Annotated in this window: 49 protein-coding genes and 4 pseudogenes; 28 read left to right on the top strand and 25 right to left on the bottom strand. The window is 67.4% G+C overall.

What is annotated here, in order from left to right:
• Positions 1-122 precede the first annotated feature (122 nt).
• A pseudogene (locus DT019_RS36800) lies at positions 123-332 on the bottom strand (SDR family NAD(P)-dependent oxidoreductase); the annotation flags it as partial.
• 99 nt (positions 333-431) lie between these two features.
• On the opposite strand from DT019_RS36800, the gene DT019_RS36795 reads away from it, so the two are divergent.
• Positions 432-1,334, top strand: a complete 903-nt coding sequence (locus DT019_RS36795) for a LysR family transcriptional regulator (protein ID WP_114041350.1) — start codon at positions 432-434, stop codon at positions 1,332-1,334.
• A gap of 753 nt (positions 1,335-2,087) precedes the next feature.
• On the opposite strand, the gene DT019_RS36790 is transcribed toward DT019_RS36795, so the two are convergent.
• Together DT019_RS36790 and DT019_RS36785 are read right to left on the bottom strand one after the other, a co-directional pair.
• Positions 2,088-2,693 carry a dihydrofolate reductase family protein gene (locus tag DT019_RS36790; RefSeq protein WP_114041349.1) on the bottom strand — a complete coding sequence of 202 codons (606 nt, stop codon included), beginning with the start codon at positions 2,691-2,693 and terminating at the stop codon, positions 2,088-2,090.
• A gap of 186 nt (positions 2,694-2,879) precedes the next feature.
• Positions 2,880-3,275: a hypothetical protein gene (locus DT019_RS36785; protein WP_223279953.1), complete on the bottom strand. Its 396-nt coding sequence runs from the start codon at positions 3,273-3,275 to the stop codon at positions 2,880-2,882.
• Positions 3,276-3,532: 257 nt separating this feature from the next.
• On the opposite strand from DT019_RS36785, the gene DT019_RS36780 reads away from it, so the two are divergent.
• The 3 genes from DT019_RS36780 (at position 3,533) to DT019_RS36770 (ending at position 6,128) form a co-directional block, all read left to right on the top strand.
• Complete coding sequence (locus DT019_RS36780) at positions 3,533-4,090, top strand: helicase associated domain-containing protein (RefSeq protein ID WP_411292769.1); 558 nt, start codon at positions 3,533-3,535, stop codon at positions 4,088-4,090.
• A 435-nt stretch (positions 4,091-4,525) separates the two neighbouring features.
• On the top strand, positions 4,526-5,230 hold the full coding sequence (locus DT019_RS36775; RefSeq protein WP_114041348.1) for a restriction endonuclease: 705 nt from the start codon (positions 4,526-4,528) through the stop codon (positions 5,228-5,230).
• A 379-nt stretch (positions 5,231-5,609) separates the two neighbouring features.
• Positions 5,610-6,128 carry a GrpB family protein gene (locus DT019_RS36770; RefSeq protein ID WP_189390277.1) on the top strand — a complete coding sequence of 173 codons (519 nt, stop codon included), beginning with the start codon at positions 5,610-5,612 and terminating at the stop codon, positions 6,126-6,128.
• 434 nt (positions 6,129-6,562) lie between these two features.
• Here the strand turns inward: DT019_RS36770 and DT019_RS36765 are convergent, their stop codons facing one another.
• Genes DT019_RS36765 through DT019_RS36755 form a run of 3 tightly spaced genes read right to left on the bottom strand, consistent with a single transcriptional unit; the run spans position 6,563 to position 7,570 of the window.
• Positions 6,563-6,889, bottom strand: coding sequence for a DUF1048 domain-containing protein (locus tag DT019_RS36765; protein WP_114041346.1), 327 nt, complete (start codon positions 6,887-6,889; stop codon positions 6,563-6,565).
• Between the two features lies 1 nt (position 6,890).
• Positions 6,891-7,247, bottom strand: coding sequence for a DUF1048 domain-containing protein (locus DT019_RS36760; RefSeq protein WP_114041345.1), 357 nt, complete (start codon positions 7,245-7,247; stop codon positions 6,891-6,893).
• Positions 7,244-7,570, bottom strand: a complete 327-nt coding sequence (locus DT019_RS36755) for a PadR family transcriptional regulator (protein ID WP_114041344.1) — start codon at positions 7,568-7,570, stop codon at positions 7,244-7,246. Before DT019_RS36755 ends, DT019_RS36760 begins: the two co-directional genes overlap by 4 nt.
• A gap of 164 nt (positions 7,571-7,734) precedes the next feature.
• Here DT019_RS36755 and DT019_RS40585 point away from each other — a divergent pair, with 164 nt between their 5' ends.
• Together DT019_RS40585 and DT019_RS36745 are read left to right on the top strand one after the other, a co-directional pair.
• On the top strand, positions 7,735-8,109 hold the full coding sequence (locus DT019_RS40585) for a hypothetical protein (RefSeq protein WP_223279952.1): 375 nt from the start codon (positions 7,735-7,737) through the stop codon (positions 8,107-8,109).
• A gap of 165 nt (positions 8,110-8,274) precedes the next feature.
• Positions 8,275-8,571, top strand: a complete 297-nt coding sequence (locus DT019_RS36745; RefSeq protein ID WP_223279951.1) for a hypothetical protein — start codon at positions 8,275-8,277, stop codon at positions 8,569-8,571.
• A 259-nt stretch (positions 8,572-8,830) separates the two neighbouring features.
• On the opposite strand, the gene DT019_RS36740 is transcribed toward DT019_RS36745, so the two are convergent.
• Positions 8,831-10,990 (bottom strand): ricin-type beta-trefoil lectin domain protein, encoded by a 2,160-nt coding sequence (locus tag DT019_RS36740; protein ID WP_189390275.1) that lies wholly within the window; start codon positions 10,988-10,990, stop codon positions 8,831-8,833.
• 309 nt (positions 10,991-11,299) lie between these two features.
• On the opposite strand from DT019_RS36740, the gene DT019_RS36735 reads away from it, so the two are divergent.
• The 5 genes from DT019_RS36735 to DT019_RS36715 all read left to right on the top strand — a co-directional run bounded on the left by DT019_RS36735 (position 11,300) and on the right by DT019_RS36715 (position 17,473).
• Positions 11,300-12,325: a LacI family DNA-binding transcriptional regulator gene (locus DT019_RS36735; protein WP_114041342.1), complete on the top strand. Its 1,026-nt coding sequence runs from the start codon at positions 11,300-11,302 to the stop codon at positions 12,323-12,325.
• A gap of 95 nt (positions 12,326-12,420) precedes the next feature.
• Entirely contained in the window at positions 12,421-14,283 is a 1,863-nt protein-coding gene (locus DT019_RS36730; RefSeq protein ID WP_114041341.1) for a glycoside hydrolase family 2 protein, read from the top strand.
• Between the two features lie 76 nt (positions 14,284-14,359).
• A complete protein-coding gene (locus DT019_RS36725) occupies positions 14,360-15,634 on the top strand; it encodes an ABC transporter substrate-binding protein (protein WP_114041340.1) in 1,275 nt (424 codons plus the stop codon).
• 79 nt (positions 15,635-15,713) lie between these two features.
• Entirely contained in the window at positions 15,714-16,586 is an 873-nt protein-coding gene (locus DT019_RS36720; protein ID WP_114041339.1) for a carbohydrate ABC transporter permease, read from the top strand.
• Positions 16,583-17,473 carry a carbohydrate ABC transporter permease gene (locus DT019_RS36715; RefSeq protein ID WP_114041338.1) on the top strand — a complete coding sequence of 297 codons (891 nt, stop codon included), beginning with the start codon at positions 16,583-16,585 and terminating at the stop codon, positions 17,471-17,473. Before DT019_RS36720 ends, DT019_RS36715 begins: the two co-directional genes overlap by 4 nt.
• 832 nt (positions 17,474-18,305) lie before the next feature.
• On the opposite strand, the gene DT019_RS36705 is transcribed toward DT019_RS36715, so the two are convergent.
• The 5 genes from DT019_RS36705 to DT019_RS36685 form a co-directional block, all read right to left on the bottom strand.
• Positions 18,306-18,773 (bottom strand): MarR family transcriptional regulator, encoded by a 468-nt coding sequence (locus DT019_RS36705; protein WP_114041336.1) that lies wholly within the window; start codon positions 18,771-18,773, stop codon positions 18,306-18,308.
• Between the two features lie 610 nt (positions 18,774-19,383).
• Positions 19,384-19,710, bottom strand: a complete 327-nt coding sequence (locus DT019_RS39245) for a hypothetical protein (RefSeq protein ID WP_147267402.1) — start codon at positions 19,708-19,710, stop codon at positions 19,384-19,386.
• Positions 19,711-20,015: 305 nt separating this feature from the next.
• Positions 20,016-20,498, bottom strand: coding sequence for a GNAT family N-acetyltransferase (locus tag DT019_RS36695; protein WP_114041334.1), 483 nt, complete (start codon positions 20,496-20,498; stop codon positions 20,016-20,018).
• Between the two features lie 270 nt (positions 20,499-20,768).
• On the bottom strand, positions 20,769-21,188 hold the full coding sequence (locus tag DT019_RS36690) for a hypothetical protein (protein WP_114041333.1): 420 nt from the start codon (positions 21,186-21,188) through the stop codon (positions 20,769-20,771).
• 464 nt (positions 21,189-21,652) lie between these two features.
• Entirely contained in the window at positions 21,653-22,252 is a 600-nt protein-coding gene (locus DT019_RS36685) for a TetR/AcrR family transcriptional regulator (RefSeq protein WP_114041332.1), read from the bottom strand.
• Positions 22,253-22,307: 55 nt separating this feature from the next.
• Between DT019_RS36685 and DT019_RS36680 the strand changes: the two genes are divergently transcribed.
• Both DT019_RS36680 and DT019_RS40005 read left to right on the top strand, forming a co-directional pair.
• Complete coding sequence (locus DT019_RS36680; RefSeq protein ID WP_114041331.1) at positions 22,308-22,772, top strand: SRPBCC family protein; 465 nt, start codon at positions 22,308-22,310, stop codon at positions 22,770-22,772.
• 546 nt (positions 22,773-23,318) lie between these two features.
• A complete protein-coding gene (locus tag DT019_RS40005; RefSeq protein ID WP_189390273.1) occupies positions 23,319-23,477 on the top strand; it encodes a hypothetical protein in 159 nt (52 codons plus the stop codon).
• A 371-nt stretch (positions 23,478-23,848) separates the two neighbouring features.
• Here DT019_RS40005 and DT019_RS36670 read toward each other — a convergent pair whose 3' ends face one another.
• Positions 23,849-24,460: a TetR/AcrR family transcriptional regulator gene (locus DT019_RS36670; protein ID WP_223279950.1), complete on the bottom strand. Its 612-nt coding sequence runs from the start codon at positions 24,458-24,460 to the stop codon at positions 23,849-23,851.
• A 200-nt stretch (positions 24,461-24,660) separates the two neighbouring features.
• On the opposite strand from DT019_RS36670, the gene abc-f reads away from it, so the two are divergent.
• The 3 genes from abc-f to DT019_RS36655 all read left to right on the top strand — a co-directional run bounded on the left by abc-f (position 24,661) and on the right by DT019_RS36655 (position 28,414).
• Positions 24,661-26,280: a ribosomal protection-like ABC-F family protein gene (abc-f, locus tag DT019_RS36665; RefSeq protein WP_189390271.1), complete on the top strand. Its 1,620-nt coding sequence runs from the start codon at positions 24,661-24,663 to the stop codon at positions 26,278-26,280.
• Between the two features lie 56 nt (positions 26,281-26,336).
• The gene (locus DT019_RS36660; RefSeq protein ID WP_114041327.1) at positions 26,337-27,029 is read left to right on the top strand and encodes a CatB-related O-acetyltransferase; all 693 of its coding nucleotides are present in this window, start codon (positions 26,337-26,339) and stop codon (positions 27,027-27,029) included.
• An 86-nt stretch (positions 27,030-27,115) separates the two neighbouring features.
• Positions 27,116-28,414: an erythromycin esterase family protein gene (locus DT019_RS36655; protein ID WP_114041326.1), complete on the top strand. Its 1,299-nt coding sequence runs from the start codon at positions 27,116-27,118 to the stop codon at positions 28,412-28,414.
• 35 nt (positions 28,415-28,449) lie between these two features.
• On the opposite strand, the gene DT019_RS40000 is transcribed toward DT019_RS36655, so the two are convergent.
• Entirely contained in the window at positions 28,450-29,295 is an 846-nt protein-coding gene (locus DT019_RS40000; protein ID WP_189390269.1) for a hypothetical protein, read from the bottom strand.
• Positions 29,296-29,578: 283 nt separating this feature from the next.
• Positions 29,579-30,571 carry a 4,5-dihydroxyphthalate decarboxylase gene (locus DT019_RS36645; RefSeq protein WP_114041325.1) on the bottom strand — a complete coding sequence of 331 codons (993 nt, stop codon included), beginning with the start codon at positions 30,569-30,571 and terminating at the stop codon, positions 29,579-29,581.
• A gap of 103 nt (positions 30,572-30,674) precedes the next feature.
• Between DT019_RS36645 and DT019_RS36640 the strand changes: the two genes are divergently transcribed.
• Positions 30,675-31,307 (top strand): TetR/AcrR family transcriptional regulator, encoded by a 633-nt coding sequence (locus tag DT019_RS36640; RefSeq protein ID WP_114041324.1) that lies wholly within the window; start codon positions 30,675-30,677, stop codon positions 31,305-31,307.
• A 420-nt stretch (positions 31,308-31,727) separates the two neighbouring features.
• On the opposite strand, the gene DT019_RS36635 is transcribed toward DT019_RS36640, so the two are convergent.
• Positions 31,728-32,198 carry a hypothetical protein gene (locus tag DT019_RS36635; RefSeq protein WP_223279949.1) on the bottom strand — a complete coding sequence of 157 codons (471 nt, stop codon included), beginning with the start codon at positions 32,196-32,198 and terminating at the stop codon, positions 31,728-31,730.
• A gap of 1,665 nt (positions 32,199-33,863) precedes the next feature.
• On the opposite strand from DT019_RS36635, the pseudogene DT019_RS36630 reads away from it, so the two are divergent.
• Positions 33,864-34,428, top strand: a pseudogene (locus DT019_RS36630) (reverse transcriptase N-terminal domain-containing protein); the annotation flags it as partial.
• 21 nt (positions 34,429-34,449) lie between these two features.
• Here the strand turns inward: DT019_RS36630 and DT019_RS36625 are convergent.
• A pseudogene (locus DT019_RS36625) lies at positions 34,450-34,939 on the bottom strand (transposase family protein); the annotation flags it as partial.
• A gap of 261 nt (positions 34,940-35,200) precedes the next feature.
• Between DT019_RS36625 and DT019_RS40580 the strand changes: the two are divergent.
• From DT019_RS40580 to DT019_RS41170, 6 genes and pseudogenes are all read left to right on the top strand, one after another.
• Entirely contained in the window at positions 35,201-35,422 is a 222-nt protein-coding gene (locus tag DT019_RS40580; RefSeq protein ID WP_223279948.1) for a ricin-type beta-trefoil lectin domain protein, read from the top strand.
• Positions 35,423-35,811: 389 nt separating this feature from the next.
• A complete protein-coding gene (locus DT019_RS39995) occupies positions 35,812-35,976 on the top strand; it encodes a hypothetical protein (protein ID WP_189390267.1) in 165 nt (54 codons plus the stop codon).
• Positions 35,977-36,424: 448 nt separating this feature from the next.
• A pseudogene (locus DT019_RS36610) lies at positions 36,425-36,889 on the top strand (MerR family transcriptional regulator); the annotation flags it as partial.
• Positions 36,890-36,984: 95 nt separating this feature from the next.
• On the top strand, positions 36,985-38,553 hold the full coding sequence (locus DT019_RS36605; RefSeq protein WP_223279947.1) for an ISL3 family transposase: 1,569 nt from the start codon (positions 36,985-36,987) through the stop codon (positions 38,551-38,553).
• A 163-nt stretch (positions 38,554-38,716) separates the two neighbouring features.
• Positions 38,717-39,112, top strand: coding sequence for an RICIN domain-containing protein (locus DT019_RS36600; protein ID WP_114041321.1), 396 nt, complete (start codon positions 38,717-38,719; stop codon positions 39,110-39,112).
• Between the two features lie 6 nt (positions 39,113-39,118).
• Positions 39,119-39,229, top strand: coding sequence for an RICIN domain-containing protein (locus DT019_RS41170; protein WP_189390265.1), 111 nt, complete (start codon positions 39,119-39,121; stop codon positions 39,227-39,229).
• A gap of 549 nt (positions 39,230-39,778) precedes the next feature.
• Here the strand turns inward: DT019_RS41170 and DT019_RS36590 are convergent.
• From DT019_RS36590 to DT019_RS36585, 3 genes are all read right to left on the bottom strand, one after another.
• A complete protein-coding gene (locus tag DT019_RS36590; protein WP_114041319.1) occupies positions 39,779-40,108 on the bottom strand; it encodes a hypothetical protein in 330 nt (109 codons plus the stop codon).
• Positions 40,108-40,269, bottom strand: a complete 162-nt coding sequence (locus DT019_RS39990; protein WP_189390263.1) for a hypothetical protein — start codon at positions 40,267-40,269, stop codon at positions 40,108-40,110. Before DT019_RS39990 ends, DT019_RS36590 begins: the two co-directional genes overlap by 1 nt.
• Before the next feature lie 369 nt (positions 40,270-40,638).
• Entirely contained in the window at positions 40,639-41,046 is a 408-nt protein-coding gene (locus tag DT019_RS36585; RefSeq protein WP_147267401.1) for a hypothetical protein, read from the bottom strand.
• Positions 41,047-41,171: 125 nt separating this feature from the next.
• Here DT019_RS36585 and DT019_RS36580 point away from each other — a divergent pair, with 125 nt between their 5' ends.
• Both DT019_RS36580 and DT019_RS39240 read left to right on the top strand, forming a co-directional pair.
• Positions 41,172-41,942, top strand: coding sequence for a transposase (locus DT019_RS36580; RefSeq protein ID WP_114041317.1), 771 nt, complete (start codon positions 41,172-41,174; stop codon positions 41,940-41,942).
• Between the two features lie 107 nt (positions 41,943-42,049).
• Entirely contained in the window at positions 42,050-42,712 is a 663-nt protein-coding gene (locus DT019_RS39240) for a hypothetical protein (protein WP_147267400.1), read from the top strand.
• A gap of 65 nt (positions 42,713-42,777) precedes the next feature.
• Here DT019_RS39240 and DT019_RS40575 read toward each other — a convergent pair whose 3' ends face one another.
• Positions 42,778-43,098 (bottom strand): S1 RNA-binding domain-containing protein, encoded by a 321-nt coding sequence (locus DT019_RS40575; RefSeq protein WP_223279946.1) that lies wholly within the window; start codon positions 43,096-43,098, stop codon positions 42,778-42,780.
• Positions 43,099-43,149: 51 nt separating this feature from the next.
• Complete coding sequence (locus DT019_RS40570) at positions 43,150-43,602, bottom strand: S1 RNA-binding domain-containing protein (RefSeq protein ID WP_223279945.1); 453 nt, start codon at positions 43,600-43,602, stop codon at positions 43,150-43,152.
• 245 nt (positions 43,603-43,847) lie between these two features.
• Between DT019_RS40570 and DT019_RS36565 the strand changes: the two genes are divergently transcribed.
• Positions 43,848-44,882, top strand: a complete 1,035-nt coding sequence (locus DT019_RS36565; protein ID WP_317617849.1) for an IS630 family transposase — start codon at positions 43,848-43,850, stop codon at positions 44,880-44,882.
• Positions 44,883-45,258: 376 nt separating this feature from the next.
• On the opposite strand, the gene DT019_RS36560 is transcribed toward DT019_RS36565, so the two are convergent.
• Entirely contained in the window at positions 45,259-46,383 is a 1,125-nt protein-coding gene (locus DT019_RS36560; protein WP_114041314.1) for an FAD-dependent oxidoreductase, read from the bottom strand.
• Positions 46,384-46,478: 95 nt separating this feature from the next.
• Here DT019_RS36560 and DT019_RS36555 point away from each other — a divergent pair, with 95 nt between their 5' ends.
• Positions 46,479-47,204 carry a TetR/AcrR family transcriptional regulator gene (locus tag DT019_RS36555; protein WP_114041313.1) on the top strand — a complete coding sequence of 242 codons (726 nt, stop codon included), beginning with the start codon at positions 46,479-46,481 and terminating at the stop codon, positions 47,202-47,204.
• Between the two features lie 371 nt (positions 47,205-47,575).
• Here the strand turns inward: DT019_RS36555 and DT019_RS36550 are convergent, their stop codons facing one another.
• The gene (locus DT019_RS36550) at positions 47,576-47,806 is read right to left on the bottom strand and encodes an STAS domain-containing protein (RefSeq protein ID WP_114041312.1); all 231 of its coding nucleotides are present in this window, start codon (positions 47,804-47,806) and stop codon (positions 47,576-47,578) included.
• A 408-nt stretch (positions 47,807-48,214) separates the two neighbouring features.
• Entirely contained in the window at positions 48,215-48,511 is a 297-nt protein-coding gene (locus tag DT019_RS36545; protein ID WP_147267399.1) for an SCO4402 family protein, read from the bottom strand.
• Positions 48,512-49,629 lie beyond the last annotated feature (1,118 nt).

The following is a 49,629-nucleotide window of genomic DNA, read 5'->3' as shown; positions in this document are numbered from 1 at the left end:
AACCGCCCATGCACTGCGCCCAGTTCCCCGGCCCACAACGTGACATCACTAAGGTCGTCCCCACCCATAACCACACCAACGACCGACCTGCCCATCCGTCACAGAAAAGACCGTTGCAGTACTAGGGCGGTGATGTCCTTCAGCGACGCGGCGTCGCTGCGGATGCCGACCGCCTTGCCTCCCAACTGCTCCACTGCGGCGTCCAGGGTGGAGCGGGTGCGGCCGGTGATGAGGACATGCGCCCCGCCGTCCGCGAACAACCGTGCCGTAGCCAGGCCGATTCCGCTGCTTCCGCCCGTGATCACGATTCTCTTGCCGTCATAAGTGGTCATGCCCTCAAGTCAAATACCCACCCGCACGCCCCGTCCAAGGCCCATTTCGCATGCCGTCATGTTCCCGGCGTATGACGGCGCTCGACGTACCCTGGGCGCATGGACTTCGACCTGCGGCTCGTGCGCTATTTCACGGTCGTCGCCGAGCACGGCAACTTCGGCCGGGCCGCCACCAGGCTGCGTCTCGCGCAACCGTCACTGAGCCGCCAGATCCAACGGCTGGAAAGCCAGCTCGGTGTCCGCCTCTTCGACCGCTCGCCGCAGGGCAGCAGCCTCACCGACGCCGGCCAGGCGTTCCTCCCCAGGGCTCGGATACTGCTCCACGAGGCCGAGCAAGCCGCTCACGCGGCCAGAGCCGCTGTCCAGCCCCCTGCTGTCACCGTCGGCTGCGCCGAAGGACTCGTCATCACGGCCTGCGTGCAGGAACTGCGGCGTCGCCATCCCGACAGCCAGGTCCGCACCCGGCACCTCGACTGGCGGGACACGCGCGCCCTGGCCGAACGGCGGGTCGACGCCCTCATCACGTACAAGCCCCTCCCCTTCCCCACAGACGGCCTCAGAGTGACCAAACTCCATGAGGAATCGCGGATACTCATCGCGTCGGCGAGTCACCCCCTCGCCCACGAGAAGGCCGTCAGCCTGCGGGCTCTGGCGAACGAGGAACTGGTGGCCTGCGTCAGCACGCCAGTTGTCTGGAGCACACCCAAGCCGGTCGGTGACCGCCCGGCACCCTCCGCGCCGGCGAACGACGACAGCTACGAGGACAAGCTGGAACTCATTGCCACTGGTCACTGTGTCGCCATCGTCCCAGCCGGTGATCGACGCGCTGCCCTGCGCGAAGACATCGCCCTGGTACCCGTCACCGACATCGATCCCTGCGAGGTCGTGTTCGTCACGCGCGCCGCCGATCCCAACCCGCTGCTCGTATCACTGGAAGACGCCGCACGTACGCTGCTCGGCGGAGCCTCCCGACGGAAGAACGTCGCGCTGCCGATCCTCTGAACCCCTGCGCCCCCGAGTATTTGACGTCACGTGGACAGCTGGTGGAGCGGCGCGGACGGAACCGTTGACCAAGTCTGGTCACCAGAGGGTGAGTTCGCTGTACCGGCTCTGGCGTCAGGCGCTGCCGGTGAGAGAAGGGTGGACGGCGAGGACCAGAGGGGCGTGAGGGTGCCAGCCGGTCCATGAACGTGACGTCATACGGGTGGAGCCACACATCCGCACGCACTGCGGACACACACATAACCGATGGGACTTCCAACATTTTCGTAACCGGTGATCGCGCCAACTGGCTTGTGGGGTCGACTGGTTGGCGGCGTCATTCTGGTGCCCTCTGAGTGGGCGTTCAGGGAAGGTTTCTTAACGCTAAATCCCCTTTGCGGGCGGGGTCCTTTACGGTGATTCGCGGCTTATAGCCTGTTCATGGCTTTCGGCGCATCGACTCGGCTGACCGTTTAGTTCGCATATGACACCTAGATTCCGACTGGTTTAGGAATGCGTGGAGGCTCCCTGTTTGCAGGAGGCCTCCACGCATTTTAGGCCGCGCGCATTGGGGATGAATCCTGCTAAAACGGTCAGCACTAATCAACATCAAATGCCCACTCAGAGCAGCCGCACAAGTAATCGTGGAGCGACTGACCTTCGCATTTGATCAGCGTAGCGGTGCTGATCCGGGAACCCCTGCGCGCAGTCCGTTCGTGCGGCCCGGCTGCCAGGCCAGGCCTGGCAGCCGTCCAGACCGGCGGACGGGTTAGGTCACGCAGGGGCGTCGAGCGGCGGGTGCTCGAGCACGCGGGGTGTGTACTCGACCAGTTGGATGCGGCCGTCGAAGGTGCGGTGGTTGATCATCTCGAGGGCGATGTCCGGGTAGCCGTCGTAGATGCGTTCTTCGCCCGTGGCCCCGGTGATCACCGGGAACATCACGACCCGGAAGCGGTCGACGAGTCCGGCTCGTAGAAGGGTCCGGCACAGGCTGAGGCTGCCGATCGTACTGAGGAGCCCCGAGCCACTCGACTTCATGGCGCGGACCGCCTCGACAGCGTCGTCGCGGATCAGCGTGGAGTTGGCCCACGCCAGTGGCCCCTTGAGTGAGGAGGAGAACACCACCTTGGACGCTTGCGTGAGCTCGTCGACCGACGCCTCCTCTTCGGGCCTGAACTCGTCCTGGCCCTTCGGGACCTCGCCTGCGGCGAAGCCCGACATCAGGCGGTAGGTGTTCGCTCCCATCAGATAGGTGGCCTCGGGTTGCTTACCGAGCCATGCGAGGTACTCCGGGCCCTCAAGGCCCCAGAACCCGGGCCATCCGTCTCCCGACGCATAGCCGTCGAGCGAGGTGATGAAGTCGACGAGAAGCTCCGACATGACGGTGTCCTTTCATAGGGTGTCACGAGCTTGGACCGCCCGGGAGCACCAAACTCATCGGCCGCGCTAAGGCTCTGAAGGGATCGGGGACTTCATCGACCACACCCGGCCAGGGCTCGCCGTCGTTGCCGAAGGGGCCGCCGGATGGTTGGCGACCGGGTGGAAAGGTCCTCCAGCGCTGAGTGTTCAGCTGCTGAGGTCGAACACGCCCCACGCGGTGAACGGCTCGGCCTGGACGTAGATCCTGCTTCCCCGGCCGACGGCCCGTCGCGGGCCGGGAAGGCGGCAGTCAGGCAGGGTCAGCAGGCCGACGTCCGTTGGCTCGACGGATGTTTCGGTGAGCTCTCCGTGGGCGAGCCGGTCCAGCTCCTCGCCGTAGCCGCCGCAGAAGGCGACCCGCTCGCCGTGGACCGCCACCGCCTTGGCGCCCCGTACCTGGTTCGACCACACCCTCACGTGCCGGTCAGGGCGTATCTCGACGAACGGGAAGTCCGTGTACGGGCACGCCCAGGCGGTGGTGCCCGACACGTTCAGGGCGTAGCAGTCGAACAGGCCGGGGATACCGGCGCACGCGAGTTCCACTGGCGGTTGGCAGGCCACTTGAATGGCCGTCCGCAGCGATGCATGGGCTGCGACGTAACCGCTCTGCCCGACGAAGGACTCGTCGAGATCGTCTGGGCACCACGTGGGCCGCGTCGCTTGGGCCGAGCGAACTCTCCTGCGAGGGCGCGCCGAGCGGTCGGTGATCAGGTGTCAGACGGGCGGGTTCTTGTCCCCGGCCGGACCCCGGGATGTCTTCCGCTTGCCCTGCACGTGGTCGGCAGCTGGACGTCGCAAGGGTGCTGCTCGGCTTACCGGAGGCCGGGACGGTCTGGGAGCCAGGAGAGGAAGCCTGGGCGGACAAGCTGGCGGTGCTCCGCTCGTTCCGGCAGGCGACCGGGCGCCTCGCGCCCCGTCAGGACGCCGTGTGGGGCGAGGACGACCAGATGGTGCCCATCGGGCAGCACATGTCCAACCTGCGCCGCAAGGGAGGCCTCGGAAGACCCGAAGCGCGCGAGGGAGCGTGCGGAGCGGCTGACAGCGATCGACCCAGGCTGGAGCTGTCCCTCCCCGCTCAACGAGCAGCGAACTATCGAGCCTTCGCCGACCTCGTCGACGCCGACGGCCACCTCCCCGGCATCGCCCCCGGCGTCACCTTCGACGGCGACGACATCGGACGCTGGCTCCAACAGCAGAAACAACCGAACACCTGGGCGCAGCTGTCGAGCGAGCAGCAGGAACGACTGACCGCACTGGGCATCAAAGCCGAGGCCCCCTCTCCTGCTCCGGCCGCCAGCCGTACAGAGAAGGGTCCGGCCAAGGCACAGCAGGCGTTCCAGTGGGGCCTTGCGCCTTGACGCAGTGGGTGGGGCGGGAAGGCGCACACCGGCCGGCCCCGCAGGCACAGCGAGCCAATCACGGCCGACGCCCAGACAGAGTCGGTGACCGTGAAACGGGGCGTGTGGGTCTCCAACACCAAGGCCAAGCGCGACAAACTCACCACCGAACAGCTGGTGACGCTACGGACGCTGGGCATGGGCTGGACGTGACACAGACCGCAGCCGGACTGGATCAGCGCGCACGGCCGGCAACCCGGTCGTTGAAACGGTAGGGAAGCTCGCCGTGCCCCGTACGCCAACCAGCATACGGGGCTCGATAGTTGACGGGGCCTTGTCCGGGGCCGCGTGGATGGGGTGCGAGCGGGCAGATGGACACGGGAGTGATCTTGCTGGGCGTGAGGTCGCTTCGGTCCGTCCGCCTTGCCACGAGTCCGCAGTCCGAAGGAGCCCCCGATGACAATGCCCGTCCGCCGTCACCCCGCCATCGCACAGCGCCGGCGTCAGGCGTTCAGTCTGCGCACCACCTCGCTCGGGTTCGGTCTGGTGGCTCTCGTGGTCTGGGGCGTGGCGCTGACGTTCAGGACGGCCATCGCGCCGCACTCGGATCCGCTGGGCGCCGTCCTCGCGCTGCTCGCCCTGCTGTTGCTGTCCACCGCGACGATACGCAGCGCCCGGCTGCGCCGTGCGGCGCGCAGAGCGGCGCTCGTCACGGTGCCGGAGCACCCGGCGCCCGTGCTGCCGCCCACCGTCGGCGCCCCGCAGGCCGCCGACTGCGCCGACATCGACCCGTTCGCCTTCGAGGACGCAATCTCGCGGCTGTGCGAGCGCGACGGCTGCTCGGACGTCCAAGTGGTGGGCGGCGCGGGCGACCTCGGCGCGGATGTCCTGGCCACCACGCCGGACGGCCGCAGGCTCGTCGTCCAGTGCAAGTGCTACGCGCCGGGCCACAAGGTGGGCTCACAGGACCTCCAGCGCTTCGGCGGCACCTGTTACGCGGTGCACGATGCCGAACTGGCCGTGGTGGTCACCACCAGCGAGTTCACGGACCCCGCCCTCGACTATGCCGAGCAGTGCGCCATCCTCTGCTTCGGCGGTACATCGCTGGCCGCCTGGAACAACGGGACGGGCCCGGCTCCGTGGGAGCTCCCCGCGCAGTGAGGTACCGGGGCGGCCCCGTGACGGGGGGGCGCCCCGGTGTTCAGACGCGGTGTTCAGGAAGGTGAAGGTGCTGGGATCGTGCCGACGGCGAGTGTGTTGCACTCGCTGATGCAGCCGTGCGGTGCGCGCAGCGGGTGGTCCGCGCCGTCGGGGTCGAGGCGTTGGCTCGGACAACGACGGCCCGTGCCCCCGATATCGACCTGGCCGCCAAGGCCCCGGGACGTCATGGCTCATTCTCGGGGTCTCATCCTGTCTGCGGGCCAGCGGAGGCTGGAGATAGGCCTCAAGGGGGTGCGACGCTGAAATGCGAGAGGTCGCTCGGAGGAAGTCCACCCGGCCACTGGGCTGCGACCTTCCGGCTGCCGGATACCCTGCGACCATGGCCGATCTTGACGAACCGATCATCCTGGCTCCCTACGCTCCGGCGTGGGCAGCGCTGGGACAAGAGCTGGCGCAACAGGTCTCGTCAGTGCTGCGGGGCATGCCGGTTGCGGTCGAGCACATCGGATCCACCTCCGTTCCTGGCCTTGACGCCAAGCCGGTGATCGACATCCAGGTCGGGTGCCAGCCCGTTGATGCCAGCACTGCTGTGGAGCGGGTCAAGGAACTCGGCTTCGAACACCTGGGAGAGTCCGGCGTGCCTGGCCGCGAATACCTCCGTCGGCGCTCCGGCCAACCCACCAACGTTCACGTAGTCGAGAAGGACGGGCGACTGTGGAATGACAGCATCCTCTTCCGCGACTACCTCAGGACCCATCCGGACGCAGCCGCACGCTACGCACGGGTCAAGCACTCCGCGGCGCGCGAAGCCAGCGTGCTTCTCGCCTACTCCGGACTCAAGGCGAGCGCCCTCACGGAGATCATGAACGCTGCACGGAACGGCGGGCACCCGCGGTAGCCCGAGGCTGACGACCGGCCCGCTCCTCGCGTGAGGGCCAAGGTTCCAAGCTGCCTGGTCTCAGCGCCGCATCGGCCGCGGCACCCCGCAAGCGCAACGGCAGAACAGACTGTTCATGCCCTTGATCTGCGGAGGCATCCGCTGCGCCACAGAAGCTCCGGTAAATTCGGGCTCAGGCCACCGCGGATCATCTGCTCGACCTCCACGACTGGCGTGTGCGCTCGCCCCCGAACCCCGACCGAGTCGGCGAGGCGAAGTGGAACCGCGAGCTTGCGGCGTACACGCGGCTCTATGATTGGCCACGCCCGGCCCCGTCGTTCGACTGCTGCCTACCCAGCCCCAGCCTCTGGGACGGTGATCACACGCCGCCCCACAACGCACGCGCCGGCCCCGCCCTGTGGAACCCGGCAGCGTCACGAACCGGTCCGAGGCTGTCACTTCCTGGCCGCGCCGGGTTCCCCTCCAATGGATTCCTGGTAGGCATCCGCGTAGGTGGGAGAGTCCTTGATCAGGTCGTCGCAGAACGCGGCCACGTCGGTGCCGATGAGTTCCAAGACTCCCTTGCGCGCGGCGACGCCCTCCTCGAAGAAGTCGACGATTCCAGGGAGGAGAGAGCCGTCGGACAGGCTGACCGGTCCGACCTTGAACAAGTACTTCTGCATCTCCTTGTAGACGATCTGGTAGTCCGGCGGGAGCGCCTTGACCCGGGCCACGTGCGCCCGCCACTGTTTCTTGCCCTCGATGATGTCTTGGATGCTCACGTCAGCCTCCCAGCCGGCTCAATTTCCTGGCGACGTTCCTGTTCAACTGCTCGCGCCACCGGTCGCGATAAGTCCGGGCTCCTGCTCCGCCGGCCAGCGCCGTGCAGAAGCCTTGGATGTCGTCACCGAGCACCTCGTGGACGCTGTGCCCGTCCGCTGCCGACACTTCGAGCAGCCCCAGGGCGGAGTCGAGGAGCGGCGTCAGGCTGCGGCCGGTGAAGTCCCCGTGCGGGAAGAGGTGGGCGACGATCTGTCCCCACACCGCCCGATAGTCGTCCGGCAGGTCCTCGACCCGGGCTTCGAACGCCTTCCATTCCCTCGTGAGATCGCTGCCTGTGACCTTCTCCCAGAAGTTCATCTCCCGCCCTCCTTGAGCCTGTTGATGCGCGATGAGAGGTACTGCCACTTCGCCCAGAACTTCGCGAGTTCCTCGCGTCCGGCATCGTTGAGCGTGTAGAACTTGCGCGGCGGGCCCACCCCGGAGGGCCGTTTCGCCACGTGGACGAGCCCGTTCCTCTCCAGCCGCAGCAAGATGGTGTACACCGTCCCCTCGACGACGTCGGCGAAGCCGAGCTCATTCAGCCGGCGGGTGATGGCGTACCCGTAGGTTTCCTCCCTGCCGATGATTTCGAGCACGCACCCTTCGAGTGTGCCCTTCAACATCTCCGTCAGGTCGTCCATCGCAGGTGCCCCTCAACCTCGCCGGTACTACGTGGTACCGAGTACCGCTATACGGTATCACCGAGTAGCGGATCGGCAAGGTCTCCGACGAACTCAATCCCGGGCTGCCGTCCTTCGACTCCGCCACTGCGGACGTGCGGGACTCTGTTCAACTGGTGCCGCGGGTGATCCGCAGCCGTCCCGTCGTCCTGGATGCAGGCCTCGTAGCCCGCCGGGACCAGGATCTCCGCGACGGCCATGTACAGGGCGTGGCGGATGCCGGCCCGTCCGGGGTGCGGGCCGTGGCCGGGCGCGTGTCGATGCAACTGGTCGCCGGGTCACAGGAGTTGACCGGCACCGGCTCGTTGCACGAGGACCTGCCGGAACTGGTCCGTGCGTTTCACGTCCGCATGGCCACCCCGGCGGCCATGCAACTGGCGCCGGTCCTGATCGGCGAAACACGCACGCGCAGCCTGCACATGCGGGCCGCCCGGGAGAGGTCGGGTAGCAGGGTGAGACGGAGACACGGCCTGTCCCCCAGTGACGAAACACTCAACTGATCGACTGGAGCACGTGGCTCAGCGCCCCCTCCTCCCCCAGGGCGGTCCCGTGGCCGGGGACGGCGGGCTCAGCTCCCCACAGCACCCTTAACCCGCCCCCGGCATACGGTACGTCTCCCTGCCATTCCCTGACACCCGCCCCAACCCCGACCTGGCGGAGGCGGTGTGAACTCCACGGCCGCCGAGACGTCGCTGTGGCGCAACCGCGACTTCGTCACGCTCTGGAGCGGTCAGGTCGTCTCGACCCTCGGCGCCCGGATCAACTCGACAGCGATGCCGCTGCTCGTGCTGGCCCCAACCGGCTCGCCCGCAGACGCCGGCCTGGTCGGAGCCGCCGGTACCCTCCCCCTTCTGGTGGACCGGTACAACCGTCACCGGATTCTGCTGATCAGCGAGATCCTGGCCGATGTCCTTCTTTGCGCTTCGGCATTCCCCCTTCCACCGGCCACCTACTCCGCTTGACCGTCCTGGCATGGTCAAGGGTGCGGGCCCATGGGCCAGGGCCGGTCATGCTGTGGCATCGTCGGCCTGCGGCGCCGAGGAACAGCTGTCCTCTCCGGCCGGGACATCGAGGACGCCGCCGGCAGCTTCTTCCACCGCCATCGGGCGAGGGGCGGAGAACGGTCCCCGGGTCATTGCAGCGTGGCACCTCCTGCCGTGTGATGCGCAGGGGCGGGCGTGGTGCAGGGCCCGCCCCTGCGCATCATCGTCGCGGGGGTGCTCAGGGCAGGTGCCACACCTGGGTGGACAGCCCGTTGCAGGCGTAGATCTGCAGTTGTGTTCCGTTCGCCGTGTTGCCCTGGGGGTCGTCCAGGCAGCGTCCGGACTGGGGGTTGTACAGGCTGCCGTCAGCTCGGGGGACCCACTGTTGGCCGCCCACGCCGTTGCAGTCGTAGAGCTGTACCTTGCTGAAGTCGGCGGTCGCGTTCTTGTCGATGTCGAGGCACTTGCCGAAGGCCCGCAGGGTGCCGTCGGCGGCGGCTGTCCACTGCTGTCCGCCGGCCTGGTCGCAGTCCCAGAGCTGGGCCGCGTTCTGGTTGGTGTTGGTGTTGGTGTCGACGTCGAGGCACTTGCCGGTGGTACCCGGACCCGTGACCGGGCCCGCCGTGCGGACGGTGATGTTGCGCCAGGACGCGGTGGTGCCGTAGTCGCGCAGCCCGACGGAGCCGTGGGAGAAGGCGCAGTCGCTCAAGCTGAGGTAGGCGGGATTGCTCCAGGAACCGGACGGCGCTCCCTGGACGGAGATGACGCAGCCGGAGACCTGGACGGTCAGGTGATACCAGGTGCCGGCGGACAGACCGCCGGGTACCGGCGTGCTGCCCAACTGGGTCCAGCCGTAGTTCTCGCGCCCGATCACGAGGTTGGAGCCGGTGACGCCCACGTAGTAGCCGTTGACGTTGTCCGTTCCGGTGGTCGGGTCGGTGGCGCGGACCAGGAAGCCGGCGTTGCCGTTGCCGGCCGTACCGCCGAGGCGGACGTCGCCCTGGAGGGTGTAGTCGGTCCAGCCGGTGGAGCCGGTGACGGCCTTGTTGCCGCCGGTGCCCCCTGCGGACTCGGAGGAGGTCCCGCCGGAAGCCGACCAGGTGCCGCCGTACTGCGTCCACCCGCCGTCGTTGGAGGTGAAGTCGGCGGTGTAGGGCAGGGTGCCGGCGTTGCCCGAACCGGTGAGCTCCTGGCAGTTGTACGGACCGGCGACGCCCGCCGCGCTGTAGCGCACGGTCCTGCCGTCGGCCGAGGGCAGCAGTTCAGGGCTGTAGTTGGTACCGCAGTTGGAGGAGGCTCCACTGGTGGGCACCGCGATGGGGGAAGGCATCCAGGACCAGGACCCGCTGCCGCCGGCGGTGTTGAGGAGAACCACCTGCTGGTTCTCCGGGGCTCCGCCGGCCAGGCGTGACTCGGTGCGGCCGGTGAGCATGAGCTCGCCCTTGGACCCCCCGGCCGGGCTCCAGGCGATGACGGGGGTGCTGAAAAGCTCTCTGCCGTCGTCGGTCTTCGGGACGGTGCCCAGGTCGGAGGGGCCGCTGCCCCAGGTGTCGCCGTCGGAGGACGTCTTGGTGTGCACCAGGCAGTTCTGCGGTCCGCACACCTCGTAGCTCGCCACATAGGTTCCGGTGGACGGTATGCGGGCCATGGTGATCATGCCGGGCCGGTCGGCCTGTACGGTGCTGGCGACGTCCTTGACCTCACCGGGAGCCACACGTGTGGTGCCGTCGGGATTGGCGCTCCACGTGTCGCCGCCGTCCGTGGAGACGATGTGCCCGAGGAACTGGCTGTAGGTGGTGTTCTGACGCTCGTCGGAGAAGTACATGAGCATCTTGCCCGCGGAGTCCAGGCCGATGAAGGGTTCCCAGATTCCGCTGCCGTCGGCTCCGTGCGAGGTCTGCGGGGCCCCCACGTAGGTCCACGTGGCGCCGTGGTCGGTGCTGCGCCATTCGCGGAATGTCACGCCGGACCGGTCGGCCGGCAGTGTGGCGCCCACCAGCAGCAGGGTTCCGGCCGGGTAGGCGCCGAGGGTCCGCGGATATTCGAAGAGGAAGGGCTGGTAGGAGAAGGTGTCGCCGACGGTCGCCGACAGGGTGGACCACGAGGCACCGTCGTCGGTACTGCGGCGGATCACATACGAGCTGGAGCTGCCGTCGGTGCTCCAGTGCTCGAAGCTCGCGAGCAGTGTTCCGTTAACCGATCCGCTGTTCTGCAGGCGGATCATGCGGGTGTAGGCCATGCCCTCCGTACTGGAGGCGGGGCTGTACAGGACGCTGCCCGGGGTGTTGGCGAAGGCGCTGGTCGGCAGGGCGAGCAGACAGAGGAGGACCGAGGCGAGCAGGCTGAGCAGGAGGCGCGCACGACGTCTGCGACGGTCGTGCGGTGGCGAGGTGGCCATGGCGGCTCCTTGTGCGGTGACGAGTGGGGACGCGGCCCGTCCGTGCGGCGACAGGTGCGGCGGGCCCGATTGCAACGATGGAAATGCCCGCAGTCGGGGAGTATGGAGCCGCGCGGCAACCCTTCGCAATGCTTCGGCAGCAGGTTTTTGCATCGATGCAACCGCCTAGACTGTATGCACCGCGCACGGCACCGTCCGCGCCGCGAACCGCCGTGCCGGCACCGCAGTGGACCACCGCGGTGCCGGCGCGGCGGTATCCGTGGCAGACATCCCACCGCGCACCCGCTCGGCCAGAGAGGTCAACACGTCATGACGGCCCCCACGCTCCGAGACGTCGCCGAGCGCGCCGGCGTCTCGATCCGCACGGTGTCCAATGTGGTCAACGGCTACGCCCGGGTGACCGACGCCACCAAGGTGCGGGTCCAGGCGGCGATCGACGCGCTCGGATACCGCCCCAACCTGATGGCCCGCAACCTCAAACAGGGACGTACGCGGATCATCGCGCTGGTGGTGCCGGCGCTCGACGTGCCCTACTTCGCCGAGCTCGTGCGCCTGATCATCAGCGAGGCGCGGGCTCGCGGATACGCCGTCCTCATCGACCAGACCGACGGCGACGTCGAACGGGAGCGGGAACTGATCATGGAGGCGTCGCACGCGGTCAGTTTCGACGGCGTGATCGCCAGCCCGCTCTCCCTGACCGCCGCCGACCTCGAATCCCGGCACGGCTCGGCGCCCATCCTCCTGCTCGGTGAGAAGATCTTCGACTCCAGCGCCGACCACGTCGCCATCGACAACGTCACCGCCGCGCGGGAGATGACGGCCCATCTCATCGGCCTGGGGCACCGGCGCATCGCCGCCATCGGCGTCCACCAGGACCCCACGGACGGCACGGCCGTCCTGCGTACCCGCGGATACCGGGAGGCGTTCGCGCAGGCCGGCCTCGCCGTGGACGAATCGCTCATGGTGCCGACCCCCCACTACGAACGCCGCCACGGCGCCGAGGCGATGGCGCGGCTCCTGGACCGTCCCGACCGGCCGGACGCGGTGTTCTGCTTCAGCGACCTGCTGGCCCTGGGTGCCATGCGCGTGGCCCACTCCCGGGGGTTGCGCATCCCCGAGGACCTGGCGCTGGCCGGATTCGACGACATCGAGGACGGCCGCTACAGCAGCCCCACCCTGACCACCATCGCCCCCGACAAGAGGCAGCTGGCCCGTGCCGCCGTGGAGGGCATCCTGGCCAGGATCGAGTCTGGCGCGCACGACGCGCCCGTGGAGATCACCGCTTCCCATCAGCTGGTGGTCCGGGAGAGCACGGCCCAAGACGCGGCCCGCTGACCCGCGTGCCCCTTGATGCCGTTTCGTTATGAACGGCGGATTGCATCGTTGCAAAGAATGGTCTGATACTCCGTGGCGTGAACGATTTTGCATCGATGCAAGGCGGCGGGCCGCTGGCGGGACACGGTCCCGGCCCCCACAAGGAGCGCGGCCCCACGCCGACGGCCCCGCCCCGGCCGGAGTACCCCCGACCGCAGTTCGTGCGCCATGACTGGCTCTGCCTCAACGGCACCTGGCAATTCGAGATCGACCAGGCCGACACCGGTCTGGAGCGCGGCCTGCCGCACCGGGAACTCGCCTCCTCCATCACGGTCCCCTTCGCGCCCGAGGCGCCGCTGTCGGGCGTCGACTGCCAGGACTTCCTGGAGGCCGTCTGGTACCGCCGCACGCTCCGCATCCCGCACGAGTGGACCGGGCAGCGGATTCTGCTGCACTTCCAGGCCGTCGACCACGACACCACGGTGTGGGTCGACGGGCACGAGGCGGGCCGCCACCGGGGCGGCTTCAGCGGCTTCACCCTGGACATCACCGAGTTCGCCGCCCCGGGCACCACGCCGGACCTGGTGGTGCGGGCACGGGACAGCCGAGCCGCCGTCCAGGCCCGGGGCAAGCAGTCCAACCGGTACGGGACCTACGAGGCGTTCTACCCCCGGACCACGGGCATCTGGCAGACCGTCTGGCTGGAGCCCGTCCCCCAAGTCCACCTGCTCCGGCCACGGGTCACCCCGGACACGGCAGGCGGCCGGTTCCTTGTGGACCTCCCGGTCTCCGCCAACGCCCCCGGCCACCAGTGCCGCGCCGTCCTCGGCGACGACGACGGAACGATCACGGAAGCGACGGCTCCGCTCGACGCGGACCGCACGGCACACCTCGTCCTGGACATCCCCGCCGACCGACGCCGGCTCTGGCAGCCGGGTGACCCGCACCTGTACACACTCACCCTCGAAATACGCACCGCCGACGGTGAACCGGTCGACTCGGTCACGAGCTACGCGGGCCTGCGGTCCGTGACGATCGACGGCCACGCCGTCCTCCTCAACGGGCGGCGCGTCTTCCAGCGTCTTGTCCTGGACCAGGGCTGGTACACCGACGGCCTGATGACGGCGCCGGACGACGACTCCCTCGTACGCGACATCGAACTGTCGATGGCCGCCGGCTTCAACGGCGCGCGCCTGCACCAGAAGGTCTTCGAGGAGCGGTTCCTGCACCACGCCGACCGCCTCGGCTACCTCGTGTGGGGGGAGTTCGGCGACTGGGGCGCCAGGACCGGAGCACGGCCCGAACGGCAGGTTCCGACCGCCTCGTTCATTACCCAGTGGCTCGAGGTCCTCCAGCGGGACTACTCACACCCCTCGATCATCGGCTGGTGCCCCCTCAACGAGACCTTCCAGAAGATCACCGACCGGCTCACCGTCCTCGACGACGTCACCCGGGGAATGTTCCTCGCGACCAAGGCCGCCGACCGGACCCGGCCGGTGATCGACAGCTCGGGCTACTCCCACCGCGTGCCCGAGACCGACATCTACGACTCCCACAACTACGAGCAGGACCCCGGACGCTTCGCCCGGGACATGGCGGGCCTCGCCGACGGCAGACCGTTCGTGAACACGGCACCGGACGGCAGCGCCTGGTCCCTGCCCTACGCCGGACAGCCCTACTTCTGCAGCGAGTTCGGCGGCATCCACTGGCCCACCGACCAGGCGGGGCTGCCCGACACCGGCTCGTGGGGCTACGGCAGCACGCCCGCGAGCGAGGAGGCCTGGTACGAGCGCTTCGCTGGCCTGGTGGGCGCTCTGATCGACGACCCCTTGATGTTCGGCTACTGCTACACGCAGCTCACCGACGTCTTCCAGGAACAGAACGGCATCTACCGGTTCGACCGGACCGCCAAGCTCGACATCGCACGCATCCGGAAGATCCAGACCCGGACCGCCGCCTACGAACTCGGCCAGCCCTGACCGGCGACGGCACACGCGTGCCCCCGCGCCGAAGCAACCGTCTCCGCCGCGCCACCCTCCCTACAAGGAGCCCGCATTGAGAACTCGCCTTCGCCGACTGGCCACGACGGCGGCCGCCTCGGGTCTCGCCCTCGTCCTGGCCGCCTGCTCGTCCTCCTCCTCAGGCACCACCGCCGACGGAAAGACCATCCTCACCGTGGTCGGATTCGAGGGCGGCGGCAACGAGATCGCCGACATCCCGGCCATCAACGCGGCCTTCGAAAAGGCCCACCCCGACATCAAGGTCGACTACAAGTACGTCGCCAACACCGAATACGACGCCTACAACAACACCCGGCTCGCCGCGGGAACCGCCGCAGACGTCCTCATGGTCAACAAGAGCCGCCTGACCACCTGGCAGCAGCAGGGCTTCCTCGCTGACCTCAGCGACCAGCCCTGGGTCAAGCGGATGCTGCCCAACCTGGCCCCGTACACCCAGGTCGACGGCAAGACGTACGACTTCGTCCAGCAGAACATCCCGATCGGCCTGTACGCCAACCTGGACCTGCTGAAGACGGCGGGCATTCAGCAGGTGCCGCAGACCTGGCCCGAACTGATCAGCGACCTCAACAAGCTCAAGGCGAAAAACATCGGCGGCCTGGAGATCCCCAACCTCAAGGGCTGGGACGCCGAACAGGTCTCCCTCGCCCTGGCCGCCAACCTCGTCGACCCGTCCTGGGGCAGCGGCTACGACAACGGCACCTCCACCTGGGCCGCCAGCTGGGGCCCGGTCATCGATCACCTCAAGGAGCTGCTGACCAGCGGCCTCGTCGACGGCAAGACCATGAACGGCCTGGACCCGTTCAGCCAGGGCGTCTCGCAGTTCACCGCGGGCAAGTGGGCCTTCTACGTCGACGGCGCCTGGGACCTGAGCCACTACCAGCAGAGCGCCAAGTTCGACTTCACGCTCAACCCCTTCCCCGGTGGCCCGGCAGGCAGCAAGCCCAAGACCTTCACCTTCATCGGCTCCGGCTGGTCGGTCAACGGCGCCACCTCGCACAAGAACGCGGCGAAGAGCTACGTCGACTTCATGTCACAACCGCAGCAGGACGGCGCCTACCTGAAGGCAGAAAGCTGCTTCACGACGCTGACCGACGTACCGAGCCCCAAGGTCACCCAATCCGCCCCGGTCGCCGCCGCCTTCGCCGCCGGCAACACCAGCCCCTCCCAGGTCGAGGCGCCCACCTACCCGAACGCCGAGGACAAGTTCACCGCTCAGCTCAACGCGCTCTTCAACAACCCGTCCATGGACACCGGCGCGCTGCTGAAGCAACTCGACAAGGACATCCCGAAGACCCCCTCCAAGAAATAGTCACCCCAGCCGCTCCCCGAACCAGTGCGGGGCCTGCCATGCGACAGGCCCCGCGGTCCGCGCCCCCGATGAGGTCGCCGTGAGACTCACCACCCGATCCGCCGCGCTGCTCATGCTTCCGGCCACCGCCCTGTACGCCCTCTTCGTCATCTACCCCACCATCAGGTCCGTCCTGCTCAGTCTCACCGACGCCCACGGCGTCATCGGCGGCTCGTTCGTCGGCCTGGCCAACTACCGCGAGGCCCTCCAGGACCCGCAGGTGCTCGCCGCACTCGAGAACACCCTCGTCTACACGGTCGTGGTGGTCGTCGTACAGAACGCGCTCGGCCTGGGTATCGCCTACTGGCTGTACAACTCGCCGGCCGTCCGCACCATCGCCCGCACTGGGCTGCTGATGCCCGCGATGATGGCCCTGGTCGCCGTTTCCTACCTGTGGTCGTTCCTCTACTCACCGGTCGACGGCCCGCTCGACGCCGTCATGAACGCCCTCGGCCTGCACGGCCTGGAGACTTCCTGGCTCGGCGACACCCACACCGCCCTGATGGCAATCGCCGTCTCCTACATGTGGATGTACCTCGGCTACACCGCCACCATCTATCTCTCCAACTACCTCGCCGTGCCCGCCGAGTTGATGGAGGCGGCGGCCCTGGACGGCGCCCGCGGGTGGACCCGGTTCCGCCACATCGACTGGCCGCTGCTCGCCCCCTCCCTCACCGTGAACATGACTCTGTCGACGATAGGCTCACTGCGCGTGTTCGACCTGCCCTTCATCATGACCGACGGCGGCCCCGCCAACTCGACCCAGACCCTGAGCTACGTCGTCTTCCAGGACAGCTTCAAAGACTTCCGCTTCGCCTACGGCACCGCGGTGGCCGTCCTCCTGCTCATCATCACCGTCATCGTCGGCGTGCTCCTGACGACCGTCCTGCGCCGCCGGGAGGTCGCCGCATGACTCTCACCGCCCCCAGCACCACAAGAGCCCTCAGCCCCGCCCCGTCGAACACCGCCCCGCCGCGCCGACGCAGGCTGCGCAGCACCGCCTCACACGTCGGCCTGCTCCTGGTCACCCTGCTCGTCGTCGCCCCGATCCTGCTCATGGTGAAGGTCTCACTGCAGTCCGACGCCGACGTCGCCACCCATCCGCTGTCCTGGCCCAGCCACTGGAGCCTGCACAACTACGTGGCCGCGGTGCACGCCATGAACTACGGGCGCACCCTCTACAACACCGTCCTGATCACCGGCGGTGCCGCCGTCCTGGTCGTCCTCACCGGATCACTCGCAGCCTGGCCGATGGCCCGCATCTCCCGCCGCTGGACCAAGACGGTCTACCAGCTCTTCGTGGCCGGCCTCACGGTCCCGGTCTTCGTCATGATCACTCCGCTGTACATGTTCATGCGGGACCTCAAACTGCTGGACTCCTACGCCTCGGTGATCCTCGCGGAGGCCGCGATCAGCCTCCCCTTCGCCGTGCTCTTCTTCACCAGCTTCCTGAGATCCGTACCCGTCGAGCTCGAGGAGGCCGCCGCCATCGACGGGGCGGGTCCGCTGCGCACGTACTGGCACGTCATCCTGCCCGTCCTGCGCCCGGCCACCGCGACCCTCGTCATCACCCTCACCCTGGCCATCTGGAACGACCTGGTCATTCCCCTGGTCCTCCTGACCTCCGACAGCAAGCAGACGATGACGCTGGACGTGTACTCCACGATCGGCACCCACGCCTACAGCACGTCCCAGCTCCTGCCCACGGTCGTCCTGGGCACCGTCCCGCTGCTCGTCGTCTTCCTCGTGCTGCAACGGCACATCGTCGCCGGTATCACCGCCGGGGTCAGCAAGGGATGAGGCGTCCCCGGAGCGACCGGGGAACGCCCCAGGGGGCTCGGCCACGGCCAGTGGTGAGGTGACCGAGGTCGGTTCCAGCCCATCCGGCTCGACCAGGCGCCGGCGCCGCCGCTGACTCCCCAGTACGCGTACAGGCCTGTCGACCCTTCCACTGCACGGTTGAGCCCAGCCTGTCCGACCAGAACGCCAACCATCCAGCACCGTTCCACGCGGCCACGTACTCCTGCACGGTCAGCTGCCGGTTCATCAGCCGGCGGTAGGGGTCGTCGGCCGGGTCGACCAGCGCAAGCAGATGCATGGTCTTGTGGATCCGACCGTACTCGGCGAACACGACGCCCAGCAGGGTTGGGTGGCCCTGCACTCCCCCGAGGCCTTCAGGGACGACGCGTTCCTTGAGGTTCGCAGCGCATACTTCACAGTCCTCTGGAGCTTCGAGCGACTCAACGCGGGCGGCGCGCGATCGAGGACGGCGGTACCGCCAGCCGGCGCCCGCTGAAGTTCCTCGACCGCCTGATCAGCTGGCCGCTGAACTACTGGGCCGAAGCGATGTGACGGAACGCCCGGCCCCGGGGCCCCAGCACCCCAGCCCACCCCGAGGAATGCCGCGGTCTGGGCCGGGTGAATGCGCAGCGGTCCCTTGCCGTGTGCCCCAATTTGGTAGCGGGCCCGGGGCGCGGCCCCGAAGGATGCGGTGATCAGGCAGACATGGGATCACACACCGTTGCCGGACACGGCCCCGCTGTGGGGGGACCCTGGGGGGCGTGTTCCGACCATGGGCCCATCCTCAGCACCAGTGCGGGCCGCTTTGGTGCCGTCTGCCGGAGCTGTTTCGTCAGGCGACCGCCCCGCCCGCGTTCCGGGTCAGCCGCTGGAGCACCATCACTGTGGTGACGTAGTCAGCGTCGTCGATGCCCTCGTGGAGGGCGGCGCGGATCGCTGGGGCGTTGCGGGCCAGGTCGACGCGGGCTTGTTCGCCTTCCGGGGTGAGCCACAGCCCGCCGTGGGTGTCCTTTGTCAGCCAGCCGCGTTCAATGAGCACCTCGGCCTCCGCCACCAGGTCGTCCTCGGGACGAATGTAGGAGGTCATGGCCTCCCGCAGCTCAGGCAAGGTCATCCCCTCGCCGTCGGGCGAGATGTCGTTCGCCGACAGGTTGCGCAGCAGCCAGAACTGGGGCTGGGTGTAGCCCTTTTCGGCCTGCTGGGCCCGGGTGTACGCGATGAGCGCTTGGTAGGCGACACCGGTCCAGTACGCGGCGGGCTGCCTGGCGAGTTCGGTGTCGGAGATCTGCTGGGTCGTCATGGGGAATTCCTTCCAGGTACTTCAGTGCGGCGCCCGCACACCGTGCAGGCCATGCGGCGACCGTAGGACCTCAAGCGTGGTTGAGGGCAGGCAGGTGATCCTCCTGGGGGCCGGAGGTGCGCGAAGAATGAGGACTCTGCTGCAGGTCCGCAATCCAGGGGACTTAGGGCGTCGTCCCTGCGCACGTGTCCTCGAGGTTCTACGGCCGCGTGCGAGTAGAGGGACCTGGCCAACCGCGTCAGACGACTGCCCGGGCCCCGAGGGTCCATCCCCTGTGCGCCCCAGGTACAGCCATGCGTCGACCCTGGCACGCCGGTTCACGCCACCAATACGTGAAGCAGGGTTCCGGTAAACCTTGGTGCCAAAGGGGTGGACCTCCTGGTCCGCCGGTCTGCTCTGCTGCGCGTGCTTGTGACGGCACGTTTCCGCTTTCGCCTGCCCCCAGTGAACTCCAGGCCGAGGCATGGGAGGAGCCGTCCATCGGCGAGCTCACCGCCCGCTCTATCCATCACGCCCAGACATCTGATGCAGGTGACGGGCGGGCGGCCACCGCGCATCTTCAGGGGGCGACACATCCCTTGAGTTGCTCACGCGGTGGCCACTCTGGCTCTTACACAGGAGTCGTGTGCTGCAGGATGCGCTCGATGTCCCAGCCGTGGTGGTGCCCGTCGTGGGCGTTATTGCGTGCGACATCCTCGGCGCGCTGGGCTCCGCGGGTGGCATGCTGCAGCACGATCCCCTCTCCCAGCGCTGCAGTCACCGATGCGGCCCAGGCATCGACCGCGTGTCCCAGGGACCACAGCGCCGCAGCGGGAGCGATCGCGTTGTAGTGGCGGGCCTGCGCGACAAGGTCGGGGTCATAGCCAGGTACGTCAACCGCCCCGGACAGCCGGGCCCCGGCGAGCCGTTCAGCCCAGTTCCGCAGGTTGTCAGTCACGTGGCTGACGTATGCCGCGGGCGTCCACGACAGATCCGGGTGACGTTCATATCCCGTACGCCCCGCCAAAAGCGCGCGGAAGCGAGCCGGCAGCCCCTCCACGACCCGGATCGCTTCCTCCGGGGTCACCGACCACTCGAAGCCGCAACCGCCACACGGGTCCCCATACAGACTTGCGCCCCATCTCTCCATGGCCTTCAACCCTACCCAGGCACTCATTCGCGCGGGCCCCCACCCCAGAACATGCCAACTACCACTGGCCGAGACCACGAACTCGTACGCAGTACCAGCGCGCTTCCTTCGAGTCATTGGCAAGATCTGTGAATCGGGCCGGGTTGAGGAGGCTTGGTGGACATCCTGATCTTGATGTTGTTCTCGCCGTGACGCGCGACGTCGTGCAGGCCCAGCCGCCGGTAGAGGGACCGGGCTCGCTGATTGACGACGAGGACGTCCAGGGTGAGGCCCCGTCCCTGCTCACGGGCCTGGTGCAGGAGGCCGCGGATGAGCCGGCTGCCGATGCCGCATCCCTGGTAATCGGGGTGGAGCTCGATCCGCGCCAGATAGATCCCCGACGCCTGGTCCTCGACGTGGAGCATGCCCGCATCAACGCCGTCGACAGTGACGATCTGCCAGCAGCCAGGGCTGAACACCCGGGCATGGAAGCCGCGCTGGGTCTGCTCGCCCCAACCCCAGATAGCCTCGATGTAGGCACCCATGGCGGCCTCGTGCAGCCGGAAGCAGTACTCGCTGTCCGCCGGGGTGGCAGGACGTAGGCCAATGACCGTCATGCCACCCCTCCGTGGGCCGCCCGATCACCCGACCGCCTCCGGAGCGGACTCCGTGGTCGGTGCCGGCTCCGTGGTAGCGAAAGACGTACCAGCGATGAGGGCGCCGTTGTGGCGGGGAGAATGCTCTGGCTGCTGCCATGACCTCCAGCCTGGGCGGCCGATAGCTGCCAATGGGCAACCGCGGACGCGCCACCGCCCGCGCAACCCCGGCCCCGCAGCGCCGCCCGCCCTGGCCCGGCACGGGCGAGATCGTTGCCACGCCTGGCGACGTCACCCCGGTGAGCCGGAGTCAGTAAGGCCCATGATTCGCTGGCGGACCACGGCGCGGCGTTCGGCCTGCTTTCGTGCGTCCAGGGACTCATCGAGTTCCGCGAGCGCGGCCCGCAGCATGACCGCCGCGGCGGCGAACGAGACGGCAGCCTCACCGTGCTTGCGGACGTCGGCCGCACACGCGTGAAGACAGGAGACCACCCAGCGGGCGGCCGCCTCCCGGTCATCGTCACCCTTGGCGTCATGCAGAGTCTCGAGAGCGGCGGGCAGGTCCTGGGTACCAAAAGGTTCCAGACTGGAGACCTGTTCCACCGCCTCGGACGCCAGCCCAGCCGAGCGCTTGAGCATCGTGCGAGCGACGGCTATGCGCGCATAACCGCTTCGGTACGGGTTGTCGGGCCCCTCGCAGTCATAGCTCATGTCGTCATCCGTACGCGGCCGGCGGCAAGTTCACCTCCACCCTCCACGCCCCCATGCCCGCCCGGCAAGGAGTTGGACAGCATTCGACCTTACGGAAAGCCACCGTCCGCGCTTACGCAGCAGAGTCGTCAAGGAAAAACTACACGAAAGCGCCCCGGGATCACGGTCAGGCCCAAGGCTTCGTGACGCCCCCTCCGCCCAAGGGGATGACGCACACCCGCCGACAAGCGCCGCAGCCCGTGCCGCTCCTCCGGAGATCCGCACCGCGCACCGCACCGCGGGTCAGCGCCGACTTCGGACCCGACGGCCGGGACAGCACACCCTCAAGCTCGACGGTTCTCCAAACGCTTCGTACGCGTCTCAGAAACCTGCGAGACAGGTCGAGGCGTACGTGTAGCTCCGGGACCGTTGTTGGAACGGTGGTATGGCGTCTGGCCCGGTCGCTACGTCTGATCGGTGACTCCTCACTCCGAGCTGTAGTACAGCCGGAGGAACTCCTCCATCGCCGCGTCGACGCCGGCGCGGTCACCGGTGGCGAGCAGGTCCAGCAGCAGGCCGCGGACGGTGGCGAGTCCGAGCCTGGCCCGGTTCCGGGCCAGGGCAGGGTCCGCCCCCGCCCTGACCTCGGCGACCGCGAGCGGCTCCAGCCAGTCCGTAACGATCCCTTCGAGGACCGGTACGGCCTCGGAGCGGCCGCGAAGCGCGTGCCCGCAGATCTCGAAGAAGAGCCGCTCCTGACCGGCCAGCCGTGGGTCCGTGAGCTGCCGCCACAGCAGTCGCGAGACATCGGCGGGTGAGAGGCCGGGTTCCAGGCGGAGCCGGGACAGCACATCGCGCTGGCGCCGCTCCGACGTCCGGACGATCTCAACGAGCAGCTGTTCCTTGGAGCCGAAGTAGTGGATCAGCATGCGGTGACTGACCACGATCGCGGCACCCAGCCTGCGCAGGCTCAGATCTGCGATGCCGTGTGCCGCGACGTGGTCGACAGCCGCGTCCACCAGTTGTGCGCGCCGAGCCCTGGGCGCGCCTTGCCTATCCTCACCCTCGGGATGCGAGTCGTCCATGGTCGCCACGTCACGACTGTACCAATCGGTACAGGGCGCATGTACCGTGTGGTACATGAAGCCTGTCGCCGTGTCGATCGACGTACCTCAGACTCCCGAGCAGGTCTACGGCTTCCTCGACGTCATGGCCCACCACGAGCGGTTCACCGACCACTACCTGACCAACTGGCGCTACACGGGCCCCGCCAGGGGCATCGGATCGTGCGCCACGGTCACCGCCGCGCTGGGCGGCACGAAGACCGACGTCACCATCGATGTCGTCGAGGCCGAGGCCCCCCGGCGCATCGTCGAACGCAACGTCAGCGGGGCCGGCCGACGGCAGTGCCGCGGCACCTACGCCATCGAACCGCTGCCCACCGGCGGGGCCCGCGTCTCGTTCACCTACACGTGGGTACGCGCCCCGCTCGCCGACCGGCTGCTGGCCCCCGTCATACGGGCCACGATGCGGCACGCCAACCGCACAGTCATGCGACGCCTGGCCACCGAGTTGGCTTGCCACGTGACCGCCACCGAATCCTGACGGCGGCTGACCGAAGACGGTCACGCGGAGATCAACACCACCGTTCAGGCCGGAGCAGCTGTATTCGCGGACGTCATCTCCGACTGGCCGGACGCGAACGTGTCCACCTAGCCCTGATCACCCGGCTCAACCACACCTGGGCGCAGTGCGGCGAGATGCCCGGCACCCGAGCCCAGCCCGGCACCGGGCTTTGGTGGCTGCGAGCACGAGGCCAAGCGCCTACGGCGATCAAGGAGGGCTAGCCGTGCAACGATCTGCTCAGGTCATGGCGTCGCAGATCCCGGCGTCTGTCCAGACGGCGCGGGTTCTGCTGGCCGTGATAGCGATCAGCCATGGGGTCGTGCCCCTGTTTATGATCTTCGACCAGGGCGACCTGCGCCTCCAGATCGCGACCCGGCATCCTGATTTCGGCGCGGCCGAGGTCGGCCGGTCAGCCACCATCGCGGTGACGTCGGGGGCATCTTCCACGGCATCCTCCTGCTGCTGTGCACGCTGCTGGCGTGGAAGCTGGCCACCGCGCGGACCTGGACACGGCGACTCGCCACGGTGCCCCAGCTGCTGTCCGTGGTGTTCAGCGTCGTGTCCTGGACATCCTCGCCGATGTTCCACACGGTCATCCCGATCATCTGCGCTGCGCAGATACTCACCGTCGCCCTGCTCTGGCTTCCCTCGACAGCGAGGGAGTTCTTCGCCCAGCGCTCCTGAGCGTGGTTCCTGGCGCGTAAGGAATTCCCGAGCGGCACGAGGCGCCGATGGGTTCGGGCGCGGCCTGTGCCCGCTCGCGCAATACATCGCATGGGGGCAGCGGACCGTGATCCCACGTCAGCACGCCCAACCTGTCGTCATCGACGGCCAGGAGCACGCCGTGCGGGTCCGGGCGGGGCCGGCGAACCAGAAAAACCGCCGCGGCCGGTTGAGGGGTCAGCAGGTCGCGCAGCTCGCCGCCCTGAAGCCGCCACGACAACGAACAGCGGGACGCGCCCCAGCCTCGCTACCCCACACCGCCCCACGCCACCCCACGGGTGACACGGCCCGTCACGGACGGCCGAGGTCCTGCGGGGAGGCCGGAGACCAGGTCACTGTGACGTGTCGTCACCGGCTTGATCGGCGAAGGCGCCGGCTGCTGCGGCGAGGGCGGCGGTTTTGGCCGCATCGCCGGGCAGATGCGGGTCAGGTGCCGTGCGGAGGAGCACCAGCTGGTGGTACAGCGGTGCGGTGGCGGCGAGGAGCAGGCGCCGGGCGTCGGTGCCTGAGGGGAGTTCGCCGCGTCGGACAGCGCGGCTGACGACGGCCTCGCACCGGGTGTAGCGGTCCTCCCAGAGCCGCTGTTGGGCTTCGGCGGCCTTCTCGGAGCGGAACGAGGCGGCGATGAGTGCCGTCACGATGGGGGGTTTGGCGGTCAGGGCTGTCTGGATCTCCTGGTTGAGCGCTGTCAGGTCGCCTTCCAGGGAGCCGGTGTCCGGCGGCTGCCAGTCGTCGTCGCTCGCCGCGTCGAGGACGTCGGCGAGCAGGCCGCCGATGTCGCCCCAGCGCCGGTAGACCGTGGTGCGGTGGACGCCGGCGCGAGCGGCGACGGTGTCGGTGGTGAGCGCGTCGAAGCCGTGTTCGCCGAGCTCCGCAAGAACCGCGTCGAGTACCTGCGTACGGATACGGGCGGTGCGGCCCCCGGGGCGGCGCCGGGTCGGCAACGGGCCGGTGTCCGCTGGTTCTTGTTCTGAGGGTGTGGGAGTCGTCACAAGGGGTCCGATTGATCGTGGGACGGCGGTGTGGCACCATCTTAAAGCATCAGTTGTCGCACTAGTGGAGTGATCGATGCTCATCCAAAGCGTTCGCCTGCCCGCACGGCTCTTGACGGCCGTCTCGTTCTCGAATGCTTTGGAGTCCCCGTATGCCCACACAGATCTCCGCGCTCGCTGTCAGCAAGTCCTTCAACGGCAGGCTCGTCCTTGACTCGGTGACCTGCTCGTTCGCCGCGGGCGAACGCACCGGGATCGTCGGCGAGAACGGATCGGGCAAGACCACCTTGCTGCGCCTGCTCGCCGGGCGTGAACGGCCCGATCAGGGCGAGGTCGTCCTCCAAGCCACCGGAGGCGTCGGGTATCTCGCCCAGGACGAGCGGATGGAGGCCCGAGCGACCGTCCAGCAGATCATCGACCGTGCCCTGAGTGATCTGCGCGCCGTCGAGCGGCGCATGCGCAGCCTTGAGGCGGCGATGGCCGACGGCGATGAGTCGGGCATGGCCGAGTACGGCGAACTGATGACCGTCTTCGAACTGCGCGGCGGCTACGACGCCGACGCCCGCGTGGAGCGTGCCCTGCACGGTCTCGGCCTGGGTCTGGTGGGCCGTGACCGCACCGTGGGCGGCCTGTCCGGTGGAGAGCGGGTCAGGTTGCGGCTCGCGGCCGTCCTCGCGGCCGCGCCGGAGGTGCTGCTCCTTGACGAGCCGACCAACCACCTTGACGACAGCGCCCTGAGCTGGCTGGAAGAACACCTGCGGACCCGCCGGGGCACCACGGTGGCGGTCTCCCACGACCGGGACTTCCTCGAACACGTCGCCACCGGCCTCCTTGAGGTGGACGCCGACCGCCACACCGTGGTCCGGTACGGCAACGGTTACACCGGCTACCTCGCCGAGAAGAAGGCTGCCCGGCAGCGCTGGGCCCAGGCACACGAGCAGTGGCGGGCCGACGCCGACCGGCTCCGCGAGGCCGCCGCGACCACCGCCCGCCAAGTGGCCCCCGGCCGTGCGATGAAGGACGGCAACAAGATGGCGTACGACCGGGCGGGCGCCCGGGTTCAGCAGTCGCTGGCCAGCCGGGTTCGCAACGCCGAAGAACGGCTGCGCCGTCACCTCAGCACCCCCGCCCCGCCACCGCCGGAGCCGCTGCGCTTCTCCCCCGTGCTGCACACCAGCAGCCCGCAGGGACCCGTACTTGAAGCCGTCGATGTCGCCGTCACGGACCGTCTCGACCGCACGAGCCTGACCCTCACGGCGGGCGAGCGCCTGCTGATCACGGGGCCGAACGGAGCGGGAAAGAGCACCCTGCTGCGCGTGCTGGCCGGAAAGATCGACCCCGACGGCGGGGGTATCACCTGCCGCGGCAGGGTCGGGCACCTCCCCCAGGAGCCGCGATGCGGGGAGCCGGACGAGACCGTCCTTGCCGCATTCGCCCGTGGACGGGCAGGAGAGGCCGCTGAGCACGCCGAACAGCTGCTGTCTCTCGGCCTGTTCGACCGCGACCACCTCACGGTGCCGGTCGGCCGGCTGTCCACCGGGCAGCGGCAGCGTCTGGCCCTGGCACGGCTGCTCAGCGAGCCGGCAGACGTCCTGCTGCTCGACGAACCCACCAACCATCTGTCTCCCGCCCTCGTCGAAGAACTGGAAACGGCCCTGACCGGGTACGACGGCGCCCTCGTCATCATCAGCCACGACCGCCGGCTGCGTCGGCACTGGCGGGGCGCCCATCTGGCCTTGCAGGCGACCGATACGTCCGCCGCCACATGCTGAGGTCCTCCGGACCCGCAGACACCCACAGACATCGCTCAGGAAGGACGAAATCCGTGATGCCTCCTGTCCCCGCCGACCCGACCGTCCTGCACCCGATGCCGGACCAGCCGCGGGTGGTGCTGCTGAAGCCGCTGGTCACCTCGCCGCTGATCGAAGTCGGAGAGTTCTCCTATTACGACGACCCCGATGACCCGACCGCCTTCGAGACCCGCAACGTGCTGTACCACTACGGGCCGGAAAAACTGGTCATCGGGAAGTTCTGCGCACTGGGCGAGGGCGTGCGGTTCATCATGAACGGCGCCAACCACCGCATGGACGGCCCCTCCACGTTCCCCTTCCCGATCATGGGCGGTTCCTGGGCCCAGCACTTCGACCTGATCACCGGCTTGCCCGGACGGGGCGACACCGTGGTGGGTCATGACGTCTGGTTCGGTTACCGGTCCACGGTGATGCCGGGCGTCCGCATCGGCCACGGAGCGGTCATCGCCTCCGGCTCCGTCGTCGTCGACGACGTTCCCGACTACGGCATCGTCGGCGGCAACCCCGCCCGCCTCATCCGCCGCCGCTACAGCGACGCCGACATCAACCGCCTCCTCGCCCTGGCCTGGTGGGACTGGCCCCTTCAGCACATCACCGAACACCTCCGCACGATCATGTCCGGCAGCATCGACGACCTGGAGAACGCGGCGCCCAGGCACGCGGAAGCAGAACGTCTGCCCCCCACACCCCCGAGCGCCACGGACCGTTGAACGAACCCGGCCCAGGACGACCTGCGCCGAGACCCGCCCTCCTCTCCGCGATCCACCGTTCCAGCACCGAGAATCGAGCTGTCCGCATGCCTGCTTCGCCCGGTAGCAACCCGTTCTCCGACTGGCTTCGCACCCACGCCGTCCCCCTCCACCACCTCGCCCCAGAAGCACCCCTCGATGATCTGGAGCCGCTGCGCGCCATCATCGGCGACGCACGTGTCGTCGCGATCGGTGAAAGTTCCCACTTCATCAACGAGTTCGCGTCCATGCGCGAGCGCATCCTGCGGTTCCTGGCCGAACGCTGCGGATTCACCGTCCTGGCCTTCGAGTACGGCTTCAGCGAAGCCTTCCCCCTCGACGCATGGGCCCAGGGCGAGGGGACGGACGACGCCCTGTCGGCGCACCTCGCCGCGACGATCCCCGTGGGAGTCGACGCCCCGCTGCGCTGGATACGCCGACACAACCAAAGCGCCTCAACACCGGTGCACTTCACCGGCATCGACATCCCGGCGGCCGGTGGATCTCTGCTTCCCGCCCTGGCCCTGGTCACCGACTACCTGCGCCGGATCGACCCCGAAACCCTCCCGATCGTCCAGGAGGCGACGCGGATCGCCGGATCGTTCGCCGGTGGCTCCGCAGCCGTCGCCGCGCCCGCGTGGGCACGACTGCCCACCGCCGAACAGGACGCCCTCAGCGCGGCCCTGGCGCGCCTGCTCATCCGGTTCCGCTCCGTCGCACCACTGTATGTTTCCCGCGCCGACCAGCACAGTTACGACATCGCGCTGCGCGGACTCGAAGGCGCCTGCCACGCCGACTACACCTTCCGGGCCATGGCGGACCTCTTCGCCGGCAAAGGACTGACCGCCGACACCTCAGCCCGCGACGCCTACATGGCCGAGTCTGTCCTGTGGCACCTGGAACGCCTCAACCCCGGGACCCGCATCGTGCTGGCGGCTCACAACGCCCACATCCAGAAGACACCCGTGTCCTTCAACGGCCACCTGACGGGACTCCCCATGGGACAGCACCTGCACCGCGCCCTCAGCGCTGACTACTTCGCCCTCGGCCTGGCGAGCACCACCGGACACACAGCGGACATGCCCCGCGACGAGAACACACCCTTCGGCTTCACCATCGAAGCCACCGCACTGGAGCCGGCCGAACCCGGAAGCATCGAAGCCGCATTCACCGACGCCGAACTCGGACTCAGCATCGCTGATCTCCGCCCAGCACGCCCACAGGCCGCCCCTGAAAGCGTCGCCCCCGCCCCCGGCCCCGACCGCATCCGGATCCAAAGCGCCTACCTCCACACCCCCGTCCTCGAAGCGTTCGACGCCATCCTCCACACCCCGACCTCCACCGTCACCGACATCGAGAACATGTGAGAAGAGCCCACGACCCGAGCGTTCAGACGGACCACCTACTTCCTGACCGAGTGCCGGAACCCGGCCTCACCCTCCCGGGCGCCGATTCTGCTGCAAGCAGGTCGACAAGTCAGGAGATGCCCGGGCGATGCGCTCACCGTGACCGGCCCCGTGCCCACCGCGCGGCCTCCTTCGTCCGCGTTCCAGGGGACGGCGGTGTCCACCACCGCAGCCAGGCCCGCACCCAAATGCCCGCGTACTGAGCACGAATGAAGGAGCCGGGGACTCCGGGGCCCCGAGTGCTGAACGTCGGCTCCTCCCAGCTCCGCGGACAGCCCCACCGGCGTCAGTCCGCGGGGTCGGGCGGCGTGGCCTTGTCGTGGCGTGCGGCCCGGCGGGCCCTGTAGCGCTCGGCACGGGGCAGGCCCAGGGTTGGCCTCGAGGAGGCCGCGGCGCGCGACGACCGTGTGCATCATCGGGAAGATGCCGGTGCTGCGGTTCCACTCGCGTTCGCGGGCTGCGGGGTTGGGAAAGAGCGGTGCGATATTCGGCGAGCCCGCGAGGTAAGCGAGGGGTGCGTCCGAGGCGAACAGCGCATCGATCTCACCGCAGTCGAGCATGGCCCCGAGCGTGCGATCCGGCGGCGCGAAGCCGACATCGATGCCTTCCGGGTGGCGGTGCGTGGTGAACTCGAACCCGGCCGGCAGCGGCGTCTCAAGCCCGCCGCCGACCCAGCGGTTGCGCTCCGGTGCGAACCCGTAGTCCTCGGCAAGAATGCCCTTGGCCCAGATTCCCGAGTCCGGGCTGTACGTGCCGAACTCGCCGATCGTGCGGCCGACCAGGTGGGCCGGTCCGCTGATCCCCGAGGACGTGTTGACGAAGACGCAGGAATGCCGGAACACCCGCCCGGGGAAGGCCGGAAGAGCGATGAGATCGGTGCCGACGTCCAGAGCGTGCAGGTAGTGAGTGAGGTGAACTCGGCGGCGTCGAACCGTCCGGCCGCCTGGCGCGCGAAGATCTCGGGAATGCCGGGACTATGCAGGGTGTAGTCAACACCGTCGAAGGCGGATCCGTCGAACAGTGCTCGGGTGTTGTCGTAGCGGGTGACTGCGATGTCGAGATGCACACTGGACACAGCGGCGTCCTCGGTTCGGTCTTTGAGACAGGGCCGGTCCCTGCCGCCGCTCAGGTGTCGAGGAGCGCGGGGACGATGATGTCCTCACTGGTCAACAGCCGCTTCGAGAGACCCTGTTCGTGGTGGTATCGCAGGAACGTGTCGAGCATCTTGCGGTTCGCGTCTAGGCCGTAAGGCCACCAGTCCTGGCCCAGCAGCGCCCGGTTCTCCTCGAAGTGCCGACTGAACCAGGGGGTCACTACGCTCATGTGCTGCTTCAGCGCACCGCGGCGGTACGTATTCTGGGCGATCTCCTTGGCCTCGCAGAAGGCGCGGTAGACCGAAGTCATCAACTCACTGTCGGCGGCAAGCCCCCGCGGGACCGCGACGATGTGCATGGCGGGGAAGATGCCGGTGCGCCGGTAGTAATCGCGCTCCACGGCCTCGTAGTCCGGGAACAGACGGGCAATCTTCGTCGAGCCGTCAAGCAGCGCCTGCGGGACATCGACCGAGATGAGTGCGTCGATCTCGCCGGCCTCGAGCATCGTGCCCAGGGTCTCGGCCTCCGCCGCGTGCCGCACGTCCACCCCCGCCGGTACCGGCTGCGGGACCCAGTCGAAGGCAGGGATGGGGTGGTCGGTGCCGCCGATGACCCAACGGGACTGGTCAGGGGTCAGACCGTACTCGTCGGAGAAGATGCCCTTCATCCACACTCCCGGGTCGTGCCCGAACAACGCGAACTCGCCGATCGTCTTGCCCGCGAGGTCCCGCGGATCCTCGATTCCCGCCCCAGTGTTCACGAAGACGGACGAGTGCCGGAAGTTGCGGTTCGGGAAGACGGGCAGCGCGAGGAACGGCGAGTCATCGAGGTCGAAGGTGCGCAGGAAGTAGGTCAGGCCGTACTCGGAGACGTCGTAGCGTCGCTCGACAGTCCGCTGGAAGATGTCCGACACCAAAGAGGCCGTCTCGAACGTGGCGTCCGCCTTGTCGATCGGGACGCGACCGTCGAGCAGCGCCTCGGTGTGCTCGTAGGTGTAGGTAGCAACACGCAAAGCCGTGCTCATCGCGGGATCCTCACTTCCGTGAATGACCTTTCACTTTTAGGCTAGGGCCGCGAAACATCAGCCGTCAAGGTAAATGGTCATTCACGTTGAAGGAGGGCCGGTCATGCCGCGCCTCACACCCGAGCGCCGCGAGGCCAAGCGCGCGGACATCATCGCGGCGGCGCGCCGCTGCTTCTCACGCGACGGTTTCCACCAGACCTCGATGCCCGACATCGCCGCCGAGGCCGGCGTCTCAGCGGGGGCGGCCTACCGCTACTTCGCGAGCAAGGACGAGATCATCCTCGCCATCGCAGGAGACGCGTTCCGGCTGATCTTCACGCCGATTGAGCAACTGGCCACCAGCACGACCACGGCCTCCGTCGCCGATCTGGTCGTGGCATCGCTCGACGCACTGAGCTCCGAGACCGTCACCGACGCCGCAGGGCACGAAGTGCCGGTCGAGGAACTGTTGCGCTGCGCCGTGCAGACATGGTCAGAGCTGCTGCGCAACGACGCCGCACACGCTCATGCCCTCGAAGGCTTCGAATCCGTACGCAGCAGCATCGCCAGCGCACTGCGCCGCGGCCAGGCGGCGGGAACCGTGACGCTCGCCCTGGATCCAGAGCGCGGAGCACGAGTGGTGATGGGCCTGCTGCACGGATTCCTGCTCCAGCTCGTAGCCTTCGGGCTGACCGACATGACGGGATTCCACGACGACATCCGGCACCTACTCGAGCCCGAGAGCGCCCCGGAATAGAATCGCAAGTCTCCACTGCAACTGGCCGCCGGCCCGAGAAGTCGGCCACGGCCGTGAGACCGGACGGTTGGCCAACCCGTGAGACAGCGCGACAACCTCCAGGTCACAGCGCCACCCTCGGCCACCGGCGGCGAGCCCCTGATGTGTAGGCCGATTTGTCAAGTGAGCAGGGGCTGTTGGACTCGCTTGCGCGGGCCTGGTGTGGTGGTGTGGGACCGGCGGGAGGCCGTGGTGTGTCGTGCGTCGACGCGCGCTCAGCCTGATATCCGCGGGTTGGTGACCGCATGACCGGATGTTCGTCGGGGACGGAGCCGCCGGTCTGCAACCGAGCGTGGCCCACCAGGTGTCAGGAACGCTCCCGTGTCGACCTTCTACCGATTTCCGTAGGCCGGCCAGCCCGCTGATCGAGCCCGCGGGCGGTCAGCGGTAGGGGCTCCAGCGGCCGAAGCGGGCCAGCGTCCTGCGGGTCTCGTCCTCGCTCAGCCCCAAGGCGGCCGCGGCCTGCTCAACCGTCGCATCGCCCCGGCTGCCGTGGGCCGCCCAGTAACCGGTTTCAACGGCCGTCACCTCAAGCCTGCGGGCCGCGCGCACCGCCGCCAGCGGTGACGTCTTCTCCAGCTTCTCCAGCTCCGCGTGCAGCTGCTCCAGCAGAACGCTCACCGCCTCAGGAAGCGGGATGGCCGAGCGCTCCACGTCTTCCGTGTGCGCGTCCCACTCCCGCGTGCACCCATCCGCCACCGTCTCCGCCGCCTCAGCCAGCGCCCGATCCCCGATCTCGTCCCAGTCCAGCGGGTGCTCAGGTCCGCTCCAACCGCAGGAGCACACCGCACGCAGCGCGGCCGCCCGCGTACCGCTCCACGGACGGCCGTCGTAAATGCTCCACTGCGCCACCGACTAGCCATCCGGCCCTCAGCTCGATGCGATGGAGACCGGGGAGGGAACGGTGCCGTCGGCCAGGAGCACACCGACCGAGCCGGTATGGGAGGCACCGAACTCCTCCGTCGTCCACGTCTCCTGCTCGCCCATGACGCCCCCTCCAGTCCGCGATACCCCTCCGCACGCCCCAGGTGGGCCTACCGCAACGACGCTGCCGCACCAGGGCTTGGCATGAGACGCCTTCCCCCAAAACAGCCCCGATCCGCTGACGGACACAACCCCCAACGCCGACCACAAGAGCGTGCGTTGACGATGCGGGCCGCCGCAATGCGCCGCCGCCCGGCCGACCCGGAGTGCGGCGCTTCTCCCTGGGCCGGAGAGAACCCACGGGGCCGCTTCCACATTGCCGCCGGTTCCGGCCGTCGCTCGAAGGAAGACAGGGCGATTTCGTGCGCGGTCTTAGGCATACATCGACTCCCCTTCGACAGTTGAGGCTCCACGCTATCGACGGGGCAGCTCTCCGTACCGGACGCTGTCACCGGGATGCATTGGGTTATGTCAGTGGCAGCGCAGAGTCCGTGTCAGTGGCGGGTGACGGCTTAGGTGACGGCTTGGGTACCGGACGCTTAGGCGGAAGCGCGCATACTGCCTCGTTGTGGTGCTGCTTTGCCACGTAACCCTGCTGGCATTGCCCCACGACGACCTCCTTGCCGTTGGAGCACGCGATGATCAAACTTCCCATGGCCTTTGTCCCCTTGAAGCTGCACGCGTGTGGGGCAGCCTCCGCGGAGGTGAGGGGGAGGCTTGCGCCACCGGCCAGTAGCAAAATGGTGAAAAGCGATCGGACACGCAAGGCGAGGCTCCTGGTCTTCGCGAAGGTTCGGTATGTCCCGTCCAACGACCCGAACCTCTGCGCGTCACTGCCCCTACCCTGCGCCCGACAACTCAGGACGCTGGGAAGTGCCAGCGCAAGGCCCCGAAGGAACAGCGGCACACGGTCGAGTGCGGGATCAATCGCCTCAAGGTGCGACACGAAGTCGCACACGTTAAGTGGGAAAGCCACGAGGGAAGGAAAAATGTGCTGACCCCGGATTAGTGTCCGCAATCCGTTCCCGCGCTCACATGCGTCGCCGGTAACAGCGAGGTGTGAAGCTGAGCGTTAAAGCCCAAGGGTTCCCTGGCCATCGGGGAACAACAGGCGAGGGAAAGGCTGGACGGGTGAACCTTGTGAACCCCCGTTGATGTCTCGTAAGGTTGAAGCCGCCCGATGGTTCGTAATCAGTGGCTACAGAACCCGGCGTCGGAAGACGTCAGGCGACTTCCGGAGACTTGAGATCGGGAGGAGGACACCGCCGGTTCCGGGACAGAGGGGGCACCCACCCCGGCCTCAACTTACGTGTGTGGAACGTGGAAACCCCGTTGGAGTCCGGGCTTGTCCGGTAAGCCGACCGCAAGGAAGGCCCAACTCTCTAGCGGGAACAGGATGGCCCAAGAAGCGAATTCCGGTTGACCGAAAGGTCAGAGGAAGACCCTGGAGTCCTTCAACCCAGGCCATAACTCGCCGGATACAGGTCTGATGGCCTGACCCGAAAGGGTGCCCACGTGGGCCGGGTGAGCCTTTGAATCATCCTGAGTAATGACGCCAGAACCTGCCGGACAAGTTGGACGCGAAGGAGGAACATGCGACAGACAGTCTCTACTGCCGGCCGCACCTCCACAGTGAACGGACCGCAGGGCGAACCATTGGACTGGCACTGCATCGACTGGGCGAGTACTGAGGGAAACGTACGACGCTTGAGACAACGGATCTGCAAAGCGACACAGGAGGGGGACCTCAAGAAGGTCCGCAATCTGCAAAAGCTTATGCTGCGGAGCCGCAGTAACACGCTCTTGAGCGTGAAACGGGAGACGCAGCTGAGCAAGGGCCGCAAGACGGCAGGCATCGACAGGGAACGAGCACTCACCCCCCCCCCAGGCGCGAGCTCGCATGGCGGTCGACATCGACCAGCAAACCCAACCCTGGAGAGCCAGGCCCGTGAAGCGGGTCTACATCCCGAAGAGCAATGGAAAGCAACGCCCGCTCGGCATCCCAGTAATGCGCGACCGAGTAATGCAGGCACGCGTAAAGAACGCACTGGAACCCGAGTGGGAAGCCCGGTTCGAATCACGATCCTACGGATTCCGACCAGGCTGCGGATGCCACGACGCCATCCAGGCGATCTTCAGCACCGCAAGGGCAAAACGGCCAAGCGACAGTGAAGCTATTTCATCCTGAATAGCTGCAGGTGAGGAGGGTGTGGACGGCGGCGACACATCTGCTGATGCGGTTGGTTGAGCAACGTGCCTTGCGGAAGAGGCGCCATGTCTTGAGTCGGGCGAAGGCGCGCTCGCCAGGTGCACGCAGACGGGTGTGGTCACGGTTGTATTGCTGGTAGTGCTCGGGTTGTTCGCGGTGGTGGTAGTACGGCGCCGGCGCCCTGGTAGGCCCGGTCCGCGAGGATCAGGACCTCCCGGGTGAGGCAGGCCTGGACGATGCCGTGGGCACGGGCGGCCGTCAGGTCGTGGGTCCGGCCCGGAAGAGCACGGGAAAACCACAGGGGTGTGCCGTCCGGACGGGCGATGACCTGCACGTTCATACCGTGCTTCTTGTGCTTCTTGTGCTTCTGCGAATAGTACGGCTCATCTGCACAGATCCGGTCGGTGGGGATCAGGGTGCCGTCAACAATGACGAAGTCGCCTTCCGCGAACTGCGTCAGCGGACCCGTGTCCTCGTCAAGCGGACGTTCAGGGCGTGGCATGGCTCTCCTTTCCGGAGCGCTTCCCGAGCCTTTCCGTAGCCGCAATACGCAGTGATTGTCCAGTTGTTGATGTCCGGCACCCACATCCCGGCGCCGGACAATCCTCGGCAGCTAGACAAGGGCCGGCGCAACCGCGCCATTGGCTCTTCGGAGGGGAAGCATGAGCGCTGCAGGTCGACTCCTCACTCAGAAACACGAATCCCGGGATTGAGGCATCGCATGCGATCCGTGAAGAAAATCCGGCTGTTGACCGTGCTCGCGGCACTGACCGCAGTGACATCCATCGGGCTCTCGGGGGAAGCTAGCTCCCATACCAGGGCCGACGGCACCATGCGGAACGCCGGCAACGGCTTCTGCCTCGACATCAAGACCTACAACGTCGGCGAACCCGTCATCCTGTGGCCCTGCCACGGCGGAACCAGCCAGCAATGGCAGCGATGAGCACCACCCTGCAGTTCTGAACGTTTGGTCCTGGAGTCCCTTCACGGGCGGGGGGCTCCGCCAGATGAGTGCTCCTCCGAGGAGCGCACCACCTGCGGCGGGCCCAACGTCGAAAGTGCGGGTGAGTCGCATCGGCGGCCAACCGCCTACGCCAAGTGTGCGAACAACTCGGCGTGGGCGGTTGACCAGGCGGATCGGGGCAGGACCCGCGTATTGGGCTTTTACCCCCGCTTCCTGCCCCGATGTCTGTTTCTGGGCTGGGGCCGGGCTTCCTGCGCGCCGGCCCCACTGTGGCCCGGCCGCGATGTCCGAGCGTGACCCTATCGTCGTCAGTTCTGGTTGCGTCGTGGCGAGGACACAGGGTGGCATACGTGGGGGATGGTCCGCTGGTGGCGGCGCCGGAGGTGCGCGCCTATCTTGATGCGGTGTTCACGCCGGGCGCCCGGCTGGGGGCGCGGCGTGGCGATCCACTGACGCTCGTTGAGGCGGTAGAGGTGGCTCGGGTGGCATCGATCCGCGTGCCGAGCGACCGGCTCGTGGTGGACAGCCCATGACTGGAGGACGAGGACGGGGAGCCGCGGGAGCTCGCGGTTCGGGTCCCTCCTGGTGCATACAGGGTGGATGCGGCGTGGACAGAGGCACCGTACGAGTTCAAGAGCCAGCGCCGCCGCCCCGGGCAGCCCCCGCCGCGTGGCCGGGGACGGCGTCGTCGACGACGTGCTCACCGGTCGGCACACATAGCGAGGCGCAGCCGGATCGAAGCCGTCGGCCGGGCCGCACGAGGTCCATGAACGTCACCGCGGACCGTGGACCAGCTCAGGCGCACCATGGAACACGGCAAGCGTGGGGCGCCATGCCTTCCGGACACAGAGTCTTGATCACTGTCTTGCGGCCCCATGGGATGCCGGAGGCATTGTCAAGTCTGTGGATGAGGAGTGGTTGGCTGCTGGCAGGCGAAGAGAGGCTTGAGTCTCCAGTAGGGGGAGACACAAAGGTGGGGGCATGGACGGCGACACGCTCTACTCGATCGGCGAACTCGCTCGGCGGACCGGTCTCACGGTCAAGACCATTCGGTTCTACTCCGATCGCGGAATTGTGACGCCAACGGACCGTAGCCCGGCCGGCTACCGCCTCTACAACATCGACGCCGTCGCACGCCTGGACCTCGTGCGGACCCTGCGCGAGCTGGGGCTGGACCTTCCCACGATCCGAAAGGTCGTGGACCGCGAGCTCTCGCTTCCCGAGGCCGCCGCGACGCACGCCGAAGCACTGGCAGTGCAGATCCGCGTCCTGCGCCTGCGGCGCGCGGTGCTGATGGCGGTGGCCGAGCGCGGGTCCACACCTGAGGAGACGGAACTCATGCACCGGCTGGCCCAACTCTCCGAGGACGAACGCCGACGTCTGATCGGCGATTTCCTCAACGCCGCCTTCGGCGGTGTCGGCGTACACGTGAACGTGGCTCCGGCAAGATTTCCGTGAAGCTGGCGTGTGCCACCGTGCGCCGGTGACGCTCCGTCACTCGTAGCGGCACCGTCGGCGAGTGTGATGACCTCGTACGGATCGTGTCCCCGCACCTGGATGCGGTGCGGGTGGAGCGGGTGTGGGTGAAGAATGGTGTGGTCTGCATTTCCGCCCGTACCCGCGAGTTGCCGGTGGGCTGCCCGGATTGCGCAGCGGCCTCTGTGCGGGTGCACAGCCGCTATGTCCGCACCCTGGCCGACCTCGCCGTCGGCGGCCGCCGGGTGTCGATCGGGCTGTCGGTGCGGCGGTTGTTCTGCGACAGTCCGCACTGCGGCCGTCGGACGTTCGCTGAGCAGGTCGACGAGCTGACGGTGCGCTACCAGCGCCGCACTCCACTGCTGCAGCATCTGGTGGAGACGGCCGCGGTGTTGCTCGCCGGCCGTGGCGGCGCCCGGTTGCTGCAGATCTTGAACGTGCCGCTGTCCCGCACCAGCGTGCTGTTTCACCTGATGCGCATGCCGCTGCCACCAGCGTCCACGCCCCGTGTGCTGGGCGTGGACGACTTCGCGCTGTACGCCGAGGTCTACGGCACGCTGCTGGTCGATGTCGACACCCGGCTCCCCCTCACGCTCTGGGAGGGGCGGGATGCGGAGCAGCTGGCCGCCTGGCTTCGGGAACATCCCGGCGTCGAGATCGTCTGCCGCGACGGCGCGCTTCAGTACCGGCAGGGCATCAGCGCCGGTGCACCCGACGCCACCCAGGTCAGCGACCGCTTTCACCTCTGGCAAGGACTCTCCAAGCGGGTCGCGGACATCGCCGCCACGCACCGCGGCTGCCTGACGGCCGCGGTGCCCGAACCCGAGCCCGCCACATCGGCATCACCGTCCGATCCGACCGTCACGCCGGCCCGCCGTCACGCGAAGCTGCTGTTCGAGGCGGTGCACGCGGTGACCGACGACGGACGCTCGATCAACGCGGCAGCCCGTGAACTGGGCCTGGACTGGCGCACAGTGAAGAAGTACGCCCAGGCAGCCACCTGGCAGGACTGCATCCGCCGGTCGCGACCGCGTCAGCCCACCGCTCTGGATCCCTACCTCGACTACCTGCGGCAACGCTGGGAGGAGGGCGAGCACACCGCGAAGGTGCTGCACCAAGAACTGCTCACCAAGGGCTACCGAGGCCATTACCAGCGGGTCAAGATGGCCGTCGCGCCCCTGCGTCGCGGCTTGCCGATCGACATGCCGCGTGAGCGGCCGCCCTCACCTCGGGACGTCGCCCGCTGGATCATCACCGCGCCGACGCGACGCGGCCTGCATACCAGCGAACGGCTGGACCGACTGCTCGCGCACTGCCCGGAGTTGCACTCGGCACACGACCTGGTCCGGGACTTCGCCGCCATGCTCGATAGCCAAGACGCCGCATCGCTGCCGGACTGGCTGCAAAGGCTCGCCACGTCGCGACTTGCTCCCTTGGCCAGTCTGGCCAAGGCCATCCGCGAGGACCAACCGGCGGTCGAGCAGGGCATCACCACCCCGTTCAACTCCGGCGTCAACGAAGGCCGGATCACAGACTTGAAGCTCCAGAAACGGATCATGGCAGGTCGCGCCGGAGTCCCCCTTCTCCGCCACCGAGTTGTCCTCATGGCTCACCTCCGACGCCGCTACGAGTGACGGAGCGTCACCGGCGCACGGTGGCACACGCCAGCTTCACGGAAATCTTGCCGGAGCCAGCTGAAGTCGTACGCCGACACTTCGGGCAGTCAACGGATCCACGGACAGCACGGTTCGCCCCGTCCTCACCACATCGGTGGATACAGCGAAGGAGCACTACATCATGGCTCGGAATCACACCAAGCACATGCTCGCTCTCACGCTCAGCGTCGTCTCCCTCGTCGGCGGCGATCTGGTAGCTGCCGCCCCGGCCGGCGCCCAAGCCAAGCCCAACGGCCCCAGCCTTGCGGCGGGCGGCGGCCCCGTGGTCAACGTCGACAGCGGCAAGTGCCTGGACGCCGTGTGGAGTCACAGCAACGGCACGGCCGTGAACCAGTGGGACTGCTACGGCGGCGCAACCCAGCTGTGGAGCTGGAACGGCCAGGAGCTCGTCAACTCCGACAGCGGGAAGTGCCTGGACGCCGTGTGGAGTCACAGCAACGGTACAGCCGTGCACCAGTGGGACTGCTACGGCGGCGCAACCCAGCTGTGGTCGTTACGGCTGGTGGGCAACGGATAAGAAATCGTGAACGTCGACAGCGGCAAGTGCCTGGACGCCGTGTGGAGTCACAGCAACGGCACGGGCGTCAACCAATGGGACTGCTATGGGGGTGCAACCCAACTCTGGCACGGGTGAAGCCCGCACAGCGGTCGTCCCTGAGCCTCTTCGAGCCTGCCACTGATCGAACGGCGGCGAAGGGCGCATGACGGACAAGGCTCCCGGGCGGATGAGCGAGAGATCTCCTGTCTCAACTCATCTGCCAAGGAGCCTTGTCGGTATCCCGTCCTGCCGCACTGGACCAGCCTCATGCCCTGATGGAGGGGATGACCATGCTGAAAAGCTACTTGCTTCCCGTCGTGGGCACTGACCCCATGTGGCCGGTCTGCGGTCGGCCATTGGCAGGGCCAAGCCTGAGCTCCCGCAGCCGGAATCGCGCCACCCAAGGCCGTAGACACAGAAACACAAGAGCGTCCGCCTGGATCGGCTGGTGACCAACCCAGGCAGATAGCTGGCCTTCAGCCGGCCCGGAAGCGGGCAAGCCGGCGCGTGAGGGTTTCGATGCTCTGGAACGTGGCGCCGAGCAGGGCGATGTGCTTCCAGTGGCAGCCACTCTTCGTCGGTACTGCGGGCGACGTCCCGCTTTGGTTGCACAGCATGCCTGCTGTGCAACCAAAGCTCGCTCCGTCAGGCCCTAAACCAGCAGATCTCGATGAAATCCATGGGGTCGTCGTAGCGCTTCATTTCCTCAGCCACACGCCTCAAAGTTTCCGACTTCGAGGATTCCCAGGGGGTGAAATCCCCGCCTGAGCCACCCAGGTCCACGACTTGCACTCCACGGTCGATCACGTCTGAGATCAGTTGCAATATGACTCGCTCGACCTCTTCCCTGGAAGGTTTCGAATCCAGAATCCCTTCCGCAGCATCGTAGAGCAGCGGAAGGTAAACGGTAGTTTGCCCGGCATAGTCGACGAAGTAGTCCAGTTCTTCCCGATATTGCCTGGAATCGATCATCATTAATGAGCCTTTCCGTGGTAGCGCTCCAGTCCGAGTTCCGCCTGCAGGTCCTTCCCGGCGAAGTCGATGATCGGATCATCCGCACCGTTGCTTGAGCTGAAGTCACGGTAGTTGATCTTTCCGCCCTCGACTTCCCACATATCGATCGTCCCTTCGATCACCCCGTCCGCACTCTCCTTTCGAACGGGTATGGTACGGGTCGGCTTACCGAGCTTGCTACGGATGTCAGCCGCTATTGATCGCAGCTCCTCCGGAGTAACGGTGTACACGGGCGGCTTCGAGGAGTTGGCAACACCCAGAGGCTTTCCTTCCTTCAGGACCGCTTCTGAGATGTGAGCAAGCTTCTCAACAAGGTCCAGACCACCAGGGTTGCGATTCTCCGGCGTGTCACGCCCGTGCGGTCTCTATTGGGGTCAGCCGCAGCCCCCTGCGGGGACGGCGGACGACGCATCGTCCCCGGAATTCCCCACCCCGGATCAGTTGGCGCAGCTCTTCGGGTGACCCGTTGCGGCGTTCACCCCCGGACCGGGTCAAACCAGAGACGCCAGAAACGCGATCAGAGCGATCGCCAGGAAAAGACCGATCGCCCTCGCATGAGTGAAACGGGGGTAATTCTCCCCTACGTAGATGAGGTGGGCGTTCTTCGGGTCGTAGGTTATTGGGATCTCGTCATTCACTTTGAGCCGCGCTTCTTTTTTGGTGCGCAACAGAACTTCCGCCCTTTCGCCCCCGACGGACTTTCGACGGAGAAGGTGAGTGAATTCCTTCGCGGACACCTTTTCCACTCGCATACACCGGGCCCGGACAGTGACACTGCGCCTGTAGGACCTGGCGTTCGAAAAAGCGAGGGCGCAGGCAATAATGAGCCAGGCGATTCCGAAAACCACGAGAACTAAACGCCCGAGTGCGAACATCTGCGACGAAGAAAGAATTTCCATGGCGGCCGACTTTCGGAACGATAGGAATATTTTCGGCAGTCTACTTGTCGCTAGCCGCACTCCTCGACGTGCGGTTCTCTAAGGCTTGTCCCGTAACTGCTGGTCACGGGTGAGATGATCTTGCCGTGGCTGGTGTGATCACGGCGTCAGAGCCGTCCTGGATAACCCCGTTCACTGGGCTGAGCCCGCGTCAGTTCGGCAGACTCATCACGTCGTTGCGGCGTGGGGGCACCGACCCCGTTCGCAAGGGTCGGCCGTGGAGCCTGCCGCTGGAGGACCGGGTCCTGCTGGTCGCCGCGTACTGGCGCACCAACCTGACACTGCGCCAACTCGCCCCGCTCTTCGGAGTGTCGAAGTCCGCTGCCGACCGCATCGTCAACCACCTCGGGCCGGAGCTGGCCCTGCAGCAACGCAAGCGGTTCCGCAAAGACACCGTGCTGATCGTGGACGGCACCCTGGTCCCCACCCGCGACCACACCATCGCCGAGCAGTCGAAAAACTACCGCTACTCGACCAACCACCAGGTCGTCATCGACGCCCACACCCGGCTCGTCGTCGCCGTCGGCCGTCCACTGCCCGGCAACCGCAACGACTGCAAGGCATGGGAACTCTCCGGCGTGAAAGCCGCCGTCGGCAAGACCACGGTCATCGCGGACGGCGGCTACCGGGGCACCGGCCTGGTCATCCCGCACAGACGCGAAAGAGGCCAAACGGAACTTCCGGCCTGGAAAGAGGAACACAACACCTCCCACCGCAAAGTCCGCGCACGCGTCGAGCACGCCTTCGCCCGCATGAAGACCTGGAAGATCCTGCGCGACTGCCGACTCAAAGGCGACGGCGTCCACCACGCCATGCTCGGCATCGCCCGCCTGCACAACCTCACCATGGCCGGGTGATCAAGGAAGGGGCAAGTCAACCAGCATGTAAAAGATCATTTACGGGACAAGCCTTAGACAGGTCAGCACGACAACGGTCGCCGATTCAGCAGGGTATCTGTCGGTAGGTGATCGTTCGGCAAGCAAGTTGTCGCCAACTCCGAAGAAGTCGCCCCGCCGACGCGAGCGGAAGCGATCACCAGTGGCGAGGAGCGGCTGACACCCGAGCTTCTGGCCTTCACCTCGATCCGCCTGGGCAGTCTCGCCGATCTCGACCCGAGGCGGGCGAGGTCCCCGAGATCCCGCTGAACGTCAAGCCTCCACAGCAGTCGCGGAAGAAGCCGGGAAGGAGGCCGCGCAACACGGACTTCGACGACCAGGGCAACAGGACCGGCCGCCAATGGCTGAACTCCACAGCCACGACCGACCGCTGGCTCGCTCTGCACGACCTGGCCGAGGAACTCGACCGCGCGACAGACTCCACCAACTACCAGCGCCGGCGCGAGGTGCTGCGAAGCTGGTCCCTGTCGTCCGAGACTTGGAACGAGATCATCACTCGGCTTCCGCCCGTCCCAGGGCCCGTTCGCCCCAACCTGGACGACCGAGTACGCCAGGAAGCGTCCGCGTTCGTCTGGGCCTATGTCACCGGCGGCGAGCCGCTCTTCGCGCCGCGGCACGTCGAAGCCGAACTGCCCCCGGAGGTGCGCCAAGTCTGGCGGGAGCACCGGGCGAGCACCTGGTTCCAGCTCTCCCGTCCCGACGCTCTGAACCACTACACGGCCCTACGCTGACTCCTCTGTCAGCATGGCGAGGCTCTCATCGAGAAGATCGAATCGGGCACCAGCATGCCCATTCGCTAGCTTCCGTCCGCTCCGCCAGCGGCGCCCAGTCGTACCCGGTGACGCTGGAGGTCGACCTCGGCGACCTTCACCGTGATCAGTTGGCCCTCATCGACAAGCTGATCCGGAGTCTCGGCGGGCTCGTCAGTCAGCTCAGAGAGATGCAGGAACCCGACAATGTCCGGGGCAAGCTGCACGAACACGCCAAAGGGAACGATCTTGGTGATCGGTCCGTTGAGGATTCGGCCAGCCTGATCCGCAAACCGGATGAGTGGATCTTCTTGCAGAGCCTTCAAGGAGAGGGTGACCTGTCCGGAGCGCATCTCGGCGATGATCACCTCAGCGGTGATCCGCAGGCCGGCTTCGACTGCCTCGGAGGGGTGGTTGATCTAACCCCACGTCAGGTCCGGCACCCGGATGAAGCCGGTGCACAGGCCGTCCGGTTCGCCGTCGACGTGAACGAAGACCCCGAAGTTGTGGACCTCGGAGACCGTCCCAGTGACGACCTGCCCGCGTTCGAGCGCGAGGAGGAAGGACCGCAAGGCCGGAATCTCGCACGCCCTGGCGGAGTGGTGAAGCTGCCCCTCGCGCCAACGCCCGATCTCTTCGGCATCGATCTCCTGGCCGACCTCAAACAGCTCGGATGGATGCGAGATCCGACGCGCCGACGCTTCCTGCCGAGGAATCCGACCGATCTCGATCGCCCCACCTTCGGCATCTACGAGCTGCACCAGGACGTCCGCTCCGTCGAATCCGATGACCTTCACCGTCCTCACAACCCCCGGCCGCCGGAGCTGGTTGATCAGGGACTGCAGGCGAGGGTCGGAGGTTGGCTCGGACATGGGAGTGAGCCTAGTCGGGGCCGGCCGCAGACGACAGATTCCGTGCTGACACGAAAGTCAGCCTGCTGAGTCACATCAGTCGGCGGGCCAACTACCGCGCGCATGGGCCAACTAAGCGCGTTTCCAGAAGTTGTGTGTGTAACGGGAGTTGAGACCTTCTGAGGCAGGGGCCTTGACATGGCCCTCGCCGGGCGTTCGATCGAGGTGTCAGCAACGTTCGCCCACCCGGCGAGGTCGTGGTCTGTGTGCGCCCGTCCACCGTGTACGCCAATGCGTCCGCCACCGAGTGCCAGAGATTACGCGGTCTGTTGCGTGGCCGATGGCGGCCGGCAGCGCGGGCGGTGATGGTGCTGCTGTCGCTGCACGGCCTGTCACCAGCACAGATCGCCGCGCTGATGGAGTACGACCCGGCCACGGTGCGCCGCTGGATCGGCCGCTTCAACACCGCTGGCGTGGCGGGTCTGGCAGACCATCCCCGCAGCGGACGACCCCGGCTGGGCGGGCGCCGACTGCCCGCGCGGATCGCCGCACTCCTTGCCCGGCCGTGGCCGTGGACCGTCCGCAGGCTGCACCGATACCTGGGACGGCCGCAGATCAGCCACCGCACGCTCTACCGGCGCCTGCGACAGGTGGCCGTGTGGCGGCGGCCCAAACTGATCGCCCGTGGCGATCCGGCGCGGGACGCGGTCACCACTGCCGTCCGCCGCCGGGCGGCAGTGCTGCCAGACGGCGCGAAGATCTTCACGGCCGACGAAACGCATGTACACCTGCTGCCGCACGTCCATGCCCGCTGGACGCTGCCCGGCTACCGCCCCGAAGTCCCCACCCCGGGCAAGAACCGGCAGATCACCGTATACGGAGCGTTGGAGGTCACCACCGGTGCCTTCTTCTACCGGCTCGGGCACCGCTGCGCCGCCGACTTCCTCCTGCTGCTCCAGCAACTCCTGGCTGCCTACCCCGATGCCCCGGCCATCGCAGTCATCTGCGACAACGACCAGATCCACCACGCCCGCACGGTCCGCGACTTCCTCGCCGCCCACCCCGGAACACACCTGTGGTTCGGTGCCCGCTACAGCCCGCACGACAACCCGACCGAGCGGATCTGGGCCGCACTGAAGAACTTCATCGCTGACACAGCAGTGTCCTGGCCCGGACGCAGACGGCAGATCCACGCGTTCTTCCGCGGCCGCTCACCCGATCAAAACCTGGCCACCGCCGCCCCCTGGACGAGCCCCTGGTTCCCGGCCCATTACCGACAGGACTTCTGGAAAGCCGCTTAGCGTGCTCAAAGGCCACCTATCGGGCTCAGTCACAAGATCAGTGTGACTAAGCGCCCGACCTGGCAGGGCTCGCCAACTGCAGTGCAACCACCGTGCCCGCGGAAATGTCAGGGGCAGAGAGCGGTAGTGAACCGGGGCAGGGACTCGGAGAGTTCCAGTACGCGCATGACCCGTCTCCCATGCCGCGCAGCTCCAGCCTTCCGCCCCCTAGGTTCCGCGGTTTCGTGAGCACTTCCAGTGATCATGAGCATCGTTCGAGCATTTCCGCGCGATCATGAGCATCGGTAGGATTCAGTAGTTGTCACTTGCCGTCTGTTAGTCATCTTCCGGTTCGGGCTGGGCGTCCCCTTCATAGGGGGGCCGTGAATTTTCGGCCTCAGGACAGTTTCGCTTCGGGGGCGAAGGCGGGCAGCTTCTCGAGGCTGCTGCGCACGGCCTCGGTGCCGTACTCGAACATCTGTCGCTCGTAGTCGTCGAGCGCGCCGAGTAGATCCTGGCGGCCTTCGTTGGCCTCGATCAGGCAGCGGCGCAGCAGGTCGGCGTCGCGCAGCGCGGTGTTCGCGCCGTTGCCGCCGGTCGGGGAAGTGGCGTGGATCGCGTCGCCGAGCAGCGTGACCGGGCCGGACGCCCAGCGCTCAGCGGGCTTGACCACTCGGATGGACAGCAGCGTGCTGTTGTTGGGGTCGGTTTGCTCAATCAGCGCGCGCAGCTGCGGGTGCCAGCCTTCCATCCTGGACAGTACGGCGTCCTGTGCGGTCAGGTCCCCCAGAGAGCCGTCCGGCGGCAGGATCATGGCCCAGCGTACGTAGTCGCCGATGTCGGGGAGCGTGACGTAGGGGGCCAGTTGCTCGGCGGCCTGCTTGGGCGGGGTACGGAAGCGCATCGCGCCGAGCAGCAGGCTGACGCCGTCGCCTGTGATCTTCGAGCCGTAGGCTTTGGACAGGTTGACGAACTCGTCGGCCAGCGGGGTGCGGCCGATGACGAACCGGACGCCGGTGTCGGTCGGGGTGGTCTGCGGCGACAACACCCCGCGGACCGCGGAGGTGACGCCGTCCGCGCCGACGAGCAGGTCGGCGGTGGCCGGGGCGCGGCGGGCGAACCGGGCTTGGACCTTGTCGTCGGCCAGCACGCCGTAGCCGGTCAGCGCGGCATCGGTGTGCACGGTGAGGTCGGTCAGCAACAGGTGTCGCAGCACCTGCCGGTCGACCACGACACCGGTCCGGCCCGCGCCGAGCCTGCCGATCTCGTTCAGTTGCGGGTCCAGGATCAGCTGCTCGGCGGAGGCGTGCATGACGATCTCGTCCAGCAGCGGGTGCCAGCCCGTCGGCAGGCAGTCGCGCACCGCCTGGAAACCGGTCGGGTCCAGCACGAGCCGGTAGCCCTGGAACCGTGCGGCGATCTCCGGGTCGCGCTCGAACACGTCGGCCTCGATGCCGGCACCACGCAGGCCCTGCGCGAGAGCCAGACCTCCCAGACCGGCTCCGACAACGGAAACTCGCATCACAGACCTCCGAGACATCGGTGCGAACTTAGTTCGTCATGACGAGCTAAGTTCTAGGCAGCGAACTTAGATCGTGTCAAGCTATAGTGGTCGGTATGCCCGCCGATCCCCGCCAACGCCGCGCAGCTCGCCACGCCCAACCCGCCGCGCAGCTCTCCACGTCGGCACCGCGCAAGAAGCCGATCACCGTCGAACGGATCACCGACGCCGCCCTCGAAGTCGTGGCCACCGAGGGGTATGACGCGCTAACCATCCGCCGGGTCGCCGCCGTGCTCGGCACCGGTCCGTCGTCGCTGTACGCGCATATCGTCAACAAGGACGACATCGACGATCTGCTGATCGGCAGGCTCTACGCCGAGGTCGTGCTCCCCGAACCGGACCCGGCTGCCTGGCGCGAGCAGCTGCGCGGCGTGTACACACAGATCCGTGACCTGTACCTGAAGTACCCTGGAGTCTCGCGCGCCGCGCTGGCTATGGCGCCGACCAACCTGGAAACGCTGCGGGTCGGCGAAGGAATCCTGGCGATCCTGCTCGCGGGCGGCATCGAACCCAGGACTGCCGGATGGGCCCGCGACGCGCTGTCCCTCTACGCCAGCGCCTATGCACTGGAGCAGTCGCTGGTCCAGCAACGGCGCCAGCACCAGGATCACGAATGGGTGCTCAGCCGCGAGGAGTTGTTGGACCGCTTCACCGCGCTGCCCGCCGAGAAGTTCCCGCAGACCCGACGCTACGCCGCCGAGCTGACCTCCGGCACCGGACACGACCGCTTCGAGTTCACCCTCGGCCTGCTCATGAACAACCTACGGCCCGCGTCCGGTTGACCTGTGGCTCGCGGCATGCGGCATGCTGAACCGTTCCGACTTTCCTGCCGGTGTCTTGTTGGCCGGTGATCAGTCGGCTCGTGGTTCTGTGCCAGCGTAGTGTGCTGCCTTGTGCACCACCTGCCCCAGTAACACCAATGGGTACCTCATAACGCATCACCCGCGCGCACCCTCGCTGCCCTGCCGGCGGAAGGCAGGGAGGCAGGGAGGCAGGGAGGCAGGGAGGCAGGGAGGCAGCAGACGATAAGCAGAGCGACCGCCGGAAGCAGCCCGCTTGGACCTTGTGCTCATGATCGGCACCCAAGGGCAGTGCTCATCAAGCGCGGAAAACCCCATCGCCGCAGGAACCAGTGCTCACGAAGATGCGGTCCCTAGACGCCCTCCTCCTCGGCCCGTTGGCGCAGCCGCAGCAGCAGGTTGAGACCGACCGAGTCCATGAACGTGACCGCGGACAAATCCATGATCAGAGTCTGACCGTGAAGGGAGAGGGCGCCTGTTGCTTCGATGACGTAGGGGCAGGTATCGAGGTCCAGTTCACCCGATACCGCGACGACCGCCCGACAGGGATGTTCTGCGACGGCCACGTCAAAAGTGGAGGGCATGGCTGCACCGCCCTTCGGTGGTAGGGGCCAATCACGGTCCGTTCTCCACCGCGCAGACAGAGAAGACCGCCAAGCACACGGCACGAAACCGCGTACAGCCAAGCGAGACCACCCGCACCCTCCACCGGCCACCTCGTGACCACCCAGCAGCGCGGAGCCCCCACCAGACCAGGCTGGTTGCCCTCCGAGCCTGACACTCTCCACACACCAAGTCCAGGCCGCTCCGGTCACGTCCACGGACCCCCCACCAGGTGCGCCGCGCCGGGCGGGCCGCGCCGGGCGGGCGGGCGGGCGGGCGGGCCGAGCGAACACGCTCCTACTCAGTCAGTGCGGCCAGAGCGTGCCGGGCGGACGCCACGACCCTGGGCCAGGACCTGGAGGCCATGAACTCGGGCCACCGCTCTGGACTCAGCGCTGGACACGGTCGGCCGCGCTGCATCGGATGCGTGCCTCCATCGCCGTCACCTCTGCCTGCGATGCCAGCGTGTAGCCGAGGGCGGCTTCAGGGCCGGCAAGCACGGTGGTGTCGTCGTAGAGAAGGTTCACATTGAGGGTGAAGTCGTCGTAGAAGTTCGCCTTCGAATAAGTCCGGTCGATCCATACCTGCTGTTGGTATTCGGGGTCCGACAGTGCCCGGAGGGCCGAGATGGCCTCGACTCGCATCTGCGGCAACGTCACCTGAGCACGATTCACGGCCTGTTCCATCCCTTCCACGTGAGCCACCCCGTGAGCGGAATGTGCCAATGCGCATTCCCTCCTTGATGGACCCCTCGATCGGCCGTCTCGCGGATCGTGCGGCGGCCAAGCCGATGCTCGACCCAGCCGTCGCAGCCCGCACATCGCCGCGGACGGCCGTTCAAGGCCTGCCAACCGCCAGTGAAACGCACTCGCGCGGAAAGTCCCAGGTCGCAGCCACCGACGGGGACCGGCGCATCGGCCATGCTCACTCCGGGCCTGCTTCTCGGCTCTTCTTGCGCGGCTAGCCCCAGCACCCCTCACTCTGTGGCCCCGCTTCGACAAACGCGTTTGTCCAAGCCCGGCCCCTGTGACGCCAACCGCGCGACGCATAAGGCTCTCTGTCCCTCGGTGTGCTTGCGCACGCCCTGTCCCGAAGGATGACCGTGCCCACCAACTCCCCTTGCCCTGAGAGGCCCACCGCTCCCGCCAACGGCCCTATCCAGCCCCCGGCTGCTCCGGCCCCGGGTCCTGAGCCCTGGTCGGCATCCCGGTGGAGAAACACCGCGCTCGCCTTCGGCGCTCTCGCCTACCTCCTACTCATGGCGACGGTGATCATCCTGTGGATCCAGTACCCGACCATCCGTGCCCGCCTGGATCATCGCGGTACGCCGCCGCTGACCCACCCCAGCTCCATCGGCTGGAGCAGACCGACCGTGGATTGCCGCCGAGGAACGCGGCGAGGCAGCCGCCCGTCCGGACGCCGTACACGTCGGCGACTGCGGCACGACCGGGAAACGGAGCACACCGACCAGGCGCTAGCACACTCCCTATACACCAACGCCACAGCCGCGGAGCCGGGGGATGCATGGTGGTGAACCACGCCTCGTCGTTCTCACGCGCCGGCGCCCGCTGCGGGTGCGCACGGACTCGGTCGACCCGGGCGGTGGCTGCGTGGGAACCACCGCCACGCCGTGGCTGGACTGCCGCCCGGCGAAGAGGTCACGGCCGAGGCCGACAGCTAGACGAATGAGTCCGATGTAATCAGCGGTGGGGCGATCGCTCTACTGCGCAGGTGGGCCGAAGTCGCCCTGCCGCCAGATGACGTCAAGCGTGACCGTCTGGAACCGCCATCCAGCCGTGGTACG

This window comes from Streptomyces sp. SDr-06 (genome assembly GCF_003324565.1).
Lineage (GTDB): Bacteria > Actinomycetota > Actinomycetes > Streptomycetales > Streptomycetaceae > Streptomyces.
The sequence above is the reverse complement of the archived record's forward strand: the minus strand, read 5'-3'. Positions and strand labels throughout refer to the sequence as shown.

What these genes read in the sequence shown, in the direction of transcription:
- DT019_RS36795 (WP_114041350.1), top strand. Translation starts at nt 432, where the DNA reads ATGGACTTCGACCTGCGGCTCGTGCGCTATTTCACGGTCGTCGCCGAG.
- DT019_RS36790 (WP_114041349.1), bottom strand. Translation starts at nt 2,693, where the DNA reads ATGTCGGAGCTTCTCGTCGACTTCATCACCTCGCTCGACGGCTATGCG.
- DT019_RS36775 (WP_114041348.1), top strand. Translation starts at nt 4,526, where the DNA reads ATGACAATGCCCGTCCGCCGTCACCCCGCCATCGCACAGCGCCGGCGT.
- DT019_RS36770 (WP_189390277.1), top strand. Translation starts at nt 5,610, where the DNA reads ATGGCCGATCTTGACGAACCGATCATCCTGGCTCCCTACGCTCCGGCG.
- DT019_RS36760 (WP_114041345.1), bottom strand. Translation starts at nt 7,247, where the DNA reads ATGAACTTCTGGGAGAAGGTCACAGGCAGCGATCTCACGAGGGAATGG.
- DT019_RS36755 (WP_114041344.1), bottom strand. Translation starts at nt 7,570, where the DNA reads ATGGACGACCTGACGGAGATGTTGAAGGGCACACTCGAAGGGTGCGTG.
- DT019_RS36740 (WP_189390275.1), bottom strand. Translation starts at nt 10,990, where the DNA reads ATGGCCACCTCGCCACCGCACGACCGTCGCAGACGTCGTGCGCGCCTC.
- DT019_RS36735 (WP_114041342.1), top strand. Translation starts at nt 11,300, where the DNA reads ATGACGGCCCCCACGCTCCGAGACGTCGCCGAGCGCGCCGGCGTCTCG.
- DT019_RS36730 (WP_114041341.1), top strand. Translation starts at nt 12,421, where the DNA reads ATGCAAGGCGGCGGGCCGCTGGCGGGACACGGTCCCGGCCCCCACAAG.
- DT019_RS36715 (WP_114041338.1), top strand. Translation starts at nt 16,583, where the DNA reads ATGACTCTCACCGCCCCCAGCACCACAAGAGCCCTCAGCCCCGCCCCG.
- DT019_RS36705 (WP_114041336.1), bottom strand. Translation starts at nt 18,773, where the DNA reads ATGACGACCCAGCAGATCTCCGACACCGAACTCGCCAGGCAGCCCGCC.
- DT019_RS36695 (WP_114041334.1), bottom strand. Translation starts at nt 20,498, where the DNA reads ATGACGGTCATTGGCCTACGTCCTGCCACCCCGGCGGACAGCGAGTAC.
- DT019_RS36690 (WP_114041333.1), bottom strand. Translation starts at nt 21,188, where the DNA reads ATGAGCTATGACTGCGAGGGGCCCGACAACCCGTACCGAAGCGGTTAT.
- DT019_RS36685 (WP_114041332.1), bottom strand. Translation starts at nt 22,252, where the DNA reads ATGGACGACTCGCATCCCGAGGGTGAGGATAGGCAAGGCGCGCCCAGG.
- DT019_RS36680 (WP_114041331.1), top strand. Translation starts at nt 22,308, where the DNA reads ATGAAGCCTGTCGCCGTGTCGATCGACGTACCTCAGACTCCCGAGCAG.
- abc-f (WP_189390271.1), top strand. Translation starts at nt 24,661, where the DNA reads ATGCCCACACAGATCTCCGCGCTCGCTGTCAGCAAGTCCTTCAACGGC.
- DT019_RS36660 (WP_114041327.1), top strand. Translation starts at nt 26,337, where the DNA reads ATGCCTCCTGTCCCCGCCGACCCGACCGTCCTGCACCCGATGCCGGAC.
- DT019_RS36655 (WP_114041326.1), top strand. Translation starts at nt 27,116, where the DNA reads ATGCCTGCTTCGCCCGGTAGCAACCCGTTCTCCGACTGGCTTCGCACC.
- DT019_RS36645 (WP_114041325.1), bottom strand. Translation starts at nt 30,571, where the DNA reads ATGAGCACGGCTTTGCGTGTTGCTACCTACACCTACGAGCACACCGAG.
- DT019_RS36640 (WP_114041324.1), top strand. Translation starts at nt 30,675, where the DNA reads ATGCCGCGCCTCACACCCGAGCGCCGCGAGGCCAAGCGCGCGGACATC.
- DT019_RS40580 (WP_223279948.1), top strand. Translation starts at nt 35,201, where the DNA reads ATGCGATCCGTGAAGAAAATCCGGCTGTTGACCGTGCTCGCGGCACTG.
- DT019_RS36600 (WP_114041321.1), top strand. Translation starts at nt 38,717, where the DNA reads ATGGCTCGGAATCACACCAAGCACATGCTCGCTCTCACGCTCAGCGTC.
- DT019_RS36590 (WP_114041319.1), bottom strand. Translation starts at nt 40,108, where the DNA reads ATGATGATCGATTCCAGGCAATATCGGGAAGAACTGGACTACTTCGTC.
- DT019_RS36585 (WP_147267401.1), bottom strand. Translation starts at nt 41,046, where the DNA reads ATGGAAATTCTTTCTTCGTCGCAGATGTTCGCACTCGGGCGTTTAGTT.
- DT019_RS40570 (WP_223279945.1), bottom strand. Translation starts at nt 43,602, where the DNA reads ATGTCCGAGCCAACCTCCGACCCTCGCCTGCAGTCCCTGATCAACCAG.
- DT019_RS36560 (WP_114041314.1), bottom strand. Translation starts at nt 46,383, where the DNA reads ATGCGAGTTTCCGTTGTCGGAGCCGGTCTGGGAGGTCTGGCTCTCGCG.
- DT019_RS36555 (WP_114041313.1), top strand. Translation starts at nt 46,479, where the DNA reads ATGCCCGCCGATCCCCGCCAACGCCGCGCAGCTCGCCACGCCCAACCC.
- DT019_RS36550 (WP_114041312.1), bottom strand. Translation starts at nt 47,806, where the DNA reads ATGCCCTCCACTTTTGACGTGGCCGTCGCAGAACATCCCTGTCGGGCG.
- DT019_RS36545 (WP_147267399.1), bottom strand. Translation starts at nt 48,511, where the DNA reads ATGGAACAGGCCGTGAATCGTGCTCAGGTGACGTTGCCGCAGATGCGA.